Annotated in this window: 56 protein-coding genes and 1 pseudogene (2 of these 57 running past the window's edge); 36 read left to right on the top strand and 21 right to left on the bottom strand. The window is 62.9% G+C overall.

Features of this window, described 5'->3' with window-relative positions:
* The 3 genes from CO657_RS22235 to CO657_RS22225 form a co-directional block, all read left to right on the top strand.
* A protein-coding gene (locus tag CO657_RS22235) for a thiohydantoin desulfurase (RefSeq protein ID WP_054182050.1) crosses the window boundary here: on the top strand, positions 1-678 show its 3' portion. 420 nt of this gene lie to the left of the window's left edge; 678 of the gene's 1,098 nt are visible here — the last part of the coding sequence; its start codon lies beyond the left edge, outside the window; its stop codon occupies positions 676-678.
* A gap of 3 nt (positions 679-681) precedes the next feature.
* Positions 682-1,011, top strand: coding sequence for a TfoX/Sxy family protein (locus CO657_RS22230; protein WP_003589039.1), 330 nt, complete (start codon positions 682-684; stop codon positions 1,009-1,011).
* Between the two features lie 200 nt (positions 1,012-1,211).
* Positions 1,212-2,873: a thiourocanate hydratase gene (locus CO657_RS22225; protein ID WP_054182051.1), complete on the top strand. Its 1,662-nt coding sequence runs from the start codon at positions 1,212-1,214 to the stop codon at positions 2,871-2,873.
* Between the two features lie 30 nt (positions 2,874-2,903).
* Here the strand turns inward: CO657_RS22225 and CO657_RS22220 are convergent, their stop codons facing one another.
* From CO657_RS22220 to CO657_RS22210, 3 genes and pseudogenes are all read right to left on the bottom strand, one after another.
* On the bottom strand, positions 2,904-3,290 hold the full coding sequence (locus CO657_RS22220; RefSeq protein WP_054182052.1) for a VOC family protein: 387 nt from the start codon (positions 3,288-3,290) through the stop codon (positions 2,904-2,906).
* Positions 3,287-4,524, bottom strand: a pseudogene (locus CO657_RS22215) (MFS transporter). The gene CO657_RS22220 and the pseudogene CO657_RS22215 overlap by 4 nt, the downstream one beginning before the upstream one ends.
* Before the next feature lie 33 nt (positions 4,525-4,557).
* Positions 4,558-5,463 (bottom strand): LysR family transcriptional regulator, encoded by a 906-nt coding sequence (locus tag CO657_RS22210; protein WP_054182053.1) that lies wholly within the window; start codon positions 5,461-5,463, stop codon positions 4,558-4,560.
* A gap of 126 nt (positions 5,464-5,589) precedes the next feature.
* On the opposite strand from CO657_RS22210, the gene CO657_RS22205 reads away from it, so the two are divergent.
* Positions 5,590-6,354, top strand: a complete 765-nt coding sequence (locus CO657_RS22205) for an SDR family oxidoreductase (RefSeq protein ID WP_054182054.1) — start codon at positions 5,590-5,592, stop codon at positions 6,352-6,354.
* Positions 6,355-6,522: 168 nt separating this feature from the next.
* Entirely contained in the window at positions 6,523-7,734 is a 1,212-nt protein-coding gene (gene coaBC / locus CO657_RS22200; RefSeq protein ID WP_054182055.1) for a bifunctional phosphopantothenoylcysteine decarboxylase/phosphopantothenate--cysteine ligase CoaBC, read from the top strand.
* Here coaBC and CO657_RS22195 read toward each other — a convergent pair.
* Positions 7,721-8,533 (bottom strand): class II glutamine amidotransferase, encoded by an 813-nt coding sequence (locus CO657_RS22195; RefSeq protein WP_054182056.1) that lies wholly within the window; start codon positions 8,531-8,533, stop codon positions 7,721-7,723. The genes coaBC and CO657_RS22195 overlap by 14 nt on opposite strands.
* Positions 8,534-9,043: 510 nt before the next feature.
* Between CO657_RS22195 and CO657_RS22190 the strand changes: the two genes are divergently transcribed.
* The 4 genes from CO657_RS22190 (at position 9,044) to CO657_RS22175 (ending at position 13,141) form a co-directional block, all read left to right on the top strand.
* A complete protein-coding gene (locus CO657_RS22190) occupies positions 9,044-9,721 on the top strand; it encodes a FadR/GntR family transcriptional regulator (protein ID WP_012559713.1) in 678 nt (225 codons plus the stop codon).
* On the top strand, positions 9,718-11,010 hold the full coding sequence (locus CO657_RS22185) for a CynX/NimT family MFS transporter (RefSeq protein WP_012559712.1): 1,293 nt from the start codon (positions 9,718-9,720) through the stop codon (positions 11,008-11,010). Before CO657_RS22190 ends, CO657_RS22185 begins: the two co-directional genes overlap by 4 nt.
* Positions 11,011-11,196: 186 nt before the next feature.
* Positions 11,197-12,729: a S10 family peptidase gene (locus tag CO657_RS22180; protein WP_054182057.1), complete on the top strand. Its 1,533-nt coding sequence runs from the start codon at positions 11,197-11,199 to the stop codon at positions 12,727-12,729.
* Between the two features lie 10 nt (positions 12,730-12,739).
* The gene (locus tag CO657_RS22175; RefSeq protein ID WP_054182058.1) at positions 12,740-13,141 is read left to right on the top strand and encodes a GFA family protein; all 402 of its coding nucleotides are present in this window, start codon (positions 12,740-12,742) and stop codon (positions 13,139-13,141) included.
* Positions 13,142-13,215: 74 nt separating this feature from the next.
* On the opposite strand, the gene CO657_RS22170 is transcribed toward CO657_RS22175, so the two are convergent.
* Complete coding sequence (locus CO657_RS22170; RefSeq protein ID WP_054182059.1) at positions 13,216-13,923, bottom strand: glutathione S-transferase family protein; 708 nt, start codon at positions 13,921-13,923, stop codon at positions 13,216-13,218.
* Positions 13,924-14,036: 113 nt separating this feature from the next.
* On the opposite strand from CO657_RS22170, the gene CO657_RS22165 reads away from it, so the two are divergent.
* On the top strand, positions 14,037-14,930 hold the full coding sequence (locus CO657_RS22165; RefSeq protein WP_054182060.1) for a LysR substrate-binding domain-containing protein: 894 nt from the start codon (positions 14,037-14,039) through the stop codon (positions 14,928-14,930).
* A 23-nt stretch (positions 14,931-14,953) separates the two neighbouring features.
* On the opposite strand, the gene CO657_RS22160 is transcribed toward CO657_RS22165, so the two are convergent.
* A complete protein-coding gene (locus tag CO657_RS22160) occupies positions 14,954-16,537 on the bottom strand; it encodes a peptide chain release factor 3 (protein ID WP_054182061.1) in 1,584 nt (527 codons plus the stop codon).
* Between the two features lie 90 nt (positions 16,538-16,627).
* On the opposite strand from CO657_RS22160, the gene dut reads away from it, so the two are divergent.
* Both dut and CO657_RS22150 read left to right on the top strand, forming a co-directional pair.
* Positions 16,628-17,098: a dUTP diphosphatase gene (gene dut / locus CO657_RS22155; RefSeq protein ID WP_054182062.1), complete on the top strand. Its 471-nt coding sequence runs from the start codon at positions 16,628-16,630 to the stop codon at positions 17,096-17,098.
* The gene (locus CO657_RS22150) at positions 17,098-17,997 is read left to right on the top strand and encodes a GNAT family N-acetyltransferase (RefSeq protein ID WP_054182063.1); all 900 of its coding nucleotides are present in this window, start codon (positions 17,098-17,100) and stop codon (positions 17,995-17,997) included. Before dut ends, CO657_RS22150 begins: the two co-directional genes overlap by 1 nt.
* A 71-nt stretch (positions 17,998-18,068) precedes the next feature.
* On the opposite strand, the gene CO657_RS22145 is transcribed toward CO657_RS22150, so the two are convergent.
* Positions 18,069-18,533 carry an Lrp/AsnC family transcriptional regulator gene (locus CO657_RS22145; RefSeq protein ID WP_012559705.1) on the bottom strand — a complete coding sequence of 155 codons (465 nt, stop codon included), beginning with the start codon at positions 18,531-18,533 and terminating at the stop codon, positions 18,069-18,071.
* A gap of 112 nt (positions 18,534-18,645) precedes the next feature.
* Between CO657_RS22145 and CO657_RS22140 the strand changes: the two genes are divergently transcribed.
* A complete protein-coding gene (locus CO657_RS22140; RefSeq protein ID WP_012559704.1) occupies positions 18,646-19,548 on the top strand; it encodes a DMT family transporter in 903 nt (300 codons plus the stop codon).
* A gap of 46 nt (positions 19,549-19,594) precedes the next feature.
* On the opposite strand, the gene CO657_RS22135 is transcribed toward CO657_RS22140, so the two are convergent.
* Positions 19,595-20,113, bottom strand: coding sequence for a Dps family protein (locus CO657_RS22135; protein WP_012559703.1), 519 nt, complete (start codon positions 20,111-20,113; stop codon positions 19,595-19,597).
* 234 nt (positions 20,114-20,347) lie between these two features.
* On the opposite strand from CO657_RS22135, the gene CO657_RS22130 reads away from it, so the two are divergent.
* Together CO657_RS22130 and cysK are read left to right on the top strand one after the other, a co-directional pair.
* Positions 20,348-20,965, top strand: coding sequence for a LysE family translocator (locus tag CO657_RS22130; RefSeq protein WP_012559702.1), 618 nt, complete (start codon positions 20,348-20,350; stop codon positions 20,963-20,965).
* A gap of 143 nt (positions 20,966-21,108) precedes the next feature.
* Positions 21,109-22,071, top strand: a complete 963-nt coding sequence (cysK, locus tag CO657_RS22125; protein ID WP_012559701.1) for a cysteine synthase A — start codon at positions 21,109-21,111, stop codon at positions 22,069-22,071.
* 117 nt (positions 22,072-22,188) lie between these two features.
* On the opposite strand, the gene CO657_RS22120 is transcribed toward cysK, so the two are convergent.
* The 6 genes from CO657_RS22120 to CO657_RS22095 all read right to left on the bottom strand — a co-directional run bounded on the left by CO657_RS22120 (position 22,189) and on the right by CO657_RS22095 (position 29,456).
* On the bottom strand, positions 22,189-22,653 hold the full coding sequence (locus tag CO657_RS22120; protein ID WP_012559700.1) for a hypothetical protein: 465 nt from the start codon (positions 22,651-22,653) through the stop codon (positions 22,189-22,191).
* 391 nt (positions 22,654-23,044) lie between these two features.
* Positions 23,045-24,577: a YifB family Mg chelatase-like AAA ATPase gene (locus tag CO657_RS22115; RefSeq protein ID WP_054182064.1), complete on the bottom strand. Its 1,533-nt coding sequence runs from the start codon at positions 24,575-24,577 to the stop codon at positions 23,045-23,047.
* A 178-nt stretch (positions 24,578-24,755) separates the two neighbouring features.
* Positions 24,756-25,703 (bottom strand): glutathione synthase, encoded by a 948-nt coding sequence (gene gshB / locus CO657_RS22110; RefSeq protein WP_054182065.1) that lies wholly within the window; start codon positions 25,701-25,703, stop codon positions 24,756-24,758.
* An 86-nt stretch (positions 25,704-25,789) separates the two neighbouring features.
* A complete protein-coding gene (locus CO657_RS22105; protein ID WP_054182066.1) occupies positions 25,790-26,812 on the bottom strand; it encodes an ABC transporter permease in 1,023 nt (340 codons plus the stop codon).
* Entirely contained in the window at positions 26,796-28,316 is a 1,521-nt protein-coding gene (locus CO657_RS22100) for a sugar ABC transporter ATP-binding protein (protein WP_054182257.1), read from the bottom strand. Before CO657_RS22100 ends, CO657_RS22105 begins: the two co-directional genes overlap by 17 nt.
* 156 nt (positions 28,317-28,472) lie before the next feature.
* The gene (locus tag CO657_RS22095) at positions 28,473-29,456 is read right to left on the bottom strand and encodes a sugar ABC transporter substrate-binding protein (RefSeq protein WP_054182067.1); all 984 of its coding nucleotides are present in this window, start codon (positions 29,454-29,456) and stop codon (positions 28,473-28,475) included.
* A gap of 332 nt (positions 29,457-29,788) precedes the next feature.
* Here CO657_RS22095 and CO657_RS22090 point away from each other — a divergent pair, with 332 nt between their 5' ends.
* A complete protein-coding gene (locus CO657_RS22090; RefSeq protein ID WP_054182068.1) occupies positions 29,789-30,811 on the top strand; it encodes a LacI family DNA-binding transcriptional regulator in 1,023 nt (340 codons plus the stop codon).
* A 100-nt stretch (positions 30,812-30,911) separates the two neighbouring features.
* On the opposite strand, the gene CO657_RS22085 is transcribed toward CO657_RS22090, so the two are convergent.
* From CO657_RS22085 to rsmI, 3 genes are all read right to left on the bottom strand, one after another.
* Positions 30,912-31,415, bottom strand: coding sequence for a cupin domain-containing protein (locus CO657_RS22085; RefSeq protein ID WP_054182069.1), 504 nt, complete (start codon positions 31,413-31,415; stop codon positions 30,912-30,914).
* 118 nt (positions 31,416-31,533) lie between these two features.
* Complete coding sequence (locus CO657_RS22080; RefSeq protein WP_054182070.1) at positions 31,534-31,902, bottom strand: YraN family protein; 369 nt, start codon at positions 31,900-31,902, stop codon at positions 31,534-31,536.
* Complete coding sequence (rsmI, locus tag CO657_RS22075; RefSeq protein ID WP_054182071.1) at positions 31,892-32,809, bottom strand: 16S rRNA (cytidine(1402)-2'-O)-methyltransferase; 918 nt, start codon at positions 32,807-32,809, stop codon at positions 31,892-31,894. Before rsmI ends, CO657_RS22080 begins: the two co-directional genes overlap by 11 nt.
* A gap of 248 nt (positions 32,810-33,057) precedes the next feature.
* Between rsmI and dnaN the strand changes: the two genes are divergently transcribed.
* The 8 genes from dnaN to CO657_RS36825 all read left to right on the top strand — a co-directional run bounded on the left by dnaN (position 33,058) and on the right by CO657_RS36825 (position 39,054).
* Entirely contained in the window at positions 33,058-34,176 is a 1,119-nt protein-coding gene (dnaN, locus tag CO657_RS22065; RefSeq protein ID WP_012559690.1) for a DNA polymerase III subunit beta, read from the top strand.
* A 78-nt stretch (positions 34,177-34,254) separates the two neighbouring features.
* Positions 34,255-35,166, top strand: coding sequence for a DUF72 domain-containing protein (locus tag CO657_RS22060; protein WP_054182072.1), 912 nt, complete (start codon positions 34,255-34,257; stop codon positions 35,164-35,166).
* Positions 35,167-35,261: 95 nt separating this feature from the next.
* On the top strand, positions 35,262-35,861 hold the full coding sequence (gene pmtA / locus CO657_RS22055; protein ID WP_003589079.1) for a phospholipid N-methyltransferase PmtA: 600 nt from the start codon (positions 35,262-35,264) through the stop codon (positions 35,859-35,861).
* Positions 35,861-36,442, top strand: coding sequence for a histidine phosphatase family protein (locus CO657_RS22050; RefSeq protein ID WP_054182073.1), 582 nt, complete (start codon positions 35,861-35,863; stop codon positions 36,440-36,442). Before pmtA ends, CO657_RS22050 begins: the two co-directional genes overlap by 1 nt.
* Positions 36,443-36,448: 6 nt before the next feature.
* Complete coding sequence (gene pyrF, locus CO657_RS22045) at positions 36,449-37,156, top strand: orotidine-5'-phosphate decarboxylase (RefSeq protein WP_012559687.1); 708 nt, start codon at positions 36,449-36,451, stop codon at positions 37,154-37,156.
* Between the two features lie 28 nt (positions 37,157-37,184).
* Positions 37,185-37,472, top strand: coding sequence for a DUF1330 domain-containing protein (locus CO657_RS22040; RefSeq protein WP_012559686.1), 288 nt, complete (start codon positions 37,185-37,187; stop codon positions 37,470-37,472).
* Between the two features lie 166 nt (positions 37,473-37,638).
* Complete coding sequence (locus CO657_RS22035; protein ID WP_054182074.1) at positions 37,639-38,619, top strand: complex I NDUFA9 subunit family protein; 981 nt, start codon at positions 37,639-37,641, stop codon at positions 38,617-38,619.
* A gap of 282 nt (positions 38,620-38,901) precedes the next feature.
* Positions 38,902-39,054, top strand: a complete 153-nt coding sequence (locus CO657_RS36825) for a hypothetical protein (protein WP_003589084.1) — start codon at positions 38,902-38,904, stop codon at positions 39,052-39,054.
* 235 nt (positions 39,055-39,289) lie between these two features.
* On the opposite strand, the gene CO657_RS22030 is transcribed toward CO657_RS36825, so the two are convergent.
* A complete protein-coding gene (locus CO657_RS22030; RefSeq protein WP_012559685.1) occupies positions 39,290-40,090 on the bottom strand; it encodes an undecaprenyl-diphosphate phosphatase in 801 nt (266 codons plus the stop codon).
* A gap of 224 nt (positions 40,091-40,314) precedes the next feature.
* On the opposite strand from CO657_RS22030, the gene CO657_RS22025 reads away from it, so the two are divergent.
* The 9 genes from CO657_RS22025 (at position 40,315) to CO657_RS21985 (ending at position 50,536) form a co-directional block, all read left to right on the top strand.
* On the top strand, positions 40,315-41,007 hold the full coding sequence (locus CO657_RS22025) for a glutathione S-transferase family protein (protein WP_003589086.1): 693 nt from the start codon (positions 40,315-40,317) through the stop codon (positions 41,005-41,007).
* A 12-nt stretch (positions 41,008-41,019) separates the two neighbouring features.
* Complete coding sequence (gene queG, locus CO657_RS22020; protein ID WP_012559684.1) at positions 41,020-42,171, top strand: tRNA epoxyqueuosine(34) reductase QueG; 1,152 nt, start codon at positions 41,020-41,022, stop codon at positions 42,169-42,171.
* A complete protein-coding gene (locus tag CO657_RS22015) occupies positions 42,171-43,040 on the top strand; it encodes an SDR family oxidoreductase (protein ID WP_012559683.1) in 870 nt (289 codons plus the stop codon). Before queG ends, CO657_RS22015 begins: the two co-directional genes overlap by 1 nt.
* Positions 43,041-43,448: 408 nt before the next feature.
* The gene (locus CO657_RS22010; RefSeq protein WP_003570918.1) at positions 43,449-43,811 is read left to right on the top strand and encodes a septal ring lytic transglycosylase RlpA family protein; all 363 of its coding nucleotides are present in this window, start codon (positions 43,449-43,451) and stop codon (positions 43,809-43,811) included.
* A gap of 210 nt (positions 43,812-44,021) precedes the next feature.
* Positions 44,022-45,311: an RsmB/NOP family class I SAM-dependent RNA methyltransferase gene (locus CO657_RS22005; protein ID WP_012559682.1), complete on the top strand. Its 1,290-nt coding sequence runs from the start codon at positions 44,022-44,024 to the stop codon at positions 45,309-45,311.
* A gap of 181 nt (positions 45,312-45,492) precedes the next feature.
* The gene (locus CO657_RS22000; RefSeq protein ID WP_054182075.1) at positions 45,493-46,767 is read left to right on the top strand and encodes an imelysin family protein; all 1,275 of its coding nucleotides are present in this window, start codon (positions 45,493-45,495) and stop codon (positions 46,765-46,767) included.
* Positions 46,768-46,813: 46 nt separating this feature from the next.
* Entirely contained in the window at positions 46,814-48,352 is a 1,539-nt protein-coding gene (locus CO657_RS21995) for a di-heme oxidoreductase family protein (protein WP_012559680.1), read from the top strand.
* Complete coding sequence (locus CO657_RS21990; protein ID WP_003589093.1) at positions 48,352-49,452, top strand: imelysin family protein; 1,101 nt, start codon at positions 48,352-48,354, stop codon at positions 49,450-49,452. The genes CO657_RS21995 and CO657_RS21990 overlap by 1 nt, the downstream gene beginning before the upstream one ends.
* 4 nt (positions 49,453-49,456) lie before the next feature.
* Positions 49,457-50,536, top strand: coding sequence for a DUF1513 domain-containing protein (locus tag CO657_RS21985; protein WP_054182076.1), 1,080 nt, complete (start codon positions 49,457-49,459; stop codon positions 50,534-50,536).
* Here CO657_RS21985 and CO657_RS21980 read toward each other — a convergent pair.
* Positions 50,533-51,609 (bottom strand): DUF2252 family protein, encoded by a 1,077-nt coding sequence (locus tag CO657_RS21980; RefSeq protein ID WP_054182077.1) that lies wholly within the window; start codon positions 51,607-51,609, stop codon positions 50,533-50,535. The two genes, CO657_RS21985 and CO657_RS21980, sit on opposite strands and share 4 nt — an antisense overlap.
* 231 nt (positions 51,610-51,840) lie before the next feature.
* On the opposite strand from CO657_RS21980, the gene CO657_RS21975 reads away from it, so the two are divergent.
* From CO657_RS21975 to guaA, 3 genes are all read left to right on the top strand, one after another.
* The gene (locus tag CO657_RS21975) at positions 51,841-52,290 is read left to right on the top strand and encodes a PaaI family thioesterase (RefSeq protein WP_003544704.1); all 450 of its coding nucleotides are present in this window, start codon (positions 51,841-51,843) and stop codon (positions 52,288-52,290) included.
* Complete coding sequence (locus tag CO657_RS21970) at positions 52,287-52,925, top strand: 5'-methylthioadenosine/S-adenosylhomocysteine nucleosidase (protein WP_003589098.1); 639 nt, start codon at positions 52,287-52,289, stop codon at positions 52,923-52,925. The genes CO657_RS21975 and CO657_RS21970 overlap by 4 nt, the downstream gene beginning before the upstream one ends.
* A 112-nt stretch (positions 52,926-53,037) precedes the next feature.
* Positions 53,038-54,600 carry a glutamine-hydrolyzing GMP synthase gene (gene guaA / locus CO657_RS21965; protein WP_054182078.1) on the top strand — a complete coding sequence of 521 codons (1,563 nt, stop codon included), beginning with the start codon at positions 53,038-53,040 and terminating at the stop codon, positions 54,598-54,600.
* A 160-nt stretch (positions 54,601-54,760) separates the two neighbouring features.
* On the opposite strand, the gene CO657_RS21960 is transcribed toward guaA, so the two are convergent.
* Positions 54,761-55,288, bottom strand: a complete 528-nt coding sequence (locus tag CO657_RS21960; RefSeq protein ID WP_054182079.1) for a hypothetical protein — start codon at positions 55,286-55,288, stop codon at positions 54,761-54,763.
* Positions 55,285-55,385, bottom strand: the 3' portion of a protein-coding gene (locus CO657_RS21955; RefSeq protein WP_054182080.1) for a type II toxin-antitoxin system TacA family antitoxin. It continues 178 nt past the right edge of the window; 101 of the gene's 279 nt are visible here — the last part of the coding sequence; its start codon lies off the right edge, out of view; its stop codon occupies positions 55,285-55,287. Before CO657_RS21955 ends, CO657_RS21960 begins: the two co-directional genes overlap by 4 nt.

The raw sequence follows: 55,385 nt of genomic DNA, 5'->3' as shown, positions 1-55,385 counted from the left end.
GGCATGGCCGGCTCGCCGGAGCAGATGATCCAGACCGCGGTCGGCGGCAACAGGGCCGAGAACCGGTATATCGAACTGGTGGTGAAGGGCGCGACGGCGAAGATCTCGCCGGTGCTGCGCGCCGCCGCCGATCAATCCGGCGGCTTCATCGCCAGCTGCCGCAACCCGCTGCGCGCTTCCTATGTCCGCAGCCATGCCGCACTCGGCGGCATCTCGATGGCGCTGGCGCTCGGCGAGGCGATCATCGCGGCGGAAAAGCGCGGCGGCTCTGCTGTCATCGATGCGATCTGCAAGACGACGGGCGGACATATCCTCGCCGACGGCGTCATCTCCCGAAAAGACGTCGTCTACACCAAGGAAGCCTTCGACATCGGCACGGTCATCGTCGGTTCGGGCGCAACATCGGTGACGCTGCATGTGATGAACGAATATATGGCCGTGGACGATGCCGATGGCGAGCGGCTTGCAACCTTCCCCGCGGTGATCACCACGCTGTCGCCGGAGGGTGAGCCGCTCAGCGTCGGCCAGCTCAGGGAAGGCATGCCCGTCTTCATCCTGCATGTGCCGAAGGAGATCATCCCGCTGTCGGCAAGCGTGCTTGATCCCACAGTTTATCCCGTCGTCGAAAAGGCGATGGGGATCGAGATCGCCCGATACGCTTTGGAAACGAAGGCCTGAGCCATGACGCGCGATCCCGGCCTCGAAGAACTGCTGCGCGAGGAACTCGGCGATCGGTCGGGGGTGACCGAAAAATCCATGTTCGGCGGCCGGGCCTTCCTGCTGAACGGCAATCTTCTCTGCGGCGCGCGCAGCGACGGCATGCTGATCCGTCTCGGCAAAGGCAATGACGGCTGGGCGTTGGCGCTGCCGGGCGTGATCCAGATGCTGTCCGGCGAACGGATAATGCAGGGCTGGGTGCGGGCCACGGCCGAGGTTTATGGCGACGATCGGCTGAGACGGCGTTTGCTCGATGGCGCGCTCGCCTATGTGGAATCGCTGCCGGAGAAGTAAAGACTGAGCTTTCCCCTTCTCCCCAGCGGGGAGAAGATGTCCGAAGGACAGATGAGGGGGTGAGCGGCAAGGCCGCGAGTGCCCGAGCGCAAGCGAAGGCAAGCAAAGGCGTACCGTATGGCCCCCTCATCCGACCCTTCGGGCCACCTTCTCCCCGCTGGGGAGAAGAGAAAGAGCAGAGACGCAAAAAGGAAACCACCATGCCGAAGGCCAATCCACGCCATCCGAAATTTCCGATTCCCGGCGGGCCGGAGTTGCGCGCCAAGGGCTGGCGGCAGGAGGCGCTGCTGCGCCTGCTCGAAAACGTGCTGTCCGTCGGCGAGGATCCCGACAACCTGATCGTCTATGCCGCGCTCGGCAAGGCGGCCCGCAACTGGGCAGCGCACAAGGGCATCGTCAAGGCGCTGACCGAGATGGAGGAGGACCAGACGCTGCTCATCCAGTCCGGCAAGCCGATCGGGCTGGTGCGGACCCATGCCAAAGCGCCGCTCGTCATCATGGCCAACTGCAATATCGTCGGGCAATGGGCAAAAGCCGAAGTGTTCTACGAGCTGCAGCGCAAGGGACTGATCTGCTGGGGCGGACTGACGGCGGGCGCCTGGCAATATATCGGCAGCCAGGGCGTCATCCAGGGGACCTACGAGATCTTCATGCGCATTGCCGAACGGCGCTTCGGCGGCGATCTCGCCGGCCGCTTCGTGCTGACGGCCGGGCTCGGCGGCATGGGCGGGGCGCAGCCGCTCGCCGGCCGCATGGCGGGTGCTGCCATCCTCTGCGTCGACATCGATCCGGAACGCGCCCGCAAGCGCCAGCAGATCGGTTATCTCCAGGAGATCGCGCCCGATCTCGATACCGCCCTTGAGATGATCGATGCGGCGGTGAAAGAGAAGCGGGCGCTGTCCGTCGGGCTCGTCGGCAATGCGGCCGAGGTCTATCCCGAAATCGCCCGCCGCGGCATCGTGCCCGATATCGTCACCGACCAGACTTCGGCCCACGACCTCGTTTACGGCTATGTGCCGAAAGGCATGGACCTCGATCAGGTCAGGGGATTGCGCGACGACGGCCAAGGGCAATTGATGGCGGCAAGCCGCGCCTCGATCGTCGAGCATGTGACGGCGATGCTGGAGTTCCAGAAGCGCGGCTCGGAGGTTTTCGACAACGGCAATCTCATCCGCACGCAGGCGAAAGAGGGTGGCGTCGCCAATGCTTTCGACATCCCGATCTTCACCGAAGCCTATCTGAGACCGCTGTTTGCCCGGGCGATCGGGCCGTTCCGCTGGATGGCGCTGTCAGGCGAGGAAAGCGATATCGCCCGCATCGACGACCTGCTGCTCGAGATGTTTCCCGACAACAAAATCATCACCAACTGGATCCGGCTGGCGCGCGAGCACGTTCCCTTCGAGGGGCTGCCGGCCCGCATTGCCTGGCTCGGCCACGGCGAGCGCACGATGCTGGCGCGGCGCGTCAACGCGCTGGTTGCGAGCGGCGAACTGAAGGGCCCGGTCGCCTTCTCCCGCGACCATCTCGACGCCGGCGCCATGGCGCATCCGAATATCATGACCGAGCGGATGAAGGACGGTTCCGACGCGATCGCCGACTGGCCGCTGATCGATGCGATGATGCTCTGCTCGTCGATGGCCGATCTCGTCGTCGTCCATTCCGGCGGCGGCGGCTATGCCGGCTACATGACGAGCTGCGGCGTCACCGTCGTCGCCGACGGCACCGATGCCGCCGACGAGCGGCTCGACCACGCGCTGACCAACGACACCGCCCTCGGCGTCATGCGGTATGCCGATGCTGGCTACGAGGAGGCGCTGGACGAGGTGGCGAAGAAGGACGTGCCCTATATCCGGCTGGATTGAGTCGGGCGGCCTGTATGGCCAAATCGAGGATCAATCGATCAGATTCGAAACTTCGATGAGATTGCCGTCGGGATCTCTGAAATAGATCGAGCGCAGGCGCCCGGTCGCGCCGCTGCGTTCGACCGGACCCTCTTCGATCACAATGCCCGACGCCTGCAGATGGGCGATAACGTCGGCAAGTGGTGTCTCGGCGATGAAGCAGAGGTCGCCGGAGCCGGGTGTGGTATGTCTCGCCTTGGGTTCGAATTCGTGCCCGGCCTGATGCAGGTTGATCTTCTGCCTGCCGAATTTTAGCGCCTTTCGGCCGTCCGCAAAGGTTTCGGCCAACATGCCAAGGACGCGGGAATAGAAATCACAGGTGGCTGCGATATCGGCGACGGTCAGCACGAGATGATCGAGACGGTCTATGCGGATCATGCTTTTCTCCTCGCGAGATGCTGGGCCACACAGGCTGAGATGAAGGCCACTGCCAGCATGGCCAGCGTGAAAAGGACGACGGCGGCCCAACCTTCCATCGCGAAGAACCAGCCGCCGGCCGAGCCCATGAGGCTGGAGCCGACATAATAGGCGAGCATGTAGAGCGACGAGGCGTGCCCTTTGGTGCCGCGCGCCAGTTTGCCGACAAGGCCACTGGCGATGGAATGGCTCATGAAGAAGCCGGTCGTCAGTACTGTTATACCGAGGATGATGGATGGCAGCGCGGCAAAGAGCGTCAGCGCGCTGCCGGCGGCGGTCAGCACGAGACCGAAGAGCAGCACGCGGAAATGCCCGATCCGGTCTCCGATGAGGCCGCCGATCGAGGAGGCGCCGATGCCGAAGAGATAGACGGTGAAGATCAGGCCGAGTTCGGTCTGGTTGAGGCCGTAAGGCGGCGCCACCAAGCGGAAGCCGGCATAATTGTAGATGGTCACGAAGGAGCCCATCGCCAGGAAGGCGATGGCGAAGATGAAGGGCAGCGCCGGATTTTCGAGATGGCTGAGCCAGGCCTTTGCGTGAAAGCGCGGATCGAATCCCGGCCGTCGGACGAAATTCTTCGACGGCGGCAGCAGGGCGATGAAACCGATTGCGGCGGCAAGGCCGATGGCGCCAATGAGGAAGAGCGCCGGCCGCCATGTGAGATATTCGGCGAAGATGCCCGTCAGCACGCGGCCGGACATGCCGCCGAAGGCCGTGCCGCCGACATAAAGGCCCATGGTGGCGCCGAGGCCGCGCGGATCGATTTCCTCAGCGAGATAGGCCATGGCGACGGCGGGCACGCCGCCGAGAACGAGGCCCTGCAGGGCGCGGATGACCAGTAGCAGATGCCAGGTCGGGGCAAAGGCGGTGGCGATCGTCAGCAAGGCGGCGCTGACCAGCGACAGCGCCATCAGGCTGCGGCGGCCGAGACCCTCCGAACGGCCGCGGCGCAGACAATGGCGACTGCCAGAAAACCGGTGGAAAGCGAGAGGGACAACGAGCTTTCGGCCGGGCTGACGGAGAATTCCTGTGAGAAGATCGGCAGCAGCGGCTGGACGCAATAGAGCAGCGAGAAGGTGGAAAAGCCGGAGAGGAAAAGCGCCAGGCTGGCGCGGCGATAGGCGCCGGTGCCACGCGTCAGGTAGTGCTTTTCTTCTGCGATCACGCTCTTTGCGGCATGCGCTGACGGCAACATATCTTCATCCTGAGAAGCCTTCGAATTCATGCGTTAATCCGCAATATCCCAATAGGGCGGATCGCCGAAGCTCTTCTTCAGATGATCGGCGATGGCGCGCAGCTTGGCCGAGGGGTTTCGGCCACCGGGATGGGCCATATAGATGAATTCGGCCTCCGGCCTGTGGCCGACATCGATTTCGGCAAGCCGGCCCTCGCGGATGGCCGGGCCGGCGATAAAGGAAGGCAACAGCGCGATGCCGAGGCCGGCGATCGCGGCGTCGCGCAGCATGTCGCCATTGTTGATGCCGAGCGCCAGTTGCGCCCGGACGACGACCGCACCCTCCGGCGTCTGGAAGCGCCAGTCGGCGACGCCGCGATTGGTGTAGAAGATCCCACGGTGGCTGTTGAGGTCATCAAGCGACGACGGCATTCCCTGGCGGGCGAGATAATCCGGAGACGCGCAGAGCAGGCGGCGACTTAGTGCAAGCTTCCAGGCGACCAGCCGGCTGTCGGCGATCGGGCCGTTGCGGATAATGGCATCGTAGCCGTCCGAGGCGGCATCGACGCGCCGGTCGTCGATATCGAGCGTCAGTTCGATGTCGGGATGGTCGGCAAGGAACGGATAGAGCGCCGGGCCGAGATGCATGCGGCCGAAGGTGACCGGCGCGGCGATGCGGATTGGCCCGGACAGGGTGCCGCGCCGCTCGGCCATATCGGTCGCGGCCTCGTCGATCTCCCGCACGATGCGCCCGGCCCGCTCCAGGAAGACCGCACCGTCTTCCGTCAAAGTCAGCTTGCGCGTCGTTCGGTGCAGCAGGACGCCGCCCAGCGATTTCTCCAATTCCGCCAGCCTTTCGCTGACGACGGATTTGGAGAGCCTCAGCCGCCGGGCCGCCTCACTGACCGAGCCGGCCTCCACCACCGCGACGAAAGCCGCAATGCCTTCGATCCTGATCATCGTTCGGTCTTTCCGAATTCAAATTCCCCAATCTGGAGACTAATCCGAACGAAAGGAAAATGCCATCTTCCATTCAACGGAAGAGACGGCAGGGGCCGCCTCGCTGCCAACACAGGAGATGGAACCATGAACCGCTTGAACAACAAGGTCGCAATCGTCACCGGCGCAAGCTCCGGCATCGGCCGCGTCACAGCAAAACTCTTTGCCGCCGAAGGCGCCAAGGTCGTCGTCGGCGCCCGCCGCGAGCGCGAACTCGACAGCCTCGTCGCGGAAATCAAGGCAGAGGGCGGCGACGCCATTGCTGTTGCCGGCGATGTCCGCTCCGAAGATTACCACAAGGCGCTGGTCGCCGCGGCCGTGACCCATTACGGCAAGCTCGACATCGCCTTCAACAATGCCGGCATCATCGGCGAGGCTGGCCCAAGCACCGGTGTTTCGGAAGCAGGCTTCAGCGAGGCGCTTGATGTCAATCTCACGGCGTCCTTCCTCGCGGCCAAACATCAGATCGGCGCGATGGCCGGTAATGGCGGCGGCTCGGTGATCTTCACCTCGACCTTCGTCGGCTACAGCTTCGCCTTTCCGGGCGTCGCCGCCTATGCCGCCAGCAAATCCGGCCTGATCGGCCTGACGCAGGCGCTGGCCGCCGAATTCGGGCCGCAGGGTGTGCGCATCAACGCTGTCCTGCCGGGCGCGGTCGATACCGACATGTATCGGGACATGAACGATACGGCGGAGAAGCAGGCTGCCCTCAGCAGTATGCATGCGCTGAAGCGTGTCGCGACGCCGGACGAGATTGCCCGCTCGGTTCTCTACCTCGCCTCCGACGATGCGAGCTTCGTCACCGGCACGGCTTCGCTGGTCGACGGCGGCATTTCGATCACCCGCAGCTGAGACGACGCGACATGATTATAGCCGGCGGGTTGGTGATCTCTCTCCAATCCGCCGGCCGCGGCAACCGGCCAGACCAGGCGGGGCGAGCGCATGTCGCCGGCGCGATTGCATGTTCTTCACCAAAGGCTTAGGGTCGGGGCCGGTCAATAAGGCGACGGGAAGAAAGCCATGGCTCTCAGCGGCAAACGCATCCTCCTCATCATCTCCGGCGGCATCGCCGCCTATAAGAGCCTGGATCTGATCCGCCGGCTGCGCGAGCGCGGCGCCAGCGTGCGCCCGGTGATGACCAAAGGCGCCCAGGAATTCGTCACGCCGCTGGCCGTCGGCGCGCTGGCGGCGGACCATGTTTTCCTCGATCTGTTTTCGCGCGAAGATGAACAGGATGTCGGCCATATCAGGCTGGCGCGCGACTGCGACCTCGTGCTGATTGCCCCTGCCACCGCCGACCTGATGGCGAAGATGGCGAACGGGCTTGCCGACGATCTCGCCTCGACCGTGCTTTTGGCGACGGAGAGGCCGGTGCTCGCCGCACCGGCGATGAACCCCAGCATGTGGGCGCATCCGGCGACGCGGCGCAATGCGGCGCTGCTGAGGGCAGACGGCGTCCGCTTCGTCGGGCCGATGGCCGGCGAGATGGCCGAGAGCCGCGAGGCCGGGCTCGGCCGGATGGCGGAGCCGCTGGAGATCGTCGCGGCCGCCGAAACCATGCTCGATGAGGGAGAGAAGCCGCTCAAAGGGCGCAAGGCGATCGTCACCTCAGGCCCGACGCATGAGCCGATCGACCCGGTGCGCTATATCGCCAACCGCTCTTCCGGCCGGCAGGGCCATGCGATCGCCGCTGCCCTTGCCAAACTGGGAGCCGAGGTGACGCTGGTCTCGGGGCCAGTGACCATCGCCGATCCTGTCGGCGTCAACACCGTGCATGTCGAACGGGCGGAGGAAATGCGCGACGCCGTGCTGGCGGCACTGCCGGCCGATATCGCCGTCATGGTCGCGGCGGTGGCCGACTGGCGGGTGGCCTCGGCCGCCGACCAGAAGCTGAAGAAACATCCGGGCGAATCCATTCCGACGCTGGCGCTGACCGAGAACCCCGACATCCTCAAGACTCTGGGACATCATACGATGCGGCCGAAGCTGGTGATCGGCTTTGCCGCCGAGACGCAGGACGTGGAAAGCAATGCGAAGGCGAAACTCGAGCGGAAGGGCGCCGACATGATCGTCGCCAATGACGTCTCGCCCGCCACCGGCATCATGGGCGGCGGCCGCAACAGCGTCAAACTCATTCGCCGCGACGGCGTCGAGCAATGGCCGGATCTCGCCAAGGAAGAGGTTGCCGACAGGCTGGCGGCGCTGATCGCCGCGCGCTTTATGCAGGAATAGCCACCCGCTGCGGCTTGGCGGCGCCCCGCTTTTCCGGCCGGAAATCGACGACCTCGACGCCATCCTTGCCGACGGTGACGGCGCTGCCATCGGGAATTTCAGCCCAGGCATCGACATCGTCGTTCAACGGTTCGGAGACCAGGCAATAACCGGCGCTTGCAGGTGAGGCGTAGAGCGTCGGCGCCTTGCGATCCGTGGCATAGCGGATCGCATAAAGCGTCTTGCCGTCGGAGAAGGCAGCGGTAAAGCGCAGCAGGATCGAGCCGAGGACGCTTTCGGCCAAGTCCTCGACAAAACCGACCATCTGGGCCATCGCGGCAATCGGCGCCTCGCGCAGGCCGAATTGCAGCGCCAGCAGGAACATCAGCTCGGAATCGGTCGTGCCGCCGCGGGCGTTGAACAAGTCGTCGTCGAGCATCGCCTCCATCGGCCGGCGCAGGCGCTCGAAGCCCGAGATCTGGCCGTTGTGCATGAAGGACCAGGTGTCATGCGTGAAGGGGTGGCAATTGTCGCGGCGCGTGCCGCCACCGGTGGCGGCGCGGACATGGGCGAGGAAGAGCGGCGAGCGGATCTGCCGCGCCAGGCTCTTCAGATTGCAATCCGACCAGGCCGGCAGGATATCGCGGTAGCGGCCGGGCTCGGGCCGGTCACCATACCAGGCGATGCCGAAGCCATCGCCATTGGTCGCCGTCTTGGCGCGGGTGGCGCAATGGGACTGCTCGATCAGCGAATGGGCGGGCGAGGATACCAGCTCCTCGAGATAAAGAGGGTCTCCGCGATAGGCTGCCCAGCGACACATGGCTTTCTTGCTCCGGAACCCGCCGCCGCACCGGCGGGCATGCTGAAATTGTCTGTCGTCGCGGCTAATAACAGCTTAACGCGCCGCCGATTTGCAAGCGCAAGATGACGGATTCATGACGCCGGCATCTTCAAATTCGGCGATAGTCTGTGTCCTTTTGTGAACAGCCGGGCCGCCTTGCGGCAACGCGTTGCACGGATTTTTTCTTGCATCTGAAACGAATCGGCCTACCTTCGATCTATCAGCAACAGAACGAAAGGAAGGTGATCCAATGTCTAATGAGATTTCGGACCTCGTAGCGGGCATGGGAGAGGTAATGAAAGCGAGGCAGCCCTCGCTGTAATTCCCGCCTTCCTGGGGCTGCATAGACAGTCCAGGCCAGTTTGAGGCCAAACTCATGGAAAGGGTCGCCGAGGCGGCCCTTTTTTATTGCCTTGATTTCAGGACCGTTGACGGATCATCGAAATCGCACTACTCATAAAGTCATCTGATGACTTTATGAGTAGTGCGATGCGCGCAATCAGCAGGACCAATCTCGCCGATGAGGCCATCGAGGCGATCCGCAGCGATATCCTCGGCAAACGCTGGGCGGTCGGGGAAAAATTGCCGAACGAGGCCTCGCTGTCGGCCATGCTCTCGGTGAGCCGCGGCACGGTGCGCGAGGCGGTGCGGGTTCTCGTCTCCCAGGGTTATCTCGAAACCCGGCAGGGTTCGGGAACCTATGTGCGCGCGACCAGCGATGCCGGCCGGCCGCTGACCATGGCCCGGCGCGCCAGCCTGCGCGACCAGTTCGAGGCGCGCCTGGCGCTCGACGTCGAGGCGGCCCGGCTGACGGCGATCCGCAAGAGCCCGGAGACGGTGGCCGGGCTTCGCCGACTGCTTGCCGAACGCGGCAGTTACGACGGCGGCGATCAGGCTGCCTTCATCGAACGCGACCTTGCCTTCCACAAGGCCGTCATCGCCGCTTCCGGCAATCGGGCGATGATCGAGATCTACGATTTCTTCTCGGCCTCGATCGCCGACACCATCGCGGCGACGCTCGGCAAGGATATTCCCGAACCGGATATGCAGGCGCATGCCGATATTGTCGACGCCATCGAAACCGGCGATCCCGACCAAGCGGATGCGGCGGTGCGCCGCTTCATGGCGCCGCTTCTTGCCGTCCTCGACCGGATGATCCTGTCATGAACACGCCTTCCAACGACCTCGCCGCCACGCTCGACCCATCCGACGAACTGCTTGTAGATGCCGAGGCCGGCAGCCTGCCGCCGCCGCAGGCAACACCGGTGCGGGGTGCTGCGGATCGTTTTCTGCTTGGCGCAAGCCTGGTGCTGATCGCCTTCAACCTGCGCCCGGTCTTTTCAAGCGCCTCGGCGCTGCTGCCGGAGATCCGTGCGGAATTTGGTCTCACCACGCTTGGCGCCAGCCTGCTGACGACGCTGCCGGTCGTCTGCCTCGGCGCATTCTCGCCGCTGGCGCCGCGTCTGGCCCAGCGCCTCGGTTCCGAACGAACGCTGCTCGGCGTCATCCTGCTCCTGGCCCTTGGCACCGCTTTGCGCGGGCTCTCCTCCGTACCGTTGCTTTTTATCGGCACGGCGCTAGCCGGCGCCTGCATCGCCGTCGGCAACGTGCTGCTGCCGGGGCTGGTGAAGCGGGATTTTGCCGGGCGCGCCGCGCTGATGACCGGCTTCTACACCATGGCGCTCTGCGCCGGTGCGGCCAGTGCGGCCGGGCTGACGCTGCCGATCGAACACGCGCTCGGCGGCTCTCTCCAAGGCGCGCTCGCGATCTGGGCGCTGCCGGCGCTCGTCGTCGGGCTGATCTGGCTGCCGCAGGTTCTGCGCAGCGGAGGCCAGGCAAGGCGAAACGGATTTCATGTCAAGGGCCTGTGGCGCGACCGGTTGGCCTGGCAGGTGACACTGTTCATGGGGCTGCAATCCGCACTTGCCTATTGCGTCTTCGGCTGGCTGGTTCCGATCCTGCGCGAACGCGGCCTCGACGGCGTCACCGCCGGAGCGATCGTTTCGCTGTCGGTGATGGTGCAGGCCGCATCCTGCCTGATCGTGCCGCATATCGCCGTGCGGGGGAAAGACCAGCGGCTGATCAATGCGAGCCTTTGCGGCGTCGCCGTCACCGCCCTGCTCGGCCTGCTCTTCGCGCCGCTGTCGACCGTCTGGCTCTGGGCGGTGCTGCAGGGCATCGGCCAGGGCGGGCTGATCGCGGCGGCGATGACGACGATCGTGCTGCGCTCGCGCGATCCCGATGTCGCCGCCCATCTCTCCGGCATGGCGCAATGCGTCGGTTACCTGCTTGCCGCTATCGGCCCGCTCATTGTCGGCCTCATCCGCGGCTGGACCGGCAGTTTTTCCTGGTGCGCTGCCCTCTTCATCTCGATTGGGCTCGGAGCCGCGATCAACGGCTGGAAGGCCGGCCGGTCGGTTGAGATCAATGTTCATGCCGTGGAGAAGGTGAGCTGAGCGCTCACCGGCCCATCACCATCTCTTGATGCCGGTCGCCGGCCGCGGATGTTACGCTATCTCTAAAGCTCTTTGTTCTTACGCATGTCGTTGGGGCAAAAGCGCTTCGCGCTTTGCCTGGGAAAACCGCTGCACACTTTTGCGCGACATGCTTTAGCTGCAGTCCGCACCGCCGGAGGAGACATCTTGCGTTTACGACCTCTGTTTCTGTTTGCCGCCCTGGCGGTGTCGCTCGCCCCCGCCCTTTCCCCGGCCGAGGAAAGCGCCCAAGCCGGGGCAAATGTCGAGCGCAGCGCGCGCGACGGCGTGCTGAAGCTGCTGCCGGCCGATTCCGTCACCGAGCACGAGTTGACGATCGGCGGCCGGAAGCTTGCCTATACCGCGACCGCCGGCACGCTCGATCTTTTCGGCCAGGACGGCGCGCCGACCGGCGCGATCTTCTACACCGCTTATGTCGCGAAGGACGCAAGCCCCGACCGGCCCCTGACCTTCGCCTTCAACGGCGGCCCGGGTGCGGCGTCCGCCTTCCTGCATCTCGGGCTGGTCGGGCCCAAGGTGCTCGATTTCGGGCCTCAGGCGCGCGACGGCGCGCATGCGCAGCTCGTCGACAACCCCCAGAGCTGGCTTGAGTTCACCGATCTCGTGCTGATCGACCCGATCGGCACCGGCTGGAGCCGGACGGTGAAGGCCGACGACGCCTCGAACTACTATAACGTCAACTCGGACGCTGAGAGCATCGCCAAAGCGATCGCGCTCTATGTCGCGCACAACAACCGCTCCAACGCGCCGAAATATCTTCTTGGCGAGAGCTATGGCGGCTTCCGCGCCGCCAAGGTCGCCTCGGCGCTGCAGGAAAGCCAGGGCATTATCGTCGCCGGCGCGGTGATGCTGTCGCCCCTGCTCGAGGGCCAGCTGATGTTCAACGCCGATCAGTTCCCGCTCGGCGCAGCACTGGAGCTGCCGTCGCTGGCGGCGGCCGAACTCGACCGGCACAACGCCTTCGACGAAGAGAAGCTGCGCGAAGCGGAAACCTTCGCGCTCGGCGATTATCTGACGACGTTGGCCGGCCCGCCGCCGACGGGTGCCGATGCCGCCGCCTTCTATGGCAGGATCGCCGGGCTGACAGGCATCCCTGAGGATATCGTCACGCGCAACCGCGGCTTCCTCGGCAACTCCTTCGTCAAACATTCCGACGGGGGCAGCGGCGAAGTGATGAGCCCTTACGACGCCTCTTTTGCGGCCCCCGACGCCTATCCTGAATCGGATTACGACCGCGGCGACGACGCCATTCTCGACGGCTTCACCCGCGCCTATGGCGGCGCCTTTGCCGACTATGCCCGCAACCAACTCGGCTTCAAAACCGAGATGACCTATTCGCTGCTCGACAGCGATATCAGCCGGCGCTGGGAATGGGGCAGCGGACGCGGCGGCGGGTCGCGTTTCCAGGCCAGTGCCACCGACGACATCAGGCAGTTGCTTGCCTCGAACACGGCCTTCCATCTGCTGATCGCCCATGGCTACAGCGATCTGGTGACGCCTTACGGCGTCAGCCGCTACGTGGTCGACCACCTGCCGCCGTCGCTTAGCAGCGGCCGCGTCGGGCTGAAACTTTATCGCGGCGGCCATATGTTCTATACCAAGGCCGATCAGCGGGCCGCCTTCACGGCAGATGCCAAGGCCTTATACGCGACGCACCCGGCCGCGCCGCCGGCGGATTGAGGACGTTCTGATGCACATCACCGGAGGATGCCATTGCGGCGCGATCCGCTATCAGGCGGAGATCGAGCCGGAGCGGGTCTCGATCTGCCATTGCACCGATTGCCAGCGGCTGACCGGCTCTGCCTATCGCATCACCGCACCGGCGCGGCCGGGAAGCTTCACGCTCACATCAGGCGAGCCGCGCGGCTATACGAAATATGGCGACAGCGGCGGCCTCAGCCGGCAGTTCTTCTGTGCAAATTGCGGATCGCCGCTTTACCGAACCGATGGCGACGGCGGCGCGATCGGCATCCGCCTTGGCGGCATCGACCAGCGGCGGGAACTTACGCCGAGGAAGCAGATATGGTGCCGCTCGGCCTTGCCGGGAATAGAGAATATCGGGCCGCTGCCACGGTTCCAGCGCGAGGATTGACGCGGCAAGGACGTTTAGGCCGCGGACTATTCGGGTGGCGGCCACCGCATCCGAAGCTGCGATGGCCACTGGGTTCAGGCAGCCTGCTTCAACAGGCCGAGCGCTTCGGCAAGATCGATCTCGCCGAGGAAGCCGCCGTTGCTGTTGGCCTCCTGCCGGTGCTCGATCGCATGGGCGAAACGCACGGCCGGCTGCTGCTGCATGCGCTCATAGAGGCGATGAAGGCTGGGAAACTGCTGCCGGTCGACGACTTTGTGAAAATCGTTCCAGCGGGCAATCCCGACGAAATAGGCATCGGCCAGGCTTGGGCCGTTGCCGACAAGCCATTCGCGGCCATCGAGCAGCCGTTCCAGCGTGTGATGCGCCTTTTCAACCGCCGCGATGCCATAGGCAGCCAGCGCCTGCTTCTGTTGCGGTTCCAGCTGGTGTTCGAACGCATACCAGAGCGGACCGAAGGCCTTGAAGAAACTGGTGTTGAGAAAGGCGAGCATCTGGTTCAGACGATCGAAACCCTCCGAACCCTGCGCAGAACCGCGAGCGGTGCTGATCGCGCGGGCGCCGATATGTTGGAGGATTGCCATGCTTTCGCTGATGACCCTGCCATCCTCGAGCAACAGCGACGGCGTTTCGCCGACGGGGTTGATCCTGAGGTAGTCGTCGCTGGAAACCATCTCCGGCATTTCGACGCGGCAGAGCCGATAAGACAGGCCGGACCATTCCAACGCGACGATCGAGCCGAAGGAGCAGCCTTCCGGTACGCCGTAAAACAATATGGGTGACATCAATCTTTCCTTTCAGAATTGAACCGTGTGGACGCGATCAATGTGCAGATGTGGACGATCTTCCGGTAGAGGTTATAAATGCACCCCAATGTCTACGCTAATGGAAGATGATCGTGGCGCTTTTCAACCTCAACGACCTGCATCTCTTTGTGCAGGCGGTCGACAGCGGCGGTTTCACGGCGGCGGCAAGACATCTCGGCATCCCCAAATCGACGGTCAGCAAGCGGGTTGCGGAACTGGAAGGCCGGCTTGGCGTACGGCTGATCCAGCGCACTTCACGGAGCTTCGCGCTGACCGAGCTCGGCCGGGAATTCTTTCAGCACGCCCAGGCCTCGATCATCGAGGCGGAGATGGCGGAGGGCATCGTGCGGCGGCATCTGGCTGACCCCGCCGGCAGCGTTCGCCTGACCGCTTCGGTGCCGACAGCGCAGTTCACCCTGACCGAGCATCTGCCGGCATTGGCGGCGCGCTATCCGAAGCTTCGGCTGTCCGTGCATGTGACCGACCGTTTCGTCGACATCGTCCAGGAAGGCTTCGACATCGCGCTACGCAGCCACCGCGCGCCGCTGCCGGATTCTGCGTTGGTACAGCGCAAACTTGCCAGCCATCCCTTCCTCATTCTCGCGTCGCCCGAATACATCCGTGCCCATGGGCAACCAAGCCGGCCGGAAGACCTGGCAGAGCATGCCACGATCATGACCATCCTGACGGAAGACCAGTGGCGGCTCACCTCCGATGGCGGCGACGAGGCTCTCGTCACGTTGCAGTCCGTGATGGCCGCGGATGAGCCCTATGTACTGATGGAAGCGGCGGTGGCCGGGCTCGGCATTACCTGCCTGCCGACTTCGGTCTGCCGGAAGGCGTTGGCCGAAGGACGGCTGGTGCGAGTGCTGCCGGAATGGACCGCCGGCAGCATCGAAACCACCATCCTGATGCCGCACCGGCGCGGCCAGCTGCCGGCGGTGCGCGCCGTCGTCGATTTCCTGGCGGAACGGCTTGGCGGCTAGAGTCGCGGAATTGCTTTTGGCTATCACGCCGCCTTGGCGGCGTGATATTCCTTGATGGCAACCATCTTGATCGCCGGATGGCGTTCGGACTCGTAGCGCAGCGAGAAACCATCCTGGGCGAGGAAGACCGGATCGCCGTCAAGATCGCGGGCGATATCGCCGCGTTTGACGGTGAGGAATTTTTCCAGATCGGCCGGCTGATCGGCCGAGATCCAGCGGCAGACGGAGAAACGCGACATTTCGAAGGAGACCGGCAGGCCGTATTCGGCCATCAGCCGCTCCTTCAGGACGTCGAGCTGCAGCGCGCCGACGACGCCGACGATTGCCGGCGAGCCGTCCTCCGGCGAAAACAGCTGGACGACGCCTTCTTCGGCCATCTGCTGCAGCGCTTCCTTCAGCTTCTTCGCCTTCATCGCATCTTCCAGGCGCACGCGGCGCAGGATCTCGGGCGAGAAGTTCGGCACACCCTGGAAGACCAAGGCTTCGCCTTCGGTCAGCGTATCGCCGATGCGGAGCGTCCCGTGGTTGGGAATGCCGACGACATCGCCGGCATAGGCGGTGTCGGCGAGCTGGCGCTGCGAGGCGAAGAAGAATTGCGGCGCCGTCAGGCCGAGCTGCTTGCCGGTGCGGGCAAGCCTCGCCTTCATGCCGCGCTCGAGCTTGCCGGAGCAGATGCGGGCAAAGGCGATGCGGTCACGATGGTTGGGGTCCATGTTGGCCTGGATCTTGAAGACGAAGGCGGTCATCTTGTCGTCGGTCGCATGCACCGTCCTGGTATCGGCGACCTGGTCGCGCGGCGGCGGCGCGAATTCCCCGAGCGCGTTGATCAGGTCGCGAACGCCGAAATTGCGCAGCGCCGAGCCGAAGAAAACCGGCGTCATATGGCCTTCCAGGAAGGATTCGCGGTCGAAGGGGCGGCAGGCCTCGATCGCCAGCTCCGTCTCCTCGACGAAAGCCCGGCGCTCGTTTTCCGGCAGCCGGTCGGCAACGCTCTGTGGGCCGTTGACCGGCGTTCCCTCGATCTCGGTATCCGAGCCGCGCACCGTGTTTGCGGCAATATTGTAGGAGCCGCAGAAGGTTTTGGAGCGGCCGATCGGCCAGGTGATCGGCGCCGTATCCAGTGCCAGCTTCTCCTCCACCTCGTCGAGGATCTCGAAGGGATCGCGGCTTTCGCGGTCCATCTTGTTGATGAAGGTGATGATCGGGATATCGCGCATGCGGCAGACTTCGAAAAGTTTTAGCGTGCGCGGCTCGATGCCTTTGGCGGCGTCGATGACCATGACGGCGGCGTCGACGGCCGTCAGCGTGCGATAGGTGTCGTCGGCGAAATCCTCGTGGCCGGGCGTGTCGAGGATGTTGAAGACATTGTCGTTATATTCGAAGGTCATCACCGAGGTGACGACGGAAATGCCGCGCTCGCGCTCGATCTTCATCCAGTCGGAGCGCGTCTGCATGCGATCCTTCTTCGCCTTGACTTCGCCGGCAAGCTGAATGGCGCCGCCGAACAGCAGCAGCTTTTCGGTGAGCGTCGTCTTGCCCGCGTCCGGGTGAGCGATAATAGCGAATGTGCGGCGGCGGGAGACCGCCTCGGCGAGACTTTCGGCCATACTGTGAATCCTGTGGAATTGCCGCGTATCTAGCGATTAAAGCCCGGCATTGCAATTGACCTCGGCGTTCGCTGCGCAAAGTAATGGGCTATGACCATTCATCATGATCTGAGACCGACGCTGAACCTCATCCGCCTGGCCAATGGCGAAGGCCTCGACCTGCCCGCCTATGAAAGCAAGGGGGCGGCCGGCATGGACCTGCGCGCCGCCGTCGACGCGGCAGCGCCGCTGACGCTTCCGCCCGGCAAACGGGCGCTGGTGCCGACCGGCTTCATCTTCGAGATCCCCGAAGGTTTCGAGGGCCAGGTGCGGCCGCGCTCCGGCCTTGCCTTCAAACACGGCATCACCTGCCTGAATTCGCCTGGCACCGTCGACAGCGATTATCGCGGCGAGGTGAAGGTGCTGCTCGCCAATCTCGGCGACGAAGCCTTCACCGTCGAGCGCGGTATGCGCATCGCCCAGATGGTGATCGCGCCGGTGACCCAGATGCGGGTGGCCGAAAGTGCTGCCGCAAGCGAGACGACGCGCGGCGCCGGCGGCTTCGGTTCCACCGGCGTGTGATGACAAAGCGCCCCGACAGCGCGGGCCTGACCTTCCGGCAGGATTATTTCGGCGACCCTGCAGGCTGGGCAGCCTTGGTGCGCCTGCTCCAGGATATTTTCGGCATCGATATCGGCCCGTTGCAGCAGCTTGGCGGCCCCGACCCCACAAGCATGCCGTTCGGCTGGTTCGATGCCGAAGGCGGACTTGCGGCCAATATCTCGGCCTTTGCGCTGCCTTTCGTCCTCAACGGCCGGATCGTCCATGCCGCCGGGCTGCAATCGGGTGCGGTGCGGCCGCCATGGCGCGGCCGCGGGCTCTATCGCGATCTGACGGTGAAGGCGCTCGACTGGTGCGAGCGGCAGGGTTTTGAAGCCGTCATCCTCTATACCGACAAGCCGTCGCTCTATGAGCCCTATGGTTTCCGCGCGATACCGCAGCATCGATATCAGGGGGCGGCACCTGACCCCTCGATTTTTTCAGGACCCGCCCGGCTGCTTGCGCCGACCGATGCGGATGATCTTGCCCTGCTGCAATCGCTGCTGAACGCGCGAAGCCCTGTTTCGACGTCGCTCTCGGTCGCGGCGGACGCAGCGATGTTTCTCATCAACACGCAACTCGATCCCGATGTCCGCGTCAGCTTCATCGAAGACCTGCAAGCGGTGATCGCCTGGAAGATGGATGATGCGGGCCGCTTCAGCCTTCTCGATGTCGTGGCGGCCGAGATCCCGACGCTTGCAGCCATCCTCGGCGGGCTCGACATCGCCTCAGCCGCCATCGAGGTGTTTTTCCGTCCCGATAAGCTCGACTGGGCGGGCGCTCCGCGGCCGGTGGAAAGCGGCACGGTATTGATGCTGCGCGGGCTCGGCGATGAGGTCCCGCACTTTCCGGCGATGCTGTCGCCGATGGCGGATTTCTAAAGCTCTTTGTTTTGATGTATGTCGTTGGGAATCGCTGCACACTTCCGGGCGACATGCACTCGTTCGCCGCCTTACTTTTTCCGTGACAGCGGCGGCAGGCGGCGTTTGACGGGCGAGGCTTTGATCATCGCGGTGTTGGTTTCCGCCCGCTCGGCGACCCTGTCGAGGAGACCGTCGAGCTCCGCCATCGAGCGGATGACCAGGCGGGCGATGAAACAATCCTCGCCGGTGACCTTGTCGCATTCGACGATTTCGGGAATCTCCTGGATAAGCCGCTCGACGATGTGCAGCTGTCCCGGCAACGGCCGCACACGGACGATCGCCTGCAGGGGGTAGCCGACGGCGGCAGGATCGAGATCGATGGTGAAGGCCTTGATGACGCCGCGCTCCTCCAGCCGCCGCAGGCGCTCGGCCGCACTTGGCGAGGAAAGCCCCACCTGCTGCGCCAGCTCCTTCAGCGAGATGCGGGCGTTGCCGGCCAGCGCCTCCAGAATGGCCTGATCGGTTTCGTCGAGCGATTGCGCATCATTAGGCATAGTCTCTTTCTTTCCTCATATGATTAGGTGATTTAGATCATACTCCTTTTTATAACTATATAAAATCGTGCACCTCCGCAATATTCTGATGTCATAGAAAACGGAGGTGATCATGAGTGGCGATATCAAAAGAGGCACGGCGGAGATGACGGCGGCGATGCTGATCTCGGGGACGATCGGCTGGTTCGTCGTCATCTCCGGCCAGCCGGTCAGCGGCGTGGTTTTCTGGCGCTGCCTGTTCGGCGCACTCACCCTGCTCGTCATCTGCGGCGCACTCGGGTTGCTGCGGCCCGGCATCCTCACGTGGCGCACCTTCGGCATTGCCGTCTTCGGCGGCGTCGCCATCGTCTTGAACTGGCTGCTGCTGTTTGCCTCCTACTCGCATGCGACGATCTCGATCGCCACGACCGTCTACAATACCCAGCCCTTCATGCTGCTGATGCTCGGCGCGCTGTTTCTCGGCGAAAAGATCACCGCCACCAAGCTGTTCTGGCTGATGCTTGCCTTCGCCGGCATGGTGGCGATCGTTCAGGCAAAACCGGGTGGGAGCGGCAATACGGTCGACGGCTACGGCCTCGGCATCCTGATGGCGCTGGGCGCGGCCTTCTTCTATGCGCTGGCAGCGCTTGCCGCGAAATGGCTGAAAGGCACGCCGCCGCATCTGATCGCGCTGATCCAGGTCGCGACCGGCATGCTGATGCTGGCGCCGATGACCGACTTTTCCCATCCGCCCACGGATCTCGGGACATGGGCGATCCTCATCACCGTCGGCGTCGTCCATACCGGGCTGATGTATGTGCTGCTCTATGGCGCGATCCAGAGGCTGCCGACGCATCTCACAGGCGCCCTGTCCTTTCTCTATCCGATCGCGGCAATCCTCGTCGACCGGCTGGCCTTCGGCCACGCGCTGCAGCCGATGCAGATCGCCGGCGCCGCAATCATCCTCATTGCCGCGGCCGGCATGAACCTCGGCTGGAGCCCAAGATGGCTGCGGCCGCGGGCACTCCAAGGCTGAGAGCCGGGCGTGCCGCACAGATGACACCACGCCCCGACTGCTGATATTATTTCTGCCGCCGGGTCGTTTCGAACAGGAACCAGGTGCGGCGCTCGGACTCGTCGATCCAGTTCTCGATCAGGCTGGCGGTCGCGACATCATTGTGCTCGTCGCAGAGATCGTGCACCTCGCGCAGCAGCGAAACGAGCTGACCGTTATCCTCGCGCAGTTCCGACAGCATGTCCTCGGGCGTGACGAAATCCGCGTCATTGTCGGCGATGCGCTGCTGGCGGGAGATCTGGCCAATGGAGCGCAGCGTCACGCCGCCGATCTTGCGGGCGCGCTCGGCAATGTCGTCGGTCATCGCGAAGATCTGCTCCGCCTGTTCATCGAGCAGCAGATGATAATCGCGGAAATGCGGGCCGGACATGTGCCAATGGAAGTTCTTGGTTTTCATATAAAGCGCGAAGACATCGGCAAGCAGCGCGGTCAGCGCCGCCGAAATATCGGTGACGGCGTTGGTCGGCAGGGTGGAAGGCGTCTTGAGCGGCGAGAGCCTGCGGGTTTCGGCTGAGGTCGGGGACATCAATTCTCTCCTTGGTGATCAAAATCTCGAGAGCGCCGCGCGCCTGTTCGAGAGGCCCAAAGGACGGTCGCGGCGCGCGTGCAGAAAGAGAACTAGCAAGGCCGGATCGCTTTCCAAGTGGATCATGGTGCCGCAGACCTATTCCTTATGATGATGGACCGATCAGCGCCGAAGCATTGATGAAGCCGCGACGCGCGCCTATGGAGAGGCTGCCCAATCTCGTGGATATCAAAGATGAGCCTTACCGCCCTGATCGCCTATGCCGGAGCGCTGTTCATCGCCGCTGCCATTCCCGGACCGGGGATTACCGCGATCGTCGCCCGCGCGCTCGGCTCGAATTTCCGCGAGACCTTCTTCATGGGTCTCGGACTGGTGCTCGGCGACATGACCTATCTCACCGCGGTCATTCTCGGCCTCGCCTTCGTGGCGCAGACCTTCACCGAGGTGTTCATCGCGATCAAAATCGCCGGCGCCCTCTATCTCGGCTATATCGCCTGGAAACTCTGGACGGCGGGACTGCTGCCGCAAGATATCGCGGCGAAGAAATCCAGCAATATCGGCCTGTCCTTCCTCTCCGGCCTGCTGGTGACGCTCGGCAATCCGAAAACCATGCTGTTTTATGTCGCGCTGGCGCCGACGCTGATCGATATCGGCAATATCAGCCTCCGCGACTACGCGATGCTGCTCGCCGTCACCTTCGTGGTGCTGATCGTGGTGCTGGTGCCCTATATGCTGCTGGCTTCGCGAGCCCGGACGATGCTGAAAAAGCCGCATGCCTTGAAGGCGCTGAACCGGGTTGCGGCCGGCATCCTCGCCGGCACGGCGGCCTTCATCGCCACGCGGGCGGCCTGAAATAAACATCCGGCAAGAAACGGTTTTCAAAGCTTTTTTTCTCCGCGTCCCGCTCTCCCTATACGAACGCGGTCTGGTCTCTTCAGCCCTTTGACCCTATTCTCCTCCTGATTTCAGGAACAGGATTTCAAAGGGAGGCACTCATGTCGCACAAGCCCGGCCGCGGCCGCATCTATTCCTCGATCACCGAGACCATCGGCAACACGCCGCTCGTGCGCTTCGACAAGCTGGCGCGGGAAAAGGGCGTGGTAGCAAATCTGATCGGCAAACTCGAATTCTTCAACCCGATCGCCTCCGTCAAGGACCGCATCGGCGTGGCGATGATCGAAGGCCTGGAAGCACAGGGCAAGATCACGCCAGGGAAGACGGTGCTGATCGAGCCGACCTCCGGCAACACCGGCATCGCGCTCGCCTTTGCCGCCGCCGCCAAGGGCTATCGGCTGATCCTGACCATGCCGGAAACCATGTCGGTCGAGCGCCGCAAGATGCTGGCGCTGCTCGGCGCCGAGCTGGTGCTGACCGAAGGCCCGAAGGGCATGAAGGGCGCCATTGCCAAGGCCGAGGAACTGGCAGGGTCGCTTCCCGACGCCATCATTCCGCAGCAGTTCGAAAATCCGGATAATCCCGAGATCCACCGCAAGACGACGGCCGAGGAAATCTGGAACGACACCGAAGGCGCCGTCGACATCGTCATATCAGGCATCGGCACCGGCGGCACGATCACCGGCGTCGGCCAGGTGCTGAAGAGCCGCAAACCCGAAATCCAGATCATCGCCGTCGAGCCCGCCGATTCCCCGATCCTCTCCGGCGGCAATCCCGGCCCGCACAAAATCCAGGGCATCGGCGCCGGCTTCGCCCCAAAAATCCTCGATACCGGCATCTATGACGAGGTCGTGACCGTCACCAACGACGAGGCCTTCGAACAGGCGCGCCTCGTCGCAAGGCTCGAAGGCGTGCCGGTCGGCATCTCCTCGGGCGCGGCGCTGGCGGCGGCGATCAAGGTCGGAAGCCGTCCGGAGAATGCCGGCAAGAACATCGTCGTGATCATTCCGTCCTTTGCGGAGCGTTATCTTTCGACGGCGCTGTTTGAAGGGCTGGGCAGCTAAAGTTAGCTGTGGCCCGCTCTTTCCTCCGGCAATTTCTTGCAAAATATCGGGGCGCTTCGGCGCCCCTTCTTTTGTGCCGTCACCTGCATCCCAATCGAAGTGGGACGAAGTTCTGCGTTAGTTCGTAATAACGAATGTCGATGTCCCACCCGAGCTGGTTGAATCCAAATGTTTGCCGACTTTCGCCATGACCTCCTTCAGCGTCGCGGTCAAACGATTCAACTCCGTGTGCTCTCTCGTTCGCTCCGGAGCATAGCGCGATATGATGTACTCACGCTTTGCTGTCATTGCCTCCAGATGCCGGGCGGTCTTTTTTCTCAGTTGAAGTTTAGCAACAAACGTTGGCTCAGCGAGGTTGTGCATCCGTTTTCGTATTTCCTTTGGAGCAACGCCCTCGTGGCGGAGAAAGGCATTTAGATAGAGTTCAATAGCGTGAATGGCGCACATTCGAGCCGGCGCAATAGATAGCACAACTTGCTTCTGACCACTGCTAAACAGGAGTTTGGAAGCGCGAGAGTAGGCATTTGCCAAGTCTAGAACTTCCAAGGGCTTGGCATTCGAGCCCGGATATTCGTTACTCATAAGCATCCCCGGCAACAGGCTTTCTCATCCGTTACCTCCGATCGACTATGTCGAACGTACCGCCATCCTTCTCGAAATTTTTCAGCCGAAGCTAATATTTGTAAAGAGCGACGAAGTGAGGAGAGGCCCTTACCCCTAACGGATAAGCAACACAGAGGGACGCTCAAATCGGCGTCTTAGTCAGCTTCGGCACCACTTGCGGCAGATCAGCCCCGTGCCAACGGCGATCGCAGCCGGCAGCACGCCCGCTATGGCAGCAATCAATCGTCCCGAAGCTTGGGTTCGCCGGCGGCGACGTAGTTTCATAATCCGGCAGCGCTCAGTGGGAATGTCGCTGAGTAGCAGCCACCAGCGCAAGCGCGATCCAAGATATCTGCGGCATCCGCCCTTCTCAGGCCGCCGCCGTCAACCTCTCGCCAGCGATCCTGTAGGAGATCGCCTCCGCCAGATGGATACGGCCGACCGTCGGTTTGCCGTCGAGGTCGGCCAGCGTGCGGGCGACCTTGAGGACGCGGTGGTAGCCGCGGGCGGAGAATTTCATTTTTTCGGCGGCATCGCGCAAGAGCTGCAGGCCGCCGGCGTCGGGTTCGGCGAGTTTTTCGATCATGGATGTGGAGCAGCGGGCGTTGGTGCCGATGCCCTTGGCGCCGGCGGCCTCGAAACGCTGCTGCTGGATCTCGCGGGCGCGGGCGACGCGGCGGGCGACGTCGGCGCTGGTTTCCGCCGCCATCGGCCGGATCAGATCGGCGGCGGAGACCGCGGGCACGTCGATGCGGATATCGATGCGGTCCATCAGCGGACCGGAGATGCGGGCCTGGTAATCGCTCATGCAGCGCGGGCCGCGGGCGCAGGTGTGGCCCGGCTCGCCGGCCATGCCGCAGCGGCAGGGGTTCATCGCCGCGATCAGCTGGAATTTCGCCGGATAGGAAACGCGGTGGTTGGCGCGGGCGATGACGCATTCGCCGCCTTCGAGCGGCTGGCGCAGCGCATCCAGAGCCTGCGGCGTGAATTCGGGGAACTCGTCGAGGAAGAGCACGCCGTGATGGGCAAGCGAGGCTTCGCCGGGCCGGGCGCGGATGCCGCCACCGACGAGGGCCGCCATGGTGGCGGAATGATGTGGGGTGCGGAACGGCCGGCGGTCGGACAGCTTGCCGCCGGTGAGCTGGCCGGCGATCGAATGGACCATCGAGACTTCAAGCAGCTCGGCGGCCGAGAGCGGCGGCAGGATCGACGGCAGCCTTGCCGCCAGCATCGATTTGCCGGAACCGGGAGGCCCGACCATCAGCAGATTGTGGCCGCCGGCGGCCGCCACTTCGAGCGCACGCTTGGCGCTTTCCTGGCCCTTGATCTCGGCAAGATCCGGCAGGTTGGCGGCATTGGCGCGGATCGATGCTTCCGGCCTAGATAGTACCTGCGTGCCGCGAAAATGATTGGCAAGGGCAATCAGGCTGCGCGGGGCGAGGATATTGACCTCGGCGCCGGCCCAGGCGGCCTCGGCGCCGCTTTCGGCCGGGCAGATCAGCCCCTTGCCGAGCGCATTAGCGCCGATGGCTGCCGGCAGCGCGCCCGATATGGCGGCGATCGTGCCATCGAGGTTGAGCTCGCCGACGACGACATACTCCGACAGTGCATCGGCGGGAATGGCGCCGAGTGCGGCCATCAGGGCAAGCGCGATGGGAAGATCGAAATGCGAACCCTCTTTCGGCAGATCGGCCGGCGCCAGATTGACGGTTACCCGCTTGCCCGGCAGCGCCAGGCCGGAGGCATGAAGGGCGGCCTGCACACGCTCGCGGCTTTCGGCCACCGCCTTGTCAGGCAGGCCGACAATCTGCATGCCGATCTTGCCAGGCGCGATCATGACCTGGACCTCGACCGGCACCCCTTCGATGCCCTGAAATGCCACCGTACTGACACGCGCGACCATAAACCCATCCCCCTGCCCGCAAACTCTTATACCGCCCGCAACCCTTCAGGGCCAGCGGTTGCAATCTGGCACGGAAGCGGGAATAAAACAAGAACAAGAAAGGAACGTAGTCAGATATAGACTGTGACCAAGGTTGTACCCGGTCACAGTGGCTGCGTGGGGTCGCAGCGCCGCAGGCTCAGCCGCGCTTGCGCTCGATCGCATCCCAGAGCAGGCTTGCGATATCGGCGCCGCCGAACTTCTTGACCTCGCGGATGCCTGTCGGCGACGTCACGTTGATCTCAGTCATGTAATCGCCGATCACATCGATGCCGACGAGCAGGAAGCCGCGGTCTCGCAGCGCCGGGCCGATCCGTTCGCAGATTTCCTTCTCGCGCGGCGTCAGCTCGGTCGCCTCGGCGCGGCCGCCGACATGCATGTTGGAGCGGCTGTCATGTTCGGCCGGCACGCGGTTGATGGCGCCGGCGAATTCGCCGTCGACGAGGATGATGCGTTTGTCGCCCTTGCGCACATCAGGCAGATATTGCTGGGCGATGAAGGGCTCGCGGAAAAGCTGGCCGAACATTTCGAGCAGCGAGGAGAGGTTGCGGTCGTCGCGGGTCGAATGGAAGACGCCAGCGCCGCCATTGCCGTAAAGCGGCTTCAGGATGATATCGCCCATCTCGTCGCGGAAGCGGCGAATCTCGGCGGCATCCTTGGTGATCAGCGTCTTCGGCATCAGGTCGGAGAATTCGGTGACGAAGATCTTTTCGGGCGAATTGCGCACCCAGGCCGGATCATTGACGACAAGCGTCTTCGGGTGGATGCGCTCGAGCAGATGCGTCGAGGTGATATAGGCCATGTCGAAGGGCGGGTCCTGGCGCAGCAGCACGACATCCATTGTGGAAAGATCGACGCGCTCAGGCGCGCCAAGCTCGAAGTGATCGCCCTTGACGTCGCGCAGCAGCATCGGCTCGACGCTGGCATAGAGCTTGCCGTCGCGGAAGCTCAGGCGCTCAGGCGTGTAATGGAACAGCCGGTAGCCGCGTGCCTGGGCTTCCAGGCTCATGGCGAAGGTGGAGTCGCCCGCAATATTGATGCCGGCGACATGATCCATCTGGACCGCTACATTGGTGATCTTGGCCATTTCCGTCCCTCGCTGAATGCCGGACAGATGTAGGTCGGCCCGGTATCAAACGCAACGGTCAATCAAAGGCTTCCGGCGCCACCTAATTACCGTGTTTCAAGGATCCGCATCAGCCGGCCGCGATAGCTGTCGAGAATGACGGCGAGCACGATGACGGCGCCGATGACGATCGGCTTGATATTGTCGTCAGCGCCGAGCAGCTGCAATCCGGTCGACAGCACCTGCAGAATGCAGGCCCCGACCAACGTGCCGATGATCGAGCCCTTGCCGCCCGAGAGGCTGGTGCCGCCGATGATGACGGCGGCAATGGCGTTCAGCTCGTAGCCGATGCCGGCGACCGGGCTGCCGACATTGAGACGCAGCAGATAGACCATGGCGGCGATACCGGCGGTCAGCCCTGAGATGGTGAAGACGGCGATCTTGTATCGCTTCGGCTGATGCCCCGAGAGACGGACAGCCTCTTCATTGGTGCCGATCGCGAAGACGAAGCGGCCGAAGACGGTGTAGCGCAGCACGAACCAGCCAATCAGGACGACGACGATCGCAATCATGAAGATCGACGGGAATATGCCCCAGAAGATCAGGTTGCCGAAATCGACGAAAGGCTGCGGCAGACCGGTGATCGTCGAATTGTCGCTGACGACGCGGGCCAGGCCGCTTGCGACGTTCAGCATGCCGAGGGTGACGATGAAGGAGGGAAGCTTCCACTTCTCGCAGATCCAACCATTGACGGCGCCAAGCGCAGCACCGGTGCCCATCGAGGCCAGACAGGCGAGAACAATCGCCTGCCAGGGCGAAAACGCCGGATTGATCATGATCGTGGCGCCGATCACCGTGCAAAGGGCAAGGAGCGATCCCACCGAGAGATCGATGCCGCCGACGAGGATGACGAAGGTCATGCCCGCGGCAAGCACGGTGTTGATGGCGATCTGCACGAAGATCTTCAGGAAATTCTCAGGCGTGGCGAAATAGGGTGCCGTCGCCGAGAAAAACGCCAGGATCAGGATGAGGGCAATGGCGACGCCCGCCTCCTTCATCGAGATCCGGATAAGCTTGTCCCAGAAGCGCGCCTCTTTCGCCTCGGTCTGTTTTTCAATGCTGGCGGACACGGCTGTACTCCTTGTAGGCGAGCGAAAGGATCCTGCTTTCGTCAAATTGTTCCCGAACGATTTCGCCCGCGATCTTGCCGTCGGAGAAGACGATGATGCGATGGCAGATACCCATCAGCTCCGGCAAGTCCGAAGATACGACCAGGACACCTTTTCCTTCGGCTGCGAACTTCCACAGGAGTTCATAGATTTCAGCCTTGGCGCCGACGTCGATGCCGCGGGTCGGCTCATCGAAGATCAGCACCTTTGGGCCGCGAAACAGCCATTTGGCGATGACGACCTTTTGCTGGTTGCCTCCGGAAAAGGTCCTGACGGCCTGGTGAATCGAGGGTGTCTTGATCCGCAGTTCGCGCACGAGGCGCTGCGAATGATCGTCCTCCGCTTTCCGGTTGATCAAGCCGTTGCGGGAGATCTTGCCGAGATCGGTGATGGTGGCATTCTGGGCGCAGCTCATATCGAGCATCAGGCCCTGCATCTTGCGGTCTTCGGTCGCCAGGCACAGGCCGGCGGCCACCGCATCCTTCGGCGAATTGATCTCGACCGGCTCGCCGTTCAGGCGAATTTCACCTGCGGCTTTGAGGTCGGCGCCGAAGAGGGCGCGCACAGCCTCGGTGCGGCCGCTGCCGACAAGGCCGGCGATGCCGACGATTTCGCCCTTGCCGACGGAAAAGGACAGTTCGGGGCTGTTGCGCGTCACCTTCAGACCGGAGACACCGAGCGCTTCGCCGGATACCGTGCTGTCGCCTTTAAAAATGCCGTGATCGGCAAGCTTGCGTCCGACCATCAACTCGACGATCTCGGGGATCTCAAGTCCGGAGAGCGGCCGGGTGATCACATGCTGGCCGTCGCGCAGCACCGTCACATCGTCACCGACGTCGAAGATCTCCTCCAGACGGTGGGAGATATAGAGCGTGGTGACGCCGCGCTGCTTCAAGCGCTTCAGAATTTCGAAGAGGCGATCGACCTCCTTAGAGGTCAGGGTCGCCGTCGGTTCGTCGAGAACGAGAAGCTTGCTTTCGTAACACAGCGCCTTGGCGATCTCGACCAGCTGCAGCTGCGCGACACTGAGGCGGCTCGCCAGTGTCGTCGGGGCGACATCGAGGCCGACCTCTTCGAGGAGTTCGGCCGCTCTGGCGTTCATCGCCTTGTAGTTCACTAGGCCGTATCGGCGCGGCAGATGTTCGAAGAGCAGGTTTTCGGCAACCGTCAGGTTGGAGAGGGGATGCAATTCCTGGTGAATGACACGGATGCCGGCCTTGAAGGCCTCAAGCGGCGAGGCCGGATGGTAAGGCTTGCCGTCGAACAGGATATGGCCATCATCCGGCCTGAAGACACCGCCGAGCAGATTGATCAGCGTCGACTTTCCGGCACCGTTTTCGCCGAGGAGAACGTGCCCTTTGCCGCGGCCGATCCGCATCGAGACATCCTTGAGCGCCACGACGCCCGGGAAGCGCTTGCCGATTCCTTCCAGCCTCAGGATGTCGTCATCTGCTGCGTCTGACACGTCGACCTCATGCACGATTAGGCGATCCTCCACGGAAGGCGCATCGGAGAGGCTCGAAACAAGCCTCCTCCGGAGCAATCAACGCGTCGATCGGTTGGTAGTCGTTGGCGCCGGCAGCAAGCCGGCGCCTCTTTGTCCTGTCGTCGGAAATCCCGATTATTTCAGATCGGCAGAGGTGACGAGCTTGACGTCGGTCTTGACCCAGCCGGTGAATTTTTCGCCGGCAAGTTCCCGCATGCCATAGTCGATGCCCATGACGGCCATCTGCGCGCCGTACTGCTCGACGGTGGCGAGCATCTTGCCATCCTTGATCAGCGGCTGAACCGGCGGGATGTTGTCGAAGCCGACGACCTTGATCTTGCCGGCCTGGCCGGCCGCATCGAGGGCCTTGACGACGCCGAGCGCCATGGAGTCGTTGGCCGCCATCACGCCTTGAATATCCTTATACTTCGTCAGGAAATTCGTCATGACGGTGTTGGCTTCTTCGGTCTCCCAATGGGCGGTCTTGCTGTCGAGAAGCTCGAGCTTGCCCGATTTGACGGAGTCCATGAAGCCTTCCTTGCGCTCCTTGGCATTGTCGGCCTCGGGGTTGCCCTCGAGGATGACCACCTTGGCGCCGGGACCCAGATCCTTGGCAAGCGCATCGCCGGCAAGCTTTGCGCCTTCCTTGTTGTCAGGACCGAAGAAAGCCAGATCGATACCGGCCTTCTTCTTGGCATCGGCATCGAGCGGCACGTCGATATTGATGACCTTGACGCCAGCCTTGACCGCCTTTGCCAGCGGCGTTGCCATTGCCTTTGAATCGGCCGGTGCGACGACGATGATATCGTATTTCTGGGTGACGAAGTTCTCGACGGCGTCGACCTGCGAGGCGAAGTCACGCTCGTCTTTCATGCCGACGGCTTTGAAATCGAACTTGTCCTTGTTCTCGGCCGCATATTTATCGGCGCCGGCCTTCATCTGCTTGAAGAACTCATTCGACAAGGATTTCATGATCAGGCCGACCTTCGGCTTCTCGGCCGCAAAGGCCGGCGATACGCTGCAGGACAGCGCCAGCACCAGAGTGCCGGCGAGGCCGAGCTTCAAGGCCGCACGGCGCGGTGCATTGATCAAGACGGATTCACGCTTAAAATTGGACATTTTTTCCTCCCGAACGGCCCTGGGCTCAGCTCCATCTGAGTTGCCCGCGGCAAATGAACCGTTTCCAACGCCAAATGGGTAACACGCCTCCGAAAATTGTCAAGCAGCCAAAACTGCGCCATAGAGCGAGCCGCATTGCAACGCTTAACGCATATTGACATGCGCACGATGAACCGTTTCCATGTGTTCGGGCTGGCGCTGCTCTGATGTTCCGCCGCCGGAACCGAGACACGGCCCTTTGACTAGGGGCCTGAAGACCATTAGCTGGAAGCCAGGATCAGGCGCCCTCGGGCGTGTTGCGCAGGCGAAGATGAAGGGCATCTATTTCAATCATGTCAAAGGTCGGAATCAGGGACGTTGCCAGGCTCGCGGGTGTTTCCACCGGCACCGTTTCCCGAGTCTTGAACGATCATCCCTCGGTGACCAAGGAATTGCGGGCGCGGGTCGGAGAGATCATCAAGGACCTGGGTTATCTGCCCGACCCGTCGGCAAGAAGCATGCGCAGCAAGGTCAGCCGCCTGATCGGCATCGTCATCCCGGATCTGACCAATCCGTTCTTCTCCGAACTCGTGCAATCGGCGGAGCAGGCGGCGGCCAATCACGGCTATAATATCATCGTCATGACCTCGCTCGATCATGCGGCCAAGGAGGCCGATCGGATCAAGCAGCTGACGAGCCGGAAGGTCGACGGCATCATTCTCGTTCCCAGCAATGATTTCCATACGATCAAGCTGCCGAAAGGATTGCCGATCGTCGTCGTCGACCGTCTGATGCCCGGATATTCCGGCATTGCCGCCGATCACCGCAATGGCGTTCGCTTGGGTGTCGAGCACCTTCTGAAACTCGGCCATCGCCGCATCGGCTTCATCTCAGGACCCGGACACTCCGTCCCCGCCAATGACCGCCTCAGGGGTTATCTCGACGCAATCGAACAGGCGGGGGAGCAGGCGGACGGCGGCGCGACAATGGCCGGACCGCCGCTGATTGCCGAGGCGGCTTTCGACTATGAGAGCGGCCGTTCGGCGGGAAATTATCTTCTGGCGCGGGCGCGCAACGAGCGGCCGACGGCGATCTTTGCCAGTTCGGACCAGCAGGCGATCGGCTGCATGCGGGCGGCGCATGATCTGGGAATTCCGGTTCCTGCAGCCCTTTCCATCGTCGGCTTCGACGGTATCCCGCTTGCTAGCATGACGACGCCGCGCCTGACGACGGTGAAGCAGCCGATCCAGGACGTCGCCGCCGCCGCGGTCGCCGTTCTGCTGAACAAGCAGACCGCGCCCGAACTCGACGATCCGATCCTGTTTGCCTGCGAGGTTTTAGAGGGGGAAACGACCGCCCCGCCTCAGCCGGATTAAAAGCAATTCCAGGAAAAGTGTGAAGCGGTTTCCCAGGCAAAGCGCGAAGCGCTCTTGCCGGGAATTGCGCAAAAACAAAAAGCATAGTCGCCGGAAATTCTCAGGCGGCGATGCCCTGATTGCCGCCATTGCGCAGCATGTTGCGGAGGCGATAGGCGATCGCCAAGGGCTTGGGGAAAGGCTTGCGCAGGAAGGCAACCTTGCGGACGTAATTGTCGACCCGCCAGCTCGCCCAGGTGCCGCCAGCGAAAAAGGCGACATCGCCGGCTGAGAGCGTGCGTTCGGTGCCGTCCTCGGCGGTGATATGAACCTCGCCTTCGAGGATCATCACGGTCTCGTCCCAGCCGAAATACCAGCGGAATTCACCTGATGTGCAATCCCAGATCGCCGTCAGCGAGGCCTCGTCGTGACCGCGCGAATGTTCTGCGGTGCGGGCCTGCGGATTGCCGCTGACGATCCAGTCTGGATTGATCGGCGTCGACTTCAGCGGCAAGAGATCGCTCGCATGCGCGACGAAGGATTTCCCGGCCGGCTTCACCACGGCATAAGGCACCGAGCGCGCAGCCATGGCGACCGCACTTGCAAGCATCAGCTTCCAGGCCATGAAACAACCCCCAATTACTATCCCTACCGCGATTTGAGGTAGCAGACAGTCGTAAGGACCTGGTTCACGCGGGGACTAAAAGTTTAACGATTGGGAAAGTGTTCAGTTGAAAGAGAGGTCAGAAGGCATCGGGAAAATGCCGCGGCAGCCGGCCCGGCATGACCGCGACAATATCGTAACGTTGGGAAAGCTGGGCCTGGTCCGCCTGGCGGGCGAGCCAGAGATCGCTTGCCGCCCGTATGCGCTTTTGCGCGATGACGGAGACGGCATCGACGGCCGCGGCCTCACCATGGCGGGCCTTGACCTCGACGAAGACGGCGAGATCGCCTTTGCGGGCAATAATGTCGATCTCGCCGAGCCGGGTGCGGTGGCGCAGCGCCAGGATGCGATAACCCTTCAGCATCAGAAAGACGGCGGCGACATATTCCGACATCAGGCCCCGGCGCAGCGCCTTCCTTTTCAGGGCGGTGCGATCGTTATCGGCCATCGGCTCCCTTCAGCTCCAGCAGGCGCTGGTAGAGTACCTTGCGCGGCAGGCCGGTGAGGCGGGCCGCCTCGGTCGCGGCCTTGGCCGTCGGCATGGTCTTTGAGAGATCGGCCAGCACCGCTTCGACATCGGCCTCGGGCGTTTCCACAGGCTCCGGCGGGCCGACGACGAGGACGATCTCGCCCTTGACGTTTTCCACCTGCTGATAGTGTGCGGCAAGCTCGCCAAGCGTGCCGCGGCGGAACTCCTCATAGGTCTTGGTCAGCTCGCGGCAGACGGAGGCGGGCCGCGCAGTGCCCAGCACATCGGCGGCGGCAAGCAGCGTGGCGCCGATGCGATGCGGCGATTCAAAGAAGATCAGCGTCGCCGGGGCTGCGGCGAGTTCACCCAGACGATCGCGGCGGGCCTTGTCCTTGACCGGCAGGAAGCCGGCGAAGAGGAAGGCATCGTTCGGCAGGCCGGAGCCGACAAGGGCTGCGAGCGGCGCCGAGGCGCCGGGAATGGGGATGACGCGGTAACCTGCCGCAATCGCCTGCTGCGCCAGCCGATAGCCGGGATCGGAGACCAGCGGCGTGCCGGCATCGGAGACCAGCGCCACCGAGCGGCCGGCCTCCAGCGCCTGCAACAATCGCGGGCCGGCCTCGTCGGCATTGTATTCGTGATAGGCGAAGGGGCGGTTCTGGATGCCGTAGCGGTCGAGCAGCACGCGGGTGACGCGCGTATCCTCACAGGCGAGCACATCGGCGCCGGCGAGCGTTTCCAGCGCCCGCAGTGTGATATCGCCGAGATTGCCGATCGGAGTGGCGACCAGATAAAGCGCCGGCTCCAGCGGCCGCGCCGGCACCGCCATATTGTGCAGGCGGAAGCTTCGCCGGGTGGCGGCCTGCTCTGTCGTTTCCTCATTCATGCCATTTGCTTTCGTCCCGCCGTCATCGCGCCTTTATGGGCGAGCGGCAAGGGTTCGGCAAGGGTTCGGATTTCTGTGAGAATTGCTCTGGAAAACCGCAAATGCAGGCGTTCGGCCCTGCATGCCTCTTGCAATCCGATGCTGAAGTCTGCCATTTTGCCCGTCCACTCCCCCGGTCTCAGGCCGGGAAAGCATTCTTCGGGTGCTCGATGCGCCCGGACAGTCACGGTCGAAAGCGGTAGCATTCCATGCGTATTACTATTGAGCGGTCAAACCTGTTGAAATCGCTGAACCACGTGCACCGCGTGGTCGAACGTCGCAACACGATCCCGATCCTGTCCAACGTATTGCTCAAGGCCGACGGCCAGAACCTCGACATGAAGGCGACCGACCTCGACCTCGAAATCACCGAGGCGACGCCGGCAAGCGTCGAACAATCAGGCGCCACCACCGTTCCGGCCCACCTTCTCTACGATATCGTGCGCAAGCTTCCCGACGGCTCGGAAGTGCTGCTCGCCACCAGCAGCGATGGCGGCTCGATGACCGTGCAGTCCGGCCGCTCGAAATTCTCGCTGCAGTGCCTGCCGGAATCCGATTTCCCGGATCTGACTGCCGGCACCTTCACGCATTCCTTCAAGCTGAAGGCGACCGATCTGAAGATGCTGATCGACCGCACGCAGTTTGCGATCTCGACCGAGGAGACGCGCTATTATCTCAACGGCATCTTTTTCCACACGATCGAGAGCAAGGGCGAGCTGAAGCTCCGGGCAGTCGCCACCGACGGCCATCGGCTGGCGCGCGCCGATGTCGATGCACCCTCCGGCTCCGAAGGCATGCCCGGCATCATCATTCCGCGCAAGACGGTCGGCGAGTTGCAGAAGCTGGTCGACAATCCGGAGGTGACGGTGACCGTCGAGGTCTCCGACGCCAAGATCCGGCTGACGATCGGCTCGATCGTCATGACCTCGAAACTGATCGACGGCACCTTCCCGGATTACCAGCGGGTCATCCCCACCGGCAACGACAAGGAAATGCGCGTCGATTGCACGACCTTCGCCCAGGCCGTCGACCGCGTCTCCACAATTTCCTCCGAACGCGGCCGTGCCGTGAAGTTGGCGCTGTCCGAGGGACAGCTGATGCTGACCGTCAACAATCCGGATTCCGGCAGCGCCACGGAAGAAGTCGCCGTCGGCTACGACACGGATGCGATGGAAATCGGCTTCAATGCCAAATACCTGCTCGACATCACCGCGCAGCTTTCCGGCGAGGAAGCGATCTTCCTGCTTGCCGATGCCGGTTCGCCGACGCTGATCCGCGACACGGCCGGCGACGATGCGCTTTACGTGCTGATGCCGATGCGCGTCTGACGGGAACGAAGGCCATCCGTCTCCGTTTTTCCTCCTGTTAAGTGGAGGGTTGCTCCTCCTGTGAAAACGGAGGATCCGATGATGAAAAAGGCGGGAACGGTGCGCATCGGCGTATCCGGCTGGACCTATGCGCCCTGGCGCGGGCAGTTCTATCCCGAAGACCTGCCGCAGAAGCAGGAGCTTTCCTACGCCGCCCGGCATTTCCCGTCGATCGAGATCAACGGCACCTTCTACAGCCTGCAGCGTTCCGAAAGCTTCGGCCGCTGGCGCGACGAAACGCCCGACGATTTCGTCTTCGCGGTCAAGGGACCGCGCTTCATCACCCATATGCTGCGGCTGCGCGAGATCGAGACGGCCCTCGCCAATTTCTTCGCTTCCGGCCTCTTGCGGCTCGGGCCCAAGCTTGGGCCGATCCTCTGGCAATTCCCGCCGAACATGGCTTTCGATGCCGATCTTTTCGAGAATTTCCTGGCGCTGCTGCCGCAGGACCGCGATGCGGCAACAGCACTCGCCAAGCGGCATGACGGGCATGTCAAGGGACGGGCCTGGCTTCAAAGCGACGGCGATCAGCCGATCCGCCACGCACTGGAAATCCGCCACGACAGTTTCCGCTCGCCTGACTTCATCGAAATGCTCCGGCGACATAATGTCGCTCTCGTCTCAGCCGACACAGTGGAATGGCCATTGCTGATGGATATCACCGCCGATTTCATCTATTGCCGCCTGCATGGTTCCGAACAACTCTATGTCAGCGGCTATGAGGACGAGGCTCTCGATCTATGGGCCGAACGCATCCGCGCCTGGGCAACCGGCGTTGAACCGAAAAATGCGACGCGGGTGCTGGCGCCGCTCGCAGCGTCCGACAAGGGCCGCGACGTCTATCTCTATTTCGACAATACCGACAAGAAGCTGCGCGCGCCTATCGACGCCGATCATCTTTGCCAAAGGCTTGCTGATCTCATGCCGCGTTCGGCGCCGGAAGCCGCATGAGCTGTTGATGCCGGTATCCTCGTTGCGAAAATCCTTGTCCCGACAGCGACAAGCGGCATATTAAGACAGTCGATCAACATGCGGATGGGTGGAGAATGCGCTTAAGGGTCAAGGTCAAGGAACAGCTCGGGAAGAGATTCGATGAAGAAATCCGTTTCTTCCGGGGCATGATGCAGGGGCCGAAGACGGTCGGCTCGATCGTGCCGACCTCCTCGATCACCGCCAAACGCATGGCAAGCGTCATCGACATGCATTCCGGGCTACCGGTGCTCGAGCTCGGGCCTGGCACCGGCGCGATCACTAAAGCCATTCTTGGCCGCGGCGTGAAGCCGGACAATCTGGTCGCGATCGAATATTCGACGGATTTCCACCAGCATCTGCTGCGCGCCTATCCCGGCGTGCACTTCATCAACGGCGATGCCTTCGATCTCAAGACCACGCTTGGCACCTTCGGCGACCAGACGTTCGATTGCGTCATTTCCTGCATTCCGCTGCTGAATTTTCCGATGGCGATGCGCGTCTCGCTGCTCGAAAGCCTGCTCGACCGCCTGCCGGCCGGCCGGCCGGTGGTGCAGATCTCCTATGGCGCGATCTCGCCGATCGCCGCCAATCCCGACCGCTACCATATTCAGCATTTCGACTTCGTCATGCGCAACATTCCGCCGGCGCAGCTCTGGATCTATAGGCGCGGCTGATGTTCGGACTCTATATCACCCATCCGCAAGTCAAGATCGATGCCGACGTGCCGGTGCCGAAATGGGGGCTTTCCGATGTCGGCGCGGCGCGTGCGCGAAAAGCGGCCGAGAGTGGCTGGGCGCGGCAATTGCGGCGCATCATCTCCAGCGACGAGACAAAGGCGATCGAAACGGCCGAAATTCTGGCGGAAGCCTCCGGCACGAAGATCGAGATCGTCCACGGCATGCACGAGAACGACCGTTCGGCCACCGGCTTCCTGCCGCCGCCGCAATTCGAAGAAGCGGCCAACTGGTTCTTCGCCCATCCGGAAGAAAGCTTCAAAGGCTGGGAGCGCGCCGCCGACGCGCAAGCCCGTATCGTCGAGGCGGTGAAGACCGTTCTTGCCACGCATGATGCGGCAGCCCCGATCGCCTTCGTCGGCCATGGCGGCGTCGGCACGCTGCTCAAATGCCATCTCGCCGGCAGGCCGATCGCCCGTGACCGCGACCAGCCGGCCGGCGGCGGCAATCTCTATGCTTTCGGCCTTGCGGATCAGGCCCTGACATGCGACTGGACACCCATCGAAGACTGGCGGGGGTGACTTGAAATGGACGCACGCGAGCGGCTGATCGTCGGCCTGGATGTTCCAACGATCGGCGAGGCGGAAAAACTGGTTTCCACGCTCGGCGACGACATTCTCTTCTATAAGATCGGCTATCAGCTGGTCTTTGCCGGCGGCCTCGAATTCGCCCGCGATCTCGCCGCAAGCGGCAAGAAGATCTTTCTCGACATGAAGCTGCTCGACATCGACAACACCGTTGCCTCGGGCGTCGAGAACATCGCCAAGATGGGCATGTCGATGCTGACGCTGCATGCCTATCCCAAGGCGATGAAGGCGGCTGTCGAGGCGGCGGCCGGCTCTGGCCTCTGCCTGCTCGGCGTCACCGTGCTGACCTCGATGGATGCCGAGGACCTTGCGGACGCCGGCTACAGCCAGGATCCGCACAGCCTGGTGCTGCGCCGCGCCGGACAGGCGCGCGCCGCCGGCATGGGCGGCATCGTCTGCTCGGCAGCCGAGGCGGCCGAAGTGCGCGAGATCGTCGGACCCGACATGGCGATCGTCACCCCCGGCATTCGACCGACGGGCAGCGACCATGGCGACCAGAAGCGGGTGATGACGCCGTTCGACGCGCTGAAGGCGGGGGCGACGCATCTCGTCGTTGCCCGGCCGATCGTCAAGGCGCCCGATCCGAGAGATGCCGCCCGCGCCGTGCTCAACGAAATGGTCGGCGCCCTCTGGCCGGCAAACCGCTGACCGAAACCAAGACAAAAGGGAGAAGACCATGGCCAAGGGATACTGGATCGCCCGCGTCGACGTTCGCGATGCCGAGCGCTACAAGGATTATGTGGCGGCGGCCAAGCCCGCCTTCGAAAAATACGGCGCGAATTTCCTCGCGCGCGGCGGCGCCTTCACCGAACTCGAGGGAAGGCCGCGCGCCCGCAACGTGGTGATCGAATTCCCCTCGATGCAGCATGCCGTCGACTGCTACAATTCGCCGGAATACCAGATCGCCGCCAAAATCCGCCAGGAAGTGGCGGATGCGGAAATGGTCGTCGTCGAAGGCGTCTAGAGCGCCGTGCGTCCTTTCGGAAGCACAAAGGACGCTCTTCAAGCATCGTGCTTTAGGCCGGTTCGCATCCGCAAAACTCGCGGCGCGATAGGCCTTCCCGTCGCGCCGGGATTCGGCTAAGACGGAGCCGATACAGCATCCCGCCAAGCCTTTCGAGGAGCCTGCCATGACCCTTGCCAACCTGCCGCCGCTCGTCACCGTATTCGGAGGATCCGGCTTCGTGGGCAGGCACGTGGTTCGGGCGCTCGCCAAGCGCGGCTATCGCATCCGCGTCGCCGTGCGCCGTCCCGATCTCGCCGGCTTCCTGCAGCCGCTCGGCAATGTCGGCCAGATCTCCTTCGTCCAGGCAAACCTGCGCTATCGCAGCTCGATCGACCGTGCGGTCGACGGCGCGGACCATGTCGTCAACTGCGTCGGCATTCTGCACGAGACCGGCCGCAACACTTTCGACGCGGTGCAGGAATTCGGCGCGCGCGCGGTCGCTGAAGCGGCGCGCGGCGCCGGCGCCACGCTCGCCCATATTTCGGCGATCGGCGCCAATGCCAATTCCGAGTCCGGATATGGCCGCACCAAGGGCCGTGCCGAAACCGCCATCCTCTCGGTCAAGCCCGATGCGGTGATCTTCCGCCCGTCGATCGTCTTCGGCCCGGAGGACAGCTTCTTCAACAAGTTTGCCGACATGGCCCGCATGTCGCCGGTTCTGCCGCTCATCGGCGGCGGCAAGACGAAATTCCAGCCCGTCTATGTCGAGGATATCGCCGAGGCCGTCGCCCGCGCCGTCGACGGCAAGGTCGCCGGCGGCAAGGTCTATGAGCTTGGCGGGCCCGAGGTGCTGAGCTTCCGCGAATGTCTCGAGATGATGCTGAAGGTGACGAGCCGCAAGAACCCGCTGGTCTCCCTGCCCTTGGGCATTGCGTCGATGATCGGCAGCATCGCCTCGCTCATCCCCTTCATAACGCCGCCGATCACGCCGGATCAGGTGCGCATGCTCAAGCATGACAACGTCGTTTCCCGGGAAGCCGAAGCGGAAGGCCGCACGCTGAAGGGCCTCGGCATTGCGCCCACCATGGCCGCATCGGTGCTCGGCTCCTACCTCGTGCATTATCGTCCGCACGGCCAGTATACGGGCACCGGCAAGGCCGCCTGAACAATTTCGAACTACCTTGGAGGACGCCGTTCGCGCACGCCGCGGACGGCGTTTTGCTTTGCCGGCTTAAGCAAAGCCGGCGCAAGTTTGAAATGTTGTTGTGCCGCCCATCTCAGGCGCAGTTGCATAAAAGACGCATCGGAAATTTTGTGGAATTAACGCCAAATTTAGCAGGAACGTTTATTGCTATTTGCCATTCCACTGACTACCAAACCCGCGCGTCTTCCAACGGACTCAACGCTTGGGATCACGTGCGGCAATCACTGTGAAAGGCATTACTCGATGGGCAAGTCAATCGCGCTTCTGTTTGCGAGTGCGGCGCTGGTTATCCTTGCAGGCTCCTTCGTTGCGTCCGGCTCGGTCGCAGCGGTGAAGGGCGGCTGCTCGCCGGCCTACGGCGTCGATCCTTGCTCGACGGCTTCGATCAGCCATTGACGAAAGGCCGGCTTCGGTGCCGGCCATAGAAGACAAGCAGCGGGCGGAACGTCTGAAGCAGGATGTTCCCAAATGAACGCTTGGTCTTGCCGGCTTTAAAAGCAGCGGGCGCTTAATCTCTCAATATTGCCTATCTGAAATATCGGCGGCTGCCGGGGATCGGCGTTTGTTCGCCAAGCCTGGCAGAGCATTGCATCCACGCGGGTTGCACGCGAATGCAATGCCGTTGGAATTCTCAGCCAATCAGGCCGGTAGCGGCCATGCCGAGCAGCAGAACGCCGAGAATGATGCGGTAGACGGCAAACAGCGTGAAGCGGTTGCTTCTGATATAGGCCAGCAGCCATTTGACGGCGATGAAAGCGACGATCGTGGAAACGACGAAGGCGATGCCGAGTGCCGTCCAGTCTTCGTTTGCCGCGCCGCCGTCCTTGAAGGTCTTCAGCAATTCATAGCCGCTCGCCGCATACATGGTGGGGATGCCGACGAGAAAGGCGAATTCGGTCGCTGCGGCGCGGTTGCCGGTGCCGGCCAGCATGGCGACGAAGATCGTGGCGCCGGAGCGCGAGGTTCCCGGGAAGATGCCGGCAACGATCTGGGCGATGCCGACCAGAATGGCGACGAGCCAGGTGATCTCCTTATGGGGGGCTTTGCGCGCCGCGGCCCATTCGGCAAAGATCATCCAGAAACCGCCGATGATCAGCGCCCAGGCGATCGGCGTCGCCGTCTCCGGAAGTTCAAAGTGCAATACCTTCTTGACGACAAGTCCGAGGACGGCGGTGATGAGAAAGGCGACGATCAGCTTGGCGGCATAATCGCGATTCGCAGGCTCTCGCCAGCCAAGCACCAGATCCAGCAGGCGGCGCCAATAGATGATGGTGACGGCGAGGATGGCGCCGGCCTGGATGACGATGTTGAACATGTCCGACCGGTGGCCAAGCCATTGCTCTGCAATGATCAGGTGGCCGGTGCTCGAGATCGGCAGAAACTCGGTAATCCCCTCGATGACACCGAGAAGTGCAGCATTGATATAGTCCATTAATTGTCTCCGGTTTAAAGGTCGGCCGCGCTTGAGCCGATCAGCCGCGGCTGCGTCCTCATACGCAAGAAGCGTGTTTTGTTCCTCGTCAGAGGGTGTGAAATCCGATTCGCTTGTATTGGCGGGGCCAAGCTCCTATAGCTTCAACCAATGAGTCATGACTAGGGCGCTATAACTGAGCTGCCACACAGTCCTGTAACAGCAATCACAAAGCTCGAGTATCGATGCCCACGCTTTATCATCATCCCATGTCATCCGCATCTCGCTTCGTCCGGCTGATCCTGGCCGAATATGGCTATCAGGCGGATCTGATCGAGGAGCAAACATGGGAGAAGCGCCGGGATTTCCTGGCGCTCAACCCGGCGGGCACGCTGCCTGTTTATGTCGACGACAGCATGCGGGCGCTCTGCGGCGCCACCGTCATTTCCGAATATCTTGATGAGACGCACGGCGTGTTGAAGCGCGACCGGCGGCTGCTTGCCGAGGACCCTTTCCAGCGGGCGGAAATCCGCCGGCTGAGCGAGTGGTTCATGCAGAAGATGGAAAACGACGTGACCAAGCCGCTCGCCCGCGAGCGTGTCTACAAGTTGCAGATGACATCAGATCAGGGCGGCGGAGCGCCGGATTCGAAGATTTTGCGCACGGCCCGCGCGAATATCCGCCAGCATATGCGCTATCTCACCTGGCTTGCCGGCTCGCGCCAATGGCTGGCCGGCGAGCGAATGAGCTATGCCGATCTTGCCGCCGCGGCCTCGATTTCGATCCTCGATTATCTCGGCGAGATCGACTGGGCGGATGCGCCCGTCGTCAAGGACTGGTACCAGCGGCTGAAATCGCGCCCCTCCTTCCGGCCGATGCTGACCGAGCGGGTGCGCGGCCTGACGCCGGTTTCCCATTATGCCGATCTGGATTTCTGACGAGGGCTCGTCATGCCCGAAGCTGATGACAAAGAGCGCCGCCGCCGCGACAATTTGACCAACTTCGTACGGGCGGAATCTGCCGCCAAGGGCTTCGATCTCTGCCGCATCACGCGTCCGGATGCGATCCCTGAAGCGAAGGAGCGCCTCGGCCAGTTCATCGATGCTGGGCGCCACGGGACGATGGAGTGGATGGCGGAGACGCGTGAGCGGCGCGGCGATCCCCGCACCCTCTGGAGCGAGGTGCGGTCCGTCGTCGTCTTCGGCCTCAATTACGCGCCGGAAGAAGATCCCCGCGGCATTCTCGCCAAGCCGGACAAGGCGGCGATTTCAGTCTATGCCCGCAACCGCGATTACCACGACATCATCAAGGGCCGGCTGAAGGAAATCGCCACGCGGTTTGCGGCGCGGGCCGGCGCCGATGTCAAAGTCTTCGTCGATACCGCCCCTGTCATGGAAAAGCCGCTGGCGGCGGCAGCCGGCCTCGGCTGGCAGGGCAAACACACCAATCTCGTCAGCCGCACGCATGGCTCCTGGCTGTTTCTCGGCAGCATGTTCACCACCGCCGATCTTGCCGTCGACGCTGAAGAGGCCGATCATTGCGGCTCCTGCCGCGCCTGCCTCGACATCTGTCCGACGGCCGCCTTCCCGGCGCCCTACCAGATCGACGCGCGGCGCTGCATCTCCTATCTCACCATCGAGCATAAGGGACCAATCGACCCGGAACTACGGCCGCTGATCGGCAATCGCATCTATGGCTGCGATGACTGTCTTGCCGCCTGTCCCTGGAACAAGTTCGCAAGTGCTGCCTCCGAAATGAAGCTGAAGGCGAGGGACGATCTGCAGGAGCCGTCGATTACCTTTCTGCTGACGCTCGACGATCCCACCTTCCGCGCCTTCTTCAGCGGCTCGCCGGTGAAGCGGATCGGCCGCGACCGCTTCATCCGCAATGTGCTGATCGCTGCCGGCAATTCCGGCGAGAAGGCTCTCATCGGCCAATGTCGTATGCTCGCCGACGATGCCTCGCCGGTGGTGCGGGGGATGGCGGTGTGGGCGCTTTCGCGGCTGATGGCGGCTGGCGAATTCTCCGCCTTTGCCGCACAAAGGGCTGGTGAGAGCGACGACGACGTATTGAACGAATGGCGGTTGGCGGGAGTGGGCTGATGCATGTGATGATTTTTGGCTGCGGTTTTTCCGGCACGGCGATCGCCAGGGCCTTCGCCAACGACGGCGTGCGCATTTCCGGAACCACGCGGTCGGCCGACAAGATGGCGGCGCTCCGCCAAAACGGCATCGAAGCCTTCCTTTTCGACGGCGAGACCGTAGACGACGACTTGCGCCGGGCTCTCAGAAGCGTCACGCATCTCGTGCAGTCGATCGCGCCTGGCAAGGGCGACCCGTTGCTGCGGCTGCTGGACGAAGACAGCGCAAGCCTGCCGTCCAGCCTCGAATGGATTGGTTATCTCTCCACCGTCGGCGTCTATGGCGATCACAAGGGCGCCTGGATCGATGAGGAAACACCCTGCGTGCCCGTATCCGGACGCTCCAAGGAGCGGCTCGAAGCGGAAGCGGGCTGGCTGGCAATGGGTGAGGCGTGCGGCGTGCCGGCGGCGGTGCTGCGCCTTTCCGGCATTTACGGGCCGGGGCGCAATGCCTTTTGCAATTTGGACAAGGGCACAGCGCGGCGGCTGATCAAGAAGGACCAGGTGTTCAACCGTATCCGCGTCGAGGATATCGGTGCTGCGGCCCGCTTCCTGTCGGAGCATGGCCTCGGCGGCATCTATAATATCACCGACGACCGGCCCGGCCCGCCGCAGGATGTGATCGTCGAGGCGGCGCGGCTGATGGGCGTCGCCCCCCCGCCGGAGCAGGCTTTCGAAACCGCCGAGCTGACGCCGATGGCGCGCTCCTTCTACGGCGAGAACAAACGGGTTTCGAATGCGAAACTCAAGGCGGCCGGCTTCGAATTCTCCTTCCCCGACTACCCGATGTCACTTGCGCAATTGTGGCAGGGCGGACGCTGGCGCGGCTAGACAAGGCCGGCCTGAGGCGACCGGGCTATCACCCGAAATGAGTAGGAAATTCCTACTTTCTGCATTTAGCAGAACAATTCTCGCCGCATATTATGGTTAACGGCCTTTGAATTTGCGCAAATGTGGCAGCAAATATGGCGAAGCTCGAAAAAATATTTCGTGATTTTTGTGAAGCGTGAGAAGTTTAAAACTTCTTCGGAAAAATCGTTTGAATTTTAGCTGATTTCATTGCGTTTTTTCCACATTCTGCCGCATGCGGCAAATTCTCATATTTTATCAATGACCTTACAAATATTACGGACTGTAATATTCCGTGATCGAACGCGGCACTTTTTCGCCATTTTTCGACGGATTTAAGCCCCGCCGCCTGCAAGGGCGTTGAGTTCAATAGTTGAGGGATACTCTGTTTTGAAGAAAATAAGCCGTTCTATTATCGCTGCCGCAACTATTGCAGCCTGCTCTTGCCTGCTTCCGGCGGAGAGTTTTGCTGGAAATGGCTGTGGCGGTGCTTCATGGTACGCACTCCACTCCAAAACTGCTTCCGGGGAACGTATGAATCCCGCCGTTTTGACTGCCGCTCATCGTTCGCTTGCCTTCGGCACCAAGGTCAAGGTTACCAATCGCAACAATGGCCGCACCGTCGTCGTTCGCATCAACGATCGCGGTCCGTTCATCCGCGGCCGGGTACTCGACCTGTCGCGCGCAGCGGCACAGAACATCGGCATGGTCAGCTCCGGCACGGCGAAGGTCTGCTACCAGGTGATCAGCTAAAGCTTACAGCCGCGGTGATCAGCTGAAGCTGACAGCCGAGGTGGTCAGCTGAGGCCAGGTCCGCCTCGCAGCAATTGGCTGCGCCGTCACCGGCGCTTGCTCTTGCCATCAATCGCGGTTACCACGCGGTTGAGACTTGTGAACACTCCGCCCACGCCTGTCGTGACCATGCGGACCGATCGCACGTCATGGCAATTAGGAGATTTGTGAATGCGTCTGGGCGGCCGCCTCGAAGGGGCGATTTCTGTGCTCGCGGATATCGATGCCCGCAAGCGGCCCGTCGCCGACGCGCTGAAGGACTGGGGCCTTGCGCACCGCTTCGCCGGCTCCGGCGACCGCGCCGCCATCGGCAACATCGTCTATGACGCTCTGCGCATGCGGCTTTCCCATGCCTGGCTGATGGATGACGACAGTGCCGCGGCCATTGCCCATGCCGTCATGTTCCGCCAATGGGGTTTCACACCGGACAGTCTCGCCGCCGAACTGGCGGACGACAAGTTCGCGCCGGCACCGCTTTCGGCCGATGCCCTCGCGGCCTTCGAAAGCCGCTCGCTCGACGATGCGCCGCCGCATATCCGCGGCGATATTCCCGAATGGGTCCAATCCTCCTTCGAACAGGCCTTCGGCGCCGGCTGGCTTACCGAGGCACAGGCACTTGCGGCGCGGCCGACACTCGATCTGCGCGCCAACATCCTGAAGTCCTCCCGCGACAAGGCCGTCAAGGCGCTCGAAAGAGCCGGCGCGCAAGCGGCGAAAGTCGCCCGCTACGGCATCCGGATTGCCGCCGGCGAAGGCGCCTCGCGCCTACCCAACGTGACGGCCGAGCTTTCGTTCCAAAAGGGCTGGTTCGAAGTTCAGGATGAAGGATCGCAGATCGTCGCCGACCTGGTGCTCGCCCATGAGGGCGACCAGGTTCTCGACTATTGCGCCGGCGGCGGCGGCAAGACGCTCGCCATGGCGGCCGCCATGCAGAATAAGGGACAGGTTCACGCTTACGACGCCGACCGCAAACGGCTGGCGCCGATCATCGAACGGCTGAAGCGGGCGGGCACGCGCAATGTCCAGGTGCATGACGACGCCAGGGGCCTTTCCGGGCTTGCCGGCCGCTGCGAGAAGGTGCTGGTCGACGCGCCCTGCACCGGCACCGGCACGTGGCGCCGCCGACCCGATACGAAATGGCGGCTGACGGCGAAGAACCTCGACGAACGCACCGCCCAGCAGCAGGACGCACTGGCGCAGGCAAGCGGCTTCGTCAAGCCGGGCGGCGAGTTGATCTACGTCACCTGCTCGGTGCTGCCGCAGGAGAACGAGGAACAGGTGCGCCGCTTCACGGCTGACAATCCCGATTTCCAGATCGTCAGCGCCCTACCCGCCTGGGATGGCCTCTTCGGCAAAGACGCCCCACGGCCGCACTCTTCCGATGGCCTGACGGTGACGCTGACGCCGGCTTCCACCGACACGGACGGCTTCTTCTTCTGTCGCATGCAGCGGAAGGGCTGACCCGCGGCGAAACGGCGCGGCAGCTGCCGATTTTCCGGACGAATGCCCTGCAAAACGAGCGCGTTTGTGGCCCTCCTCCATCCTTAAAACCATTCCAAACTAGAGCATTTGACACCAGTTTGCTTTTGGGCGAAGAGACGGGGCCCGATTTAGACGGGAGAACCCGTCACAGGAGAGGATCATGAAACTCAATAAATTCCGCGCAGCCGTGCTGGCGATCGCCCCCGCAGCCCTGCTCGCCCTTCCCGCGCATGCCGAAACCGATGCCGCCGCCGTAGTGAAACATTATGCCGACGTGGCGCATGCCAAATACGAAGACTCGCTGACGACGGCTAAGGCGCTCGATGCCGCGATCGACGCCTTCCTGAAGACGCCTGATGACGCGACGCTGAAGTCCGCCCGGGACGCTTGGATCAAGGCGCGCGTTCCCTACCAGCAGACGGAAGTCTATCGCTTCGGCAATCCGATCGTCGACGACTGGGAAGGCAAGGTCAATGCATGGCCGCTCGATGAAGGCCTGATTGACTATGTCGATCCTTCCTATGGCACCGAGAATGACGAAAATTCGCTGTATGTGGCCAATGTCATCGCCAACAAGACGATCAAGATCGACGGCAAGGATGTCGACGCCTCCAAGCTGACGCCGGAATTCCTCTCCGGCACGCTGGCCGAGGCCGGCGGCATCGAAGCCAATGTCGCCACCGGCTACCACGCCATCGAATTCCTGCTCTGGGGCCAGGATCTGAACGGCACGGGACCCGGCGCCGGCAACCGCCCGGCGACCGATTACGACCTGAAGAATTGCACGCACGGCAATTGCGACCGCCGCGCCGAATATCTGAAATCCGCCTCCACCCTGCTGGTGTCCGACCTGCAGGAAATGACCGACAACTGGAAGGCGGACGGCGCTGCGACGAAGAATGTCGAAGCTGACCCGAAGGCCGGCCTCGTCGCGATCCTGACGGGCATGGGATCGCTTTCCTACGGCGAGCTTGCCGGCGAGCGCATGAAGCTCGGCCTGCTGCTGCACGATCCCGAGGAAGAGCATGATTGCTTCTCCGACAATACCTACAATTCGCATCTGAACGACGCGATCGGCATCGCCGCCGCCTATACCGGCAACTATACCCGCGTCGACGGCACCAAGCTCAGCGGCCCGTCGCTGCATGATCTGGTGGCCGCCAAGGACAAGGCGCTCGATGCCGAGATGGAAGGCAAGCTCAACAAGACGCTCGACGCGATGAATGCCATGGCAAAGCGCGGCGAGACGGTCGAGAAGTACGACCAGATGATCGGTGAAGGCAACAAGGAAGGCAATGCCGTCGTCCAGGCCGCCATCGACGGACTGATCGACCAGACGAAATCGGTACAGCGCGTTATTGCCGCACTCGATCTCGGCACGGTTCAGCTTGAAGGTTCCGACAGCTTGGATAATCCTAACGCCGTCTTCAAATAAGCAAAAAGGCGGGCCGCTTCGATGACGAGGCGGCCCGGACCCTGAAATGTCGCATGCCCCGGCCCGCCGACTGATCGCCCGCGCAATGTTCTGCGCCACGCTTGCCGGTTTTCCCGCAGCTCTCGCCGCCGGCTTCGATCTGCCGGCGAAGCGCACCGACCTTTCCGAAGCCGATCTGAAACGCGTCGCCGACGTCACCCGGCCGACCAGGGATTTTTCCAAGGCCGAACAATATGAGGCGATGCAGGCGGGCGGCGCGACCTCGATCGATCCGGTTACCGAAGACAGTTTCTCGCATATTTCGGCCAACATTCCCTTCGAGGAAGAGCAGAATTTCAAGCTCGGCAATGCGCTTTTCCGCAAGCTCTGGGTTTCCTCGCCCTCCTCGACGCAGGCCTCCGATGGGCTCGGCCCTCTCTTCAACGCCCGCTCCTGCATGAGCTGTCACGTCAATGACGGCCGCGGCAAACCGCCGGAAGGGGGTCCAAGCGCCGTCTCGATGTTCCTGCGGCTTTCCCGCGCGGCCGCAACCCCGGAGGAAGAAAAGGCGATCGCGGGCGCGGATATCCTCAATTTCCCCGATCCGGTCTATGGCCATCAGCTGCAGGATCTTGCCGTTCCCGGCCTTGCCGCCGAAGGCCGGATGACGATCCGCTATGACGAGGAGACGGTGACGCTTGGTGACGGCGAAACCGTGTCTCTACGCCGCCCGCATTATGCGGCGACCAACCTGGCCTATGGACCGCTCGATGCGGCAACGACGATCTCGGCGCGTGTCGCCCCCGCGATGATCGGGCTCGGGCTGATCGAGGCCATTCCCGCGGCCGATATCCTTGCCCATGCCGACCCTGAGGATGCCGATGGCGACGGCATCTCCGGCAAGGCGGCGATCGTCCGTGATCACCGCAGCGGCGAGATCGCGCTCGGCCGCTTCGGCTGGAAGGCGCAGAACGCCACGGTGCGCGACCAGAATGCCGACGCCTTCGCCAACGATATCGGTATCTCGACACCCGACCACCCGGACGCGCATGGCGACTGCACCAAGGCGGAGGAGAAATGCCTCGATATGCCGACCGGCGTGCAGAAACGGCTGGGCGCGGAAGAAGCGCCAGGCCCCATTCTCGACCTCGTGACCTTCTATTCCGAAAATCTTGCCGTTCCGGCGCGCCGCAAGGCGAGCTTCCCCGAGACGCTGAAGGGCAAACGGATTTTCTACGAAACCGGCTGCATTTCCTGCCATGTGCCGAAATTCGTCACCCGCCGGGATTCACCCGACAAGGCGCAGTCCTTCCAGCTGATCTGGCCCTATTCCGACTTCCTTCTGCACGATATGGGCGACGGGCTTGCCGACGGGCAGCAGGTCGGTCTTGCAAGCGGACGTGAATGGCGCACGCCACCGCTATGGGGTATAGGACTGACCCGGACTGTCAGCGGACACAGCTTTTTCCTGCATGACGGCCGTGCGCGGGATCTCACCGAGGCGATCCTCTGGCACGGCGGCGAAGCAGACAAGGCCCGCAACGCTTTCTCCTCCCTGTCGAAAGACGACAGGAAGGCCCTGATTACATTCCTGGAGTCACTTTGATGCGCCTTTGGCACCCCCTGCTCTGCCTCACTCTGATCGGCCTCGCCACGTCGGCGGCCGCCCAGACCGCAGCCCCTCCGGCAGGGATGAACGAGGATGCCGTTCCCGCCGTCATGCAGCGCGCCGTCGACGAGGTGATCCGCCCCGGCTATCGCAACATGCAGCAATCGGCGGCCCGGCTGACGACGGCGATGAAGGATCTTTGCGACGGCGGCACCCAGCAGACGCTCGACAAGGCGAAGTCGGCCTTCGACGATACGATCCGCTACTGGTCGATCATCGAAATCGTCCAGACCGGGCCGGTCATCCAGGACAATCTCTTCGAGCACATTCTGTTCTACCCCGACCGCAAGGGCGTCGGCCTGAAGCAGGTGCAGGCGCTGATCGCCAAGGCCGATCCGAAAGATGCGACGGTCGATGCGATCGCCGGCAAGAGTGTGGCGCTGCAGGGCCTGACGGCGCTGGAATACGTGCTTTACGGCAACGGCTCGGACGATCTGATCAAGCAGAAGGGCGGCTTCCGCTGCCTTTACGGCGCCGCCGTCGCCGGCAATATCCAGCGTGAGGCCGGCGAAGTCGTCGCCGCGTGGGAAAAGCCGGACGGCGTGCAGGCGAGCTGGAAACATCCGGGTCCGCAGAGCAACGATTTCATGGACAATAAGGAAGCCGTGACCGCGCTGCTCGGCATTCTCGTCCACGGCGCCGAAAATGTCCGCGACCAGCGGCTGGAGCAATTCTACAAGGGCAAGGACACCGCGCCGCGCCCGCGCATGGCAATCTACTGGCGTTCCAAGAACACCTGGAAATCGATGACCGCCAACATCGACGGCCTGCGCACGCTCTGGCAGAAGGCCGGCATGGCCGAGCTTCTGCCGCCGGACAAACAGGCGATCGCCGCCTCGATCGACGAAGACTTCAAGTCGCTGCTCGACAGCGTGCCGAAACTCAATCCCGACATCGACGCCGCGGTCAGCGATGCGGAGAAGGCCAAGCTCGATACGCTGCTTGCCGAGAGCCGCGACCTGATCACCCGGATCAGCGACGAATATGGCGCCGCGATCGGCCTTTCGGCCGGCTTTTCCTTTTCTGACGGGGACTGAAGCGATGATGCGAACCGCCGCGATCAACCGACGCAACTTCGTCAAGGCGGCAGGGATCGGCTTCCTTGCGGGCTTGACGCCACGGTCGCTGATGGCGCTCGAACGCGCCGATGCGGTCTATGCCTCGGGCATTCGTGCCGCGAACGGTTCCTTTGCGGTTGCGACCGTGACCGAGCGCGGCGAGATCATCGACCAGGTGGCGCTTCCCGCCCGGGCCCACGGCATGGCCTTCAGCGCCGTCACCGGCAGGACCGTCGCCTTCGCCCGCCGGCCGGGCACCTATGCGATGATTTTCGATCCCCGCAATAAGGGCGAACCGATCGTCATCAGCTCGCGGGAAGACCGGCATTTCTACGGCCACGGCGCCTTCTCTCCCGATGGTCGTTTGCTCTACGCCAGCGAGAACGATTTCGACGGCAATCGCGGCATGATCGGCCTCTACGACGCCACCGACCGCTTCACCCGTATCGGCGAATTCGAGACCTACGGCATCGGCCCGCACGACATGACGGTCTCCGACGACGGACGTCTTCTGATCGTCGCCAATGGCGGCATCGAAACACATCCGGATTTCGGCCGCACCAAGCTCAATCTCGGAGAGATGCAGCCGTCGCTGGCGCTGATCGATGCCGCCACCGGCGCTCTGGTCGAAAAACATGTGCTGTCGGCGGAATGGGCAGAACTCTCCACCCGCCACGTCGATCTCGACGACAAGGGCCGCATCTGGTTTGCCTGCCAGTACGAAGGCCACCGCAAGGATTTGCCGCCGCTCGTCGGCCATTTCGCCAAGGGCGAGGATCTTTCCTTCATCGACCTGCCGGAGCAAACGACGCGCAGGCTTGCCAATTACGTCGGCGCGATTGCCGTCAATCGAAGCGAGGGCATCGTCGGCATTACCTCGCCGAAGGGCGGCGCCTCTGTGACCCTCGACGCAAGGACGGGCAAGGTGCTGGCCGAGACCAGCGTTCCGGACGCGGCCGGCATCGCGCCGGCAAAAAGCGGCTTTGCCGTCTCCTCCTATGACGGCGATTTCCTGTCGACCCGCAGCGACGTCGCGTGGGACCAGCATATCGTGCGGATCTAGCCGGCGCGCGAATAGGCTTTCTGCTCGGCGCTGATGCTCGAGGCCGCGGCCCTGGCCGCCTCATGCAGCCATTCGTTTCCCCGCGCCTTGATATCCTGGAGAATCCTTGCTGTCGCAGCTGCATCGTTGGAATGGCAATTGGCGATCTCGAAACCCATCAATTCGAGCATTGTCGGCGAAAGCAGGACTTCGGGGTGCCGGTCGATTTCGATCTTGCAGCTGTTCGGCGAGAGCCGGCGCACGAGGATGCGGCCGGAAACCTGGTAGTGCGGATCGACACACCGCGCCCGCCCATTGGCGATCTCTTCCGCATGGATTGCCATGTCCTGTGGTCTGTGGCGAAGCGACCAGGCGGACGGCAGCAGCGCCTTGGCCTCACGCAGCACCGGCCCGCCCTGCCATTCCGCATAGGCGACGAAACGCGGGCGGCCGAGGCTGCCGGTGCCGCCGCTGCGCGGCTTCGCCACGAAGGGTCCCGAGCCAGGCGGCAGTGCCGCTGCGAGCACCTTGACATAAGCGGATGGCGGCGGCTCGCTTCCGGGAAGCAGCATCTCATATTTCTCCCAAAATTCCCGGCGTTCGGAATTCGGCAGCATCAGCGCCTTGCGCAGCCATTTGTGATCCCGCTCGAGAATGACGGGCAGTGGATTTTCAAGGCCTCTGCGATAGCCGGCGAGGATCAACTCGCCGATCATCCGAACCGAGGGACCATCCTCGCCGCGTGCCAGGATGGCGCTTGCCGCAAGGCGAACGAGATCCAGCGCATAGGGCATCACCGCCGCATCGTCGAAATCATTGACGCCCCAGACGAGCCTGCCTTCGGGATCCCGCCAGGTGCCGAAATTCTCCAGATGCGTATCGCCGATCGCCAGCACCTCGGGCGCGCGGACAAGTTCCGGGCAGATATCGAGGATGGTCTCGCACCAGCGCCAATAGGTGGCGCGCAGGAAGACGAAGCCGCCGCTTCGCATCTTATCGTGCTTCTCGCGCAGATCGTCCGTGACAAGATCGGCTCCGAGTTCGCCGGCCAGCCAGGTCTCGAAATTGCGGACCGATTGCGATATCGTCGTCATGCGTCGGCGCTCCACCCTTCGTGACATGACGCGGAGAATACGCGCCGGGCGCGAAGCTGCAATCGTGTTCGCACCGGCTTGCATCACCGGCTTGGAGGGCGACGGAAAGGCGAAAGGTTGCCCCGGCGACACGGCCGCAGCTTTCCATCGGCGCTGAGACCGATTTCAGCAACGTGCAGCTTGTCGAATCCGGCCCGCCATGCCACTTTCCCGGCTGCAAGAGGGGCAGACATGAGCGAGACTGACAGGGGCGATTTCCGCGCGCGAATCCGCCGCAATTTTGCGCGCCAGGCGGCGATGGAGACGATCGGCGCGGAGCTGACGCGCGTCGAGCACGGCGTCGTCGAAATCGAGCTTCCCTTCGACGTTAAACTGACACAGCAGCACGGCATCCTGCATGCAGGCATCATTTCCGCAGCGCTCGATTCAGCCTGCGGCTTTGCCGCCTACAGCGTCATCGACCCGGAAGCTTCGATCCTGACGATCGAGTTCAAGGTCAATCTGATGTCGCCGGGGCGTGGCGATCGTTTCCTGTTTCGCGGGGAAATCACCAAACCCGGCTCCACCATTATCGTTGCCGACGGACGAGGCTACGCGATCAGCGACGGGCCGGCGAAACTCATCGCCTCCATGACCGGGACGATGATGGTGATCCGCGGTAGAGAAGGAATTACGGGATGAAGTTCGAGTTGAAGTCGGTCGCGGGCAAATCCATGCTGTTCGTCATGGCGGCGGAGGCCGAATACGGCCCCTTCCTGCGGTCGCGCATCGAACCCTTGATGACCGGCGTCGGCCCGGTCGAGGCGGCGGTGGCGCTGACCAAGACGCTGGCGCGGCTGGATGCCGCCGACGACCTGCCGGATCTCGTGGTTTCCCTCGGCTCGGCCGGCTCGGCGAAACTCGAGCAGACCGAAATCTATCAGGTAACCTCGGTTTCCTACCGCGACATGGACGCCTCGCCGCTCGGTTTCGAGAAGGGCCGGACGCCCTTTCTCGACCTGCCGGCGGTACTCGAGCTGCCGCTGCGCATTCCGGGCATCCCGGAAGCAAGCCTTTCCACCGGCGGCAACGTCATCTCGGGTGCGGCCTATAGCGCCATCGACGCAGACATGGTCGACATGGAGACCTTTGCGGTGCTGCGCGCCTGCCAGGGCTACAAGCTGCCGCTGATCGGCTTGCGCGGCATTTCCGACGGCGCCGTCGAACTGCAGCATATTTCCGGCTGGACCGAATATCTGCACATCGTCGACCGCAAGCTCTCCTACGGCGTCGACAGCCTGTTCACGGCGCTGGAGGACGGGGTTTTCTGGTTCTGAACCCGCGAAAGCGCCGCGCGTCAGACGCGCGGGGGACAATCGGAACAATAAAAACCCGACGCCGCCGATTTCCCGGATTGCAAGGCGAAGCGCTTTTCATTAAAGCCTCGCCATGACCCAGACAGCACATCCCGACTCCGTTCTCATCGTCGATTTCGGCAGCCAGGTGACCCAGCTCATCGCACGACGCGTGCGTGAGGCCGGCGTCTATTGCGAAATCGTCCCCTTCCAATCAGCCGAAGAGGGCTTCAGGCGCCTCCAGCCGAAGGCCGTGATCCTCTCCGGCAGCCCGGCCTCGACGGTCGACGAGGGATCGCCGCGAGCGCCGCAGATCATCTTCGACAGCGGCCTGCCGGTCTTCGGCATCTGCTATGGCCAGCAGACGATGTGCATGCAGCTCGGCGGCAAGGTCGAAAGCGGCCATCACCGCGAATTCGGCCGCGCCTTCCTGGAGGTCGACAAGGACTGTCAGCTGTTCGAGGGCCTCTGGTCCTCCGGCTCGCGTCATCAGGTGTGGATGAGCCATGGCGACCGCGTCACCGCGCTGCCTGACGGTTTCGAGGTGGTCGCCACCTCCTCCAACGCGCCCTATGCCTTCATCGCCGACGAGAAGCGCAAATATTACGGCGTGCAGTTCCACCCCGAGGTCGTGCACACGCCCGACGGCGCCAAGCTGATCGGCAACTTCATTCACAACATTGCCGGCATCAAGGGCGACTGGTCGATGTCGGCCTATCGCCAGAAGGCGGTCGACGAGATCCGCAAGCAGGTGGGCGACAAGCGCGTCATCTGCGCGCTTTCGGGCGGCGTCGACAGTTCGGTCGCCGCGCTGCTGATCCACGAGGCGGTCGGCGATCAGCTGACCTGCATCCTCGTCGACCACGGCCTGATGCGCAAGGACGAAGCGGCCAACGTCGTCGCCATGTTCCGCGAGCATTACAATCTGCATCTGCTGCATGTCGACGCTTCCGACCGTTTCATCGGCGAGCTCGAAGGCGTCAGCGATCCGGAAACCAAGCGCAAGATCATTGGCCGGCTGTTCATCGAAACCTTCGAGGAAGAGGCAAAGAAACTCGGCGGCGCCGATTTCCTCGGCCAGGGCACGCTCTATCCCGACGTGATCGAGAGCGTTTCCTTCACCGGCGGCCCGTCGGTGACGATCAAGTCGCACCACAATGTCGGCGGCCTGCCGGAGCGCATGAAGATGCAGCTCGTCGAGCCGCTGCGCGAACTCTTCAAGGACGAGGTGCGCGCACTCGGCCGCGAACTCGGCCTGCCCGACAGCTTCATCGGCCGCCACCCCTTCCCGGGCCCCGGCCTTGCGATCCGCTGCCCCGGCGGCATCAGCCGCGAAAAGCTGGAAATCCTGCGCGAAGCCGATGCGATCTATCTCGACGAAATCCGCAAGGCCGGCCTCTACGACGCCATCTGGCAAGCCTTCGCCGTGCTGCTCCCCGTCCAGACCGTCGGCGTCATGGGCGACGGACGCACCTATGAATTCGTCTGCGCACTGCGCGCCGTCACCTCCGTCGACGGCATGACCGCGGATTTCTACCACTACGACATGGAATTCCTCGGCCGCGCCGCCACCCGCATCATCAACGAGGTGCGCGGCATCAACCGCGTAGTCTACGACGTCACCTCGAAGCCGCCCGGCACGATCGAGTGGGAGTGATTTTGGCCTATCCGAACGCCGCCGATATCGCGCCAAAAACTAATAACGCACTGAAAGAACAATAAATCATCTGCCGTCTATCGCGGGGCAAGGCTCGGGATAGACGGTCGATGGCTGGCCGCCGAACTTGTGGCTCTGCTCCACAAGGCCTGAACGACCCTCAGAGAAGACCCTTGCCCTTGAGATCAGCGGCGAAGGTGGCGAGCGGCATGACAAGCGTAAGCGGCTGGTTCTCCAGCGGCTCGGCCCCATAGCTGACATACCATTGGGCCGCGCGCTCGCCCTTCGCGTCGATAATCAGCAGAACGCCGCCTGCTTCGGACGCGATCCGCAGGCAGCGAAGCGCCGCGGCCGCGAGGAGCTGTCCACCCAAACCATGGCCCGCTACAGAGATATCGGTTGCGATCCGAGCCAGCTTGAACCCAGGAACTTCGTGCTGGGCCAGCCCCTTCGTCATCGACGCCGGCACACCTTCATGTGCCACGGAGGAGGGGGCGACAGTGTAGAACCCCAGCACACGATTGGGCGTAGAGGCGTCGATCGCGCAGAAGGTCTTTGAGGCGTTCTGTTCGTGGCTTTGACGCGCGTAGCGTCGGAAAAAGTCGTTCATCGCCAGATCGCCGCAGTCGAAGGACTGGCGATCATGCGATTTCGCGATGGCTTCCTCTCTCCAGGCGGGCAGCGTCATAGAGTATCGGGCAACGCCGCGATCGCCGCCCGCAGCTTCGCGTTGGGCTTGGGCGGATTTTCCAGCAGTTCCAGCACGCGCGCATGATCGCGCGCCT

The organism is Rhizobium acidisoli (assembly GCF_002531755.2).
Lineage (GTDB): Bacteria > Pseudomonadota > Alphaproteobacteria > Rhizobiales > Rhizobiaceae > Rhizobium > Rhizobium acidisoli.
Note: the sequence above shows the minus strand (reverse complement) of the source record. Positions and strands in the feature narration are given on the sequence as shown.

Bases quoted from the DNA above. Each gene is read 5' to 3' on its own strand.
- CO657_RS21995 (WP_012559680.1), top strand. From the start codon at position 46,814: ATGTCGCATGCCCCGGCCCGCCGACTGATCGCCCGCGCAATGTTCTGC.
- CO657_RS22135 (WP_012559703.1), bottom strand. From the start codon at position 20,113: ATGTCCCCGACCTCAGCCGAAACCCGCAGGCTCTCGCCGCTCAAGACG.
- CO657_RS22205 (WP_054182054.1), top strand. From the start codon at position 5,590: ATGAACCGCTTGAACAACAAGGTCGCAATCGTCACCGGCGCAAGCTCC.
- CO657_RS22130 (WP_012559702.1), top strand. From the start codon at position 20,348: ATGAGCCTTACCGCCCTGATCGCCTATGCCGGAGCGCTGTTCATCGCC.
- CO657_RS22090 (WP_054182068.1), top strand. From the start codon at position 29,789: ATGTCAAAGGTCGGAATCAGGGACGTTGCCAGGCTCGCGGGTGTTTCC.
- CO657_RS22140 (WP_012559704.1), top strand. From the start codon at position 18,646: ATGAGTGGCGATATCAAAAGAGGCACGGCGGAGATGACGGCGGCGATG.
- CO657_RS21960 (WP_054182079.1), bottom strand. From the start codon at position 55,288: ATGACGCTGCCCGCCTGGAGAGAGGAAGCCATCGCGAAATCGCATGAT.
- CO657_RS22160 (WP_054182061.1), bottom strand. From the start codon at position 16,537: ATGGCCGAAAGTCTCGCCGAGGCGGTCTCCCGCCGCCGCACATTCGCT.
- CO657_RS22050 (WP_054182073.1), top strand. From the start codon at position 35,861: ATGTTCGGACTCTATATCACCCATCCGCAAGTCAAGATCGATGCCGAC.
- CO657_RS22015 (WP_012559683.1), top strand. From the start codon at position 42,171: ATGCATGTGATGATTTTTGGCTGCGGTTTTTCCGGCACGGCGATCGCC.
- guaA (WP_054182078.1), top strand. From the start codon at position 53,038: ATGACCCAGACAGCACATCCCGACTCCGTTCTCATCGTCGATTTCGGC.
- pmtA (WP_003589079.1), top strand. From the start codon at position 35,262: ATGCGCTTAAGGGTCAAGGTCAAGGAACAGCTCGGGAAGAGATTCGAT.
- coaBC (WP_054182055.1), top strand. From the start codon at position 6,523: ATGGCTCTCAGCGGCAAACGCATCCTCCTCATCATCTCCGGCGGCATC.
- CO657_RS22185 (WP_012559712.1), top strand. From the start codon at position 9,718: ATGAACACGCCTTCCAACGACCTCGCCGCCACGCTCGACCCATCCGAC.
- CO657_RS22225 (WP_054182051.1), top strand. From the start codon at position 1,212: ATGCCGAAGGCCAATCCACGCCATCCGAAATTTCCGATTCCCGGCGGG.
- CO657_RS22150 (WP_054182063.1), top strand. From the start codon at position 17,098: ATGACAAAGCGCCCCGACAGCGCGGGCCTGACCTTCCGGCAGGATTAT.
- CO657_RS22210 (WP_054182053.1), bottom strand. From the start codon at position 5,463: ATGATCAGGATCGAAGGCATTGCGGCTTTCGTCGCGGTGGTGGAGGCC.
- CO657_RS21980 (WP_054182077.1), bottom strand. From the start codon at position 51,609: ATGACGACGATATCGCAATCGGTCCGCAATTTCGAGACCTGGCTGGCC.
- CO657_RS22220 (WP_054182052.1), bottom strand. From the start codon at position 3,290: ATGATCCGCATAGACCGTCTCGATCATCTCGTGCTGACCGTCGCCGAT.
- CO657_RS22195 (WP_054182056.1), bottom strand. From the start codon at position 8,533: ATGTGTCGCTGGGCAGCCTATCGCGGAGACCCTCTTTATCTCGAGGAG.
- CO657_RS22025 (WP_003589086.1), top strand. From the start codon at position 40,315: ATGCCCACGCTTTATCATCATCCCATGTCATCCGCATCTCGCTTCGTC.
- CO657_RS22080 (WP_054182070.1), bottom strand. From the start codon at position 31,902: ATGGCCGATAACGATCGCACCGCCCTGAAAAGGAAGGCGCTGCGCCGG.
- CO657_RS21990 (WP_003589093.1), top strand. From the start codon at position 48,352: ATGCGCCTTTGGCACCCCCTGCTCTGCCTCACTCTGATCGGCCTCGCC.
- CO657_RS22115 (WP_054182064.1), bottom strand. From the start codon at position 24,577: ATGGTCGCGCGTGTCAGTACGGTGGCATTTCAGGGCATCGAAGGGGTG.
- CO657_RS22005 (WP_012559682.1), top strand. From the start codon at position 44,022: ATGCGTCTGGGCGGCCGCCTCGAAGGGGCGATTTCTGTGCTCGCGGAT.
- CO657_RS22190 (WP_012559713.1), top strand. From the start codon at position 9,044: ATGCGCGCAATCAGCAGGACCAATCTCGCCGATGAGGCCATCGAGGCG.
- CO657_RS22085 (WP_054182069.1), bottom strand. From the start codon at position 31,415: ATGGCCTGGAAGCTGATGCTTGCAAGTGCGGTCGCCATGGCTGCGCGC.
- CO657_RS22060 (WP_054182072.1), top strand. From the start codon at position 34,255: ATGATGAAAAAGGCGGGAACGGTGCGCATCGGCGTATCCGGCTGGACC.
- CO657_RS22230 (WP_003589039.1), top strand. From the start codon at position 682: ATGACGCGCGATCCCGGCCTCGAAGAACTGCTGCGCGAGGAACTCGGC.
- pyrF (WP_012559687.1), top strand. From the start codon at position 36,449: ATGGACGCACGCGAGCGGCTGATCGTCGGCCTGGATGTTCCAACGATC.
- dnaN (WP_012559690.1), top strand. From the start codon at position 33,058: ATGCGTATTACTATTGAGCGGTCAAACCTGTTGAAATCGCTGAACCAC.
- CO657_RS21985 (WP_054182076.1), top strand. From the start codon at position 49,457: ATGATGCGAACCGCCGCGATCAACCGACGCAACTTCGTCAAGGCGGCA.
- gshB (WP_054182065.1), bottom strand. From the start codon at position 25,703: ATGGCCAAGATCACCAATGTAGCGGTCCAGATGGATCATGTCGCCGGC.
- rsmI (WP_054182071.1), bottom strand. From the start codon at position 32,809: ATGAATGAGGAAACGACAGAGCAGGCCGCCACCCGGCGAAGCTTCCGC.
- CO657_RS22035 (WP_054182074.1), top strand. From the start codon at position 37,639: ATGACCCTTGCCAACCTGCCGCCGCTCGTCACCGTATTCGGAGGATCC.
- CO657_RS22145 (WP_012559705.1), bottom strand. From the start codon at position 18,533: ATGCCTAATGATGCGCAATCGCTCGACGAAACCGATCAGGCCATTCTG.
- cysK (WP_012559701.1), top strand. From the start codon at position 21,109: ATGTCGCACAAGCCCGGCCGCGGCCGCATCTATTCCTCGATCACCGAG.
- CO657_RS21975 (WP_003544704.1), top strand. From the start codon at position 51,841: ATGAGCGAGACTGACAGGGGCGATTTCCGCGCGCGAATCCGCCGCAAT.
- CO657_RS22000 (WP_054182075.1), top strand. From the start codon at position 45,493: ATGAAACTCAATAAATTCCGCGCAGCCGTGCTGGCGATCGCCCCCGCA.
- CO657_RS22170 (WP_054182059.1), bottom strand. From the start codon at position 13,923: ATGTCACCCATATTGTTTTACGGCGTACCGGAAGGCTGCTCCTTCGGC.
- CO657_RS22175 (WP_054182058.1), top strand. From the start codon at position 12,740: ATGCACATCACCGGAGGATGCCATTGCGGCGCGATCCGCTATCAGGCG.
- CO657_RS21970 (WP_003589098.1), top strand. From the start codon at position 52,287: ATGAAGTTCGAGTTGAAGTCGGTCGCGGGCAAATCCATGCTGTTCGTC.
- CO657_RS22040 (WP_012559686.1), top strand. From the start codon at position 37,185: ATGGCCAAGGGATACTGGATCGCCCGCGTCGACGTTCGCGATGCCGAG.
- queG (WP_012559684.1), top strand. From the start codon at position 41,020: ATGCCCGAAGCTGATGACAAAGAGCGCCGCCGCCGCGACAATTTGACC.
- CO657_RS22120 (WP_012559700.1), bottom strand. From the start codon at position 22,653: ATGAGTAACGAATATCCGGGCTCGAATGCCAAGCCCTTGGAAGTTCTA.
- dut (WP_054182062.1), top strand. From the start codon at position 16,628: ATGACCATTCATCATGATCTGAGACCGACGCTGAACCTCATCCGCCTG.
- CO657_RS22095 (WP_054182067.1), bottom strand. From the start codon at position 29,456: ATGTCCAATTTTAAGCGTGAATCCGTCTTGATCAATGCACCGCGCCGT.
- CO657_RS36825 (WP_003589084.1), top strand. From the start codon at position 38,902: ATGGGCAAGTCAATCGCGCTTCTGTTTGCGAGTGCGGCGCTGGTTATC.
- CO657_RS22030 (WP_012559685.1), bottom strand. From the start codon at position 40,090: ATGGACTATATCAATGCTGCACTTCTCGGTGTCATCGAGGGGATTACC.